The organism is Paenibacillus sp. NPDC057886 (assembly GCF_042796655.1).
In the GTDB taxonomy this organism is placed as follows: Bacteria; Bacillota; Bacilli; order Paenibacillales; family Paenibacillaceae; genus Paenibacillus.
In genome coordinates, this window is record NZ_JBHVMZ010000002.1 from 461,374 (window position 1) to 519,044 (window position 57,671).

Annotated in this window: 46 protein-coding genes and 3 pseudogenes (1 of these 49 running past the window's edge); 10 read left to right on the top strand and 39 right to left on the bottom strand. The window is 48.4% G+C overall.

Annotated features, from left to right (window positions below):
• From nikE to ACFVQB_RS09200, 12 genes and pseudogenes are all read right to left on the bottom strand, one after another.
• Positions 1–683, bottom strand: the 5' portion of a protein-coding gene (gene nikE, locus ACFVQB_RS09145; protein WP_379437325.1) for a nickel import ATP-binding protein NikE. It extends 118 nt beyond the left edge of the window; 683 of the gene's 801 nt are visible here — the first part of the coding sequence; it begins with the start codon at positions 681–683; the stop codon falls past the left edge of the window.
• 98 nt (positions 684–781) lie between these two features.
• Positions 782–1,588: an ABC transporter ATP-binding protein gene (locus ACFVQB_RS09150; protein ID WP_379438102.1), complete on the bottom strand. Its 807-nt coding sequence runs from the start codon at positions 1,586–1,588 to the stop codon at positions 782–784.
• Between the two features lie 38 nt (positions 1,589–1,626).
• Positions 1,627–2,457, bottom strand: coding sequence for a nickel ABC transporter permease subunit NikC (nikC, locus tag ACFVQB_RS09155; protein WP_379437327.1), 831 nt, complete (start codon positions 2,455–2,457; stop codon positions 1,627–1,629).
• Positions 2,454–3,398: a nickel ABC transporter permease subunit NikB gene (gene nikB, locus ACFVQB_RS09160; RefSeq protein WP_379437330.1), complete on the bottom strand. Its 945-nt coding sequence runs from the start codon at positions 3,396–3,398 to the stop codon at positions 2,454–2,456. Before nikB ends, nikC begins: the two co-directional genes overlap by 4 nt.
• 56 nt (positions 3,399–3,454) lie before the next feature.
• Positions 3,455–5,092 (bottom strand): nickel ABC transporter substrate-binding protein, encoded by a 1,638-nt coding sequence (gene nikA / locus ACFVQB_RS09165; protein ID WP_379437333.1) that lies wholly within the window; start codon positions 5,090–5,092, stop codon positions 3,455–3,457.
• Between the two features lie 229 nt (positions 5,093–5,321).
• Complete coding sequence (locus tag ACFVQB_RS09170) at positions 5,322–5,570, bottom strand: hypothetical protein (RefSeq protein ID WP_379437336.1); 249 nt, start codon at positions 5,568–5,570, stop codon at positions 5,322–5,324.
• A gap of 14 nt (positions 5,571–5,584) precedes the next feature.
• Positions 5,585–6,115: pseudogene (locus ACFVQB_RS09175) on the bottom strand (acetylxylan esterase); the annotation flags it as partial.
• Positions 6,116–6,211: 96 nt separating this feature from the next.
• Positions 6,212–7,153: a glycoside hydrolase family 113 gene (locus tag ACFVQB_RS09180; protein ID WP_379438105.1), complete on the bottom strand. Its 942-nt coding sequence runs from the start codon at positions 7,151–7,153 to the stop codon at positions 6,212–6,214.
• Between the two features lie 154 nt (positions 7,154–7,307).
• A pseudogene (locus tag ACFVQB_RS09185) lies at positions 7,308–8,235 on the bottom strand (glycoside hydrolase family 130 protein); the annotation flags it as partial.
• Positions 8,236–8,258: 23 nt separating this feature from the next.
• Positions 8,259–9,098, bottom strand: coding sequence for a carbohydrate ABC transporter permease (locus ACFVQB_RS09190; RefSeq protein ID WP_379437339.1), 840 nt, complete (start codon positions 9,096–9,098; stop codon positions 8,259–8,261).
• On the bottom strand, positions 9,095–9,982 hold the full coding sequence (locus ACFVQB_RS09195; RefSeq protein WP_062323195.1) for a carbohydrate ABC transporter permease: 888 nt from the start codon (positions 9,980–9,982) through the stop codon (positions 9,095–9,097). Before ACFVQB_RS09195 ends, ACFVQB_RS09190 begins: the two co-directional genes overlap by 4 nt.
• A gap of 136 nt (positions 9,983–10,118) precedes the next feature.
• A complete protein-coding gene (locus ACFVQB_RS09200; protein ID WP_379437344.1) occupies positions 10,119–11,432 on the bottom strand; it encodes an ABC transporter substrate-binding protein in 1,314 nt (437 codons plus the stop codon).
• Between the two features lie 222 nt (positions 11,433–11,654).
• On the opposite strand from ACFVQB_RS09200, the gene ACFVQB_RS09205 reads away from it, so the two are divergent.
• The 3 genes from ACFVQB_RS09205 to ACFVQB_RS09215 all read left to right on the top strand — a co-directional run bounded on the left by ACFVQB_RS09205 (position 11,655) and on the right by ACFVQB_RS09215 (position 15,239).
• The gene (locus ACFVQB_RS09205; protein ID WP_379437346.1) at positions 11,655–12,836 is read left to right on the top strand and encodes an AGE family epimerase/isomerase; all 1,182 of its coding nucleotides are present in this window, start codon (positions 11,655–11,657) and stop codon (positions 12,834–12,836) included.
• A gap of 2 nt (positions 12,837–12,838) precedes the next feature.
• Positions 12,839–14,023: a glycoside hydrolase family 130 protein gene (locus tag ACFVQB_RS09210; protein WP_379437349.1), complete on the top strand. Its 1,185-nt coding sequence runs from the start codon at positions 12,839–12,841 to the stop codon at positions 14,021–14,023.
• A 202-nt stretch (positions 14,024–14,225) separates the two neighbouring features.
• Positions 14,226–15,239 carry a LacI family DNA-binding transcriptional regulator gene (locus tag ACFVQB_RS09215; protein ID WP_379437351.1) on the top strand — a complete coding sequence of 338 codons (1,014 nt, stop codon included), beginning with the start codon at positions 14,226–14,228 and terminating at the stop codon, positions 15,237–15,239.
• Between the two features lie 157 nt (positions 15,240–15,396).
• On the opposite strand, the gene ACFVQB_RS09220 is transcribed toward ACFVQB_RS09215, so the two are convergent.
• Together ACFVQB_RS09220 and ACFVQB_RS09225 are read right to left on the bottom strand one after the other, a co-directional pair.
• Positions 15,397–16,824: a pectate lyase family protein gene (locus ACFVQB_RS09220; RefSeq protein ID WP_379437354.1), complete on the bottom strand. Its 1,428-nt coding sequence runs from the start codon at positions 16,822–16,824 to the stop codon at positions 15,397–15,399.
• Between the two features lie 247 nt (positions 16,825–17,071).
• A complete protein-coding gene (locus ACFVQB_RS09225; RefSeq protein ID WP_053782622.1) occupies positions 17,072–17,587 on the bottom strand; it encodes a DUF2179 domain-containing protein in 516 nt (171 codons plus the stop codon).
• Between the two features lie 344 nt (positions 17,588–17,931).
• On the opposite strand from ACFVQB_RS09225, the gene ACFVQB_RS09230 reads away from it, so the two are divergent.
• Positions 17,932–19,149 carry a Glu/Leu/Phe/Val dehydrogenase family protein gene (locus ACFVQB_RS09230; protein ID WP_379437357.1) on the top strand — a complete coding sequence of 406 codons (1,218 nt, stop codon included), beginning with the start codon at positions 17,932–17,934 and terminating at the stop codon, positions 19,147–19,149.
• A 233-nt stretch (positions 19,150–19,382) separates the two neighbouring features.
• Here ACFVQB_RS09230 and ACFVQB_RS09235 read toward each other — a convergent pair whose 3' ends face one another.
• From ACFVQB_RS09235 to ACFVQB_RS09290, 12 genes are all read right to left on the bottom strand, one after another.
• The gene (locus tag ACFVQB_RS09235; RefSeq protein ID WP_379437360.1) at positions 19,383–21,044 is read right to left on the bottom strand and encodes a hypothetical protein; all 1,662 of its coding nucleotides are present in this window, start codon (positions 21,042–21,044) and stop codon (positions 19,383–19,385) included.
• Between the two features lies 1 nt (position 21,045).
• Positions 21,046–21,831: an ABC transporter ATP-binding protein gene (locus ACFVQB_RS09240; protein WP_379437362.1), complete on the bottom strand. Its 786-nt coding sequence runs from the start codon at positions 21,829–21,831 to the stop codon at positions 21,046–21,048.
• A 237-nt stretch (positions 21,832–22,068) separates the two neighbouring features.
• Positions 22,069–23,571 (bottom strand): RICIN domain-containing protein, encoded by a 1,503-nt coding sequence (locus ACFVQB_RS09245; protein ID WP_379437365.1) that lies wholly within the window; start codon positions 23,569–23,571, stop codon positions 22,069–22,071.
• A 356-nt stretch (positions 23,572–23,927) separates the two neighbouring features.
• Complete coding sequence (locus ACFVQB_RS09250; protein ID WP_379437368.1) at positions 23,928–24,566, bottom strand: PepSY domain-containing protein; 639 nt, start codon at positions 24,564–24,566, stop codon at positions 23,928–23,930.
• A gap of 132 nt (positions 24,567–24,698) precedes the next feature.
• Entirely contained in the window at positions 24,699–25,496 is a 798-nt protein-coding gene (locus ACFVQB_RS09255; protein ID WP_379437371.1) for a PepSY domain-containing protein, read from the bottom strand.
• Between the two features lie 76 nt (positions 25,497–25,572).
• Positions 25,573–26,949: a sensor histidine kinase gene (locus ACFVQB_RS09260; protein WP_379437374.1), complete on the bottom strand. Its 1,377-nt coding sequence runs from the start codon at positions 26,947–26,949 to the stop codon at positions 25,573–25,575.
• Positions 26,946–27,695, bottom strand: coding sequence for a response regulator transcription factor (locus ACFVQB_RS09265; protein WP_379437377.1), 750 nt, complete (start codon positions 27,693–27,695; stop codon positions 26,946–26,948). Before ACFVQB_RS09265 ends, ACFVQB_RS09260 begins: the two co-directional genes overlap by 4 nt.
• Before the next feature lie 54 nt (positions 27,696–27,749).
• Positions 27,750–28,394 carry an SDR family oxidoreductase gene (locus tag ACFVQB_RS09270; protein WP_379437379.1) on the bottom strand — a complete coding sequence of 215 codons (645 nt, stop codon included), beginning with the start codon at positions 28,392–28,394 and terminating at the stop codon, positions 27,750–27,752.
• Between the two features lie 341 nt (positions 28,395–28,735).
• On the bottom strand, positions 28,736–29,917 hold the full coding sequence (locus ACFVQB_RS09275; protein ID WP_024629787.1) for an NAD(P)/FAD-dependent oxidoreductase: 1,182 nt from the start codon (positions 29,915–29,917) through the stop codon (positions 28,736–28,738).
• 23 nt (positions 29,918–29,940) lie between these two features.
• Positions 29,941–30,387: a DUF1641 domain-containing protein gene (locus ACFVQB_RS09280; RefSeq protein ID WP_053782612.1), complete on the bottom strand. Its 447-nt coding sequence runs from the start codon at positions 30,385–30,387 to the stop codon at positions 29,941–29,943.
• Between the two features lie 691 nt (positions 30,388–31,078).
• Positions 31,079–32,890, bottom strand: a complete 1,812-nt coding sequence (locus ACFVQB_RS09285) for an RNA polymerase sigma factor (protein ID WP_379437383.1) — start codon at positions 32,888–32,890, stop codon at positions 31,079–31,081.
• A gap of 5 nt (positions 32,891–32,895) precedes the next feature.
• The gene (locus tag ACFVQB_RS09290; RefSeq protein WP_379437385.1) at positions 32,896–33,828 is read right to left on the bottom strand and encodes a cysteine peptidase family C39 domain-containing protein; all 933 of its coding nucleotides are present in this window, start codon (positions 33,826–33,828) and stop codon (positions 32,896–32,898) included.
• Between the two features lie 192 nt (positions 33,829–34,020).
• Here ACFVQB_RS09290 and ACFVQB_RS09295 point away from each other — a divergent pair, with 192 nt between their 5' ends.
• The gene (locus tag ACFVQB_RS09295; protein WP_379437388.1) at positions 34,021–34,194 is read left to right on the top strand and encodes a CsbD family protein; all 174 of its coding nucleotides are present in this window, start codon (positions 34,021–34,023) and stop codon (positions 34,192–34,194) included.
• 163 nt (positions 34,195–34,357) lie between these two features.
• On the opposite strand, the gene ACFVQB_RS09300 is transcribed toward ACFVQB_RS09295, so the two are convergent.
• Positions 34,358–35,365, bottom strand: a complete 1,008-nt coding sequence (locus ACFVQB_RS09300) for an NAD-dependent epimerase/dehydratase family protein (protein ID WP_379437390.1) — start codon at positions 35,363–35,365, stop codon at positions 34,358–34,360.
• Between the two features lie 149 nt (positions 35,366–35,514).
• Between ACFVQB_RS09300 and ACFVQB_RS09305 the strand changes: the two genes are divergently transcribed.
• Positions 35,515–36,033, top strand: coding sequence for a cupin domain-containing protein (locus ACFVQB_RS09305; RefSeq protein WP_379437392.1), 519 nt, complete (start codon positions 35,515–35,517; stop codon positions 36,031–36,033).
• A 57-nt stretch (positions 36,034–36,090) separates the two neighbouring features.
• Here the strand turns inward: ACFVQB_RS09305 and ACFVQB_RS09310 are convergent, their stop codons facing one another.
• From ACFVQB_RS09310 to ACFVQB_RS09345, 8 genes and pseudogenes are all read right to left on the bottom strand, one after another.
• On the bottom strand, positions 36,091–37,164 hold the full coding sequence (locus ACFVQB_RS09310; protein WP_379437394.1) for a DUF1835 domain-containing protein: 1,074 nt from the start codon (positions 37,162–37,164) through the stop codon (positions 36,091–36,093).
• An 88-nt stretch (positions 37,165–37,252) separates the two neighbouring features.
• Positions 37,253–37,912: a TVP38/TMEM64 family protein gene (locus ACFVQB_RS09315; protein WP_379437396.1), complete on the bottom strand. Its 660-nt coding sequence runs from the start codon at positions 37,910–37,912 to the stop codon at positions 37,253–37,255.
• 278 nt (positions 37,913–38,190) lie between these two features.
• Positions 38,191–38,628: pseudogene (locus ACFVQB_RS09320) on the bottom strand (HNH endonuclease); the annotation flags it as partial.
• Between the two features lie 1,590 nt (positions 38,629–40,218).
• Complete coding sequence (locus ACFVQB_RS09325) at positions 40,219–41,394, bottom strand: acyltransferase (RefSeq protein WP_379437398.1); 1,176 nt, start codon at positions 41,392–41,394, stop codon at positions 40,219–40,221.
• Between the two features lie 250 nt (positions 41,395–41,644).
• Positions 41,645–42,991, bottom strand: a complete 1,347-nt coding sequence (locus ACFVQB_RS09330) for a cryptochrome/photolyase family protein (protein ID WP_379437400.1) — start codon at positions 42,989–42,991, stop codon at positions 41,645–41,647.
• A 15-nt stretch (positions 42,992–43,006) separates the two neighbouring features.
• Entirely contained in the window at positions 43,007–44,167 is a 1,161-nt protein-coding gene (locus ACFVQB_RS09335) for a response regulator (protein WP_379437402.1), read from the bottom strand.
• A gap of 99 nt (positions 44,168–44,266) precedes the next feature.
• Positions 44,267–47,362 carry an ATP-binding protein gene (locus tag ACFVQB_RS09340; RefSeq protein ID WP_379437404.1) on the bottom strand — a complete coding sequence of 1,032 codons (3,096 nt, stop codon included), beginning with the start codon at positions 47,360–47,362 and terminating at the stop codon, positions 44,267–44,269.
• A 216-nt stretch (positions 47,363–47,578) separates the two neighbouring features.
• Entirely contained in the window at positions 47,579–48,001 is a 423-nt protein-coding gene (locus ACFVQB_RS09345) for an SRPBCC family protein (RefSeq protein ID WP_379437406.1), read from the bottom strand.
• A 272-nt stretch (positions 48,002–48,273) separates the two neighbouring features.
• Here ACFVQB_RS09345 and ACFVQB_RS09350 point away from each other — a divergent pair, with 272 nt between their 5' ends.
• A complete protein-coding gene (locus ACFVQB_RS09350) occupies positions 48,274–49,101 on the top strand; it encodes a class I SAM-dependent methyltransferase (protein WP_379437409.1) in 828 nt (275 codons plus the stop codon).
• Between the two features lie 215 nt (positions 49,102–49,316).
• Here ACFVQB_RS09350 and ACFVQB_RS09355 read toward each other — a convergent pair whose 3' ends face one another.
• On the bottom strand, positions 49,317–50,351 hold the full coding sequence (locus ACFVQB_RS09355; protein WP_379437411.1) for an NADH:flavin oxidoreductase/NADH oxidase: 1,035 nt from the start codon (positions 50,349–50,351) through the stop codon (positions 49,317–49,319).
• A 537-nt stretch (positions 50,352–50,888) separates the two neighbouring features.
• Between ACFVQB_RS09355 and pepT the strand changes: the two genes are divergently transcribed.
• Positions 50,889–52,127: a peptidase T gene (gene pepT / locus ACFVQB_RS09360; protein ID WP_379437414.1), complete on the top strand. Its 1,239-nt coding sequence runs from the start codon at positions 50,889–50,891 to the stop codon at positions 52,125–52,127.
• Positions 52,128–52,269: 142 nt separating this feature from the next.
• On the opposite strand, the gene ACFVQB_RS09365 is transcribed toward pepT, so the two are convergent.
• On the bottom strand, positions 52,270–52,962 hold the full coding sequence (locus ACFVQB_RS09365; RefSeq protein ID WP_379437417.1) for a Crp/Fnr family transcriptional regulator: 693 nt from the start codon (positions 52,960–52,962) through the stop codon (positions 52,270–52,272).
• Positions 52,963–53,629: 667 nt separating this feature from the next.
• On the opposite strand from ACFVQB_RS09365, the gene ACFVQB_RS09370 reads away from it, so the two are divergent.
• Positions 53,630–54,088 (top strand): methyl-accepting chemotaxis protein, encoded by a 459-nt coding sequence (locus ACFVQB_RS09370; RefSeq protein ID WP_379438107.1) that lies wholly within the window; start codon positions 53,630–53,632, stop codon positions 54,086–54,088.
• A gap of 188 nt (positions 54,089–54,276) precedes the next feature.
• On the opposite strand, the gene ACFVQB_RS09375 is transcribed toward ACFVQB_RS09370, so the two are convergent.
• Positions 54,277–55,713, bottom strand: coding sequence for an alanine/glycine:cation symporter family protein (locus ACFVQB_RS09375; protein WP_379437420.1), 1,437 nt, complete (start codon positions 55,711–55,713; stop codon positions 54,277–54,279).
• Between the two features lie 444 nt (positions 55,714–56,157).
• Between ACFVQB_RS09375 and ACFVQB_RS09380 the strand changes: the two genes are divergently transcribed.
• A complete protein-coding gene (locus ACFVQB_RS09380; RefSeq protein ID WP_379437423.1) occupies positions 56,158–57,087 on the top strand; it encodes a response regulator in 930 nt (309 codons plus the stop codon).
• 120 nt (positions 57,088–57,207) lie between these two features.
• Here the strand turns inward: ACFVQB_RS09380 and ACFVQB_RS09385 are convergent, their stop codons facing one another.
• Positions 57,208–57,384, bottom strand: coding sequence for an aspartyl-phosphate phosphatase Spo0E family protein (locus ACFVQB_RS09385; protein ID WP_379437426.1), 177 nt, complete (start codon positions 57,382–57,384; stop codon positions 57,208–57,210).
• Positions 57,385–57,671 lie beyond the last annotated feature (287 nt).

The following is a 57,671-nucleotide window of genomic DNA, read 5'->3' on the forward strand; positions in this document are numbered from 1 at the left end:
CTTCCCTGATCCATCACGGCAATACTGTCGCAGATCGTCATAGCTGCCCGAATGTCATGTGTAATAAACAAGTAGGACAGCCCATAAGACGCTCTTAACTCCGCCAGCAAGGATAAAATTTGAGTCTGATGCACCATATCCAGACTACTGACCGACTCGTCCAGCACAATTAACTTTGGCTTGAGTGAAATAGCTCTCGCGATGTTGATTCGCTGTAGCTGTCCCCCGCTGAACTGATGTGGGAGCTTGCTGCCATCCTCAGGCTTAAGTCCAACCTGTTCAAGCAGTTGTCCAATTACGCGTCGTTGTTCCTTCGCCGACAATCGCTCGTAATTATCCAGCGGCTCCCCAATGATCTGTGCGGCAGTCATCAGCGGATTCACAGCAGAGTAACAGTCCTGGAACACCACCTGCAGGTCGCGTCTTAATCCCTTAAGGGCCTGTTTGCTGGCTTTGTAAATATCCTGACCCTGAAACAAAACCTGACCCTGACAAGGCTTCTCCAGCCCCAGTATAACTTTGCCCAACGTGCTTTTACCTGCGCCGCTTGTACCGAGCAACCCCAGGCAGAAACCCTTTTCAATCGTAAGCGAAATATCTGACAGCACAGGAGGACGTGCCCCCGAACGTTCCAGCCAGCTGCGTTTGCCATAGCTATGGCTTACTTCACGTACCTGAAGCACAGGTCACCATCCTCTCTTGTACTTGGCAGAAGCAACCTCGTGTAATGACGAAATCACACACCGCCCGCTTTATCTTCAGTCCATCTCAAAACAAATTATCATCGTCCCAGAGACATTCTGGGCCGGGCACCCAGCAACATCCGTGTATACTCATGCTGTGGCTGATCGAACAATTGGTGTATATCCGCCTGTTCCACAATTCGCCCCTTCTGCATGACCGCAACTTCATCCGCCATTTGCGAAATGACACCCAGATCGTGGGAGATTAGCAAAATAGATGTACCATATTCCGTGCGAAGCCGATCCAGCTCTTGAAGCACCTTAAGCTGGTTTACCACATCAAGGGCCGTGGTTGGCTCATCGGCAATGACCAAGGCAGGTCGTAGACACATGGAGATGGCAATCATTACTCGTTGCAGCATGCCTCCGCTCAGTTGGAAAGGATAACGCTTCATCAGCTTGGCGGGTTCAGGCAGGTTCATGTCTGCAAGAGCAGCAATCGCCTGTTCCCTGGCTTGTCCTTTCGACAGTCCTGTGTGTGTACGCAGGGTTTCAATGAATTGAGAGCCTATCGTATACACAGGTGTAAAAGCATTCATCGGATTTTGCATGATGAATCCGATATCCTTGCCCCGGATGCACCGCATCTCCTCGGCTGACAGCGAGCCAAGCTCCCGTCCACTCAGGCGGACGCTACCGGACACTTCCATCCTGCGCGGGTCAAGCATATGGAGCAACGCGTTACACGTGATCGTCTTGCCGCTGCCACTCTCGCCGACAAGACCGAATACACGCCCTTTTTTCAGCTCAAAATCAATGGGCTCCAGCAACGGAACTGAACCATCCGCCGTTCTAAGCTTCACTTGCAAACCCTGAACTTCCAACACCTTGGCTGTGTCAACCATCGTTCCGTTCACCCCCGTATGCATTCCCATCCGTCCAACTACCGTTTCGCAATGCCATACCGCTCGGATAATGCCTCTCCCAAGATGTTGAACGTAATCACCACCAGCAGAATCAGTACGCCCGGATAGATCATCAACTCCGGATGACTGCGAATGTACCCTGTTCCTTCATGGATCATTGCGCCCCATTCGGCATTGGGTGGTTGAATACCCAGACCCAGAAAGGACAGTGCCGATATATCCATTATCGCCCACCCCATCTCCAGTGTACCCATCACGACAATAGGACGCTGCACGTTGGGGATGATATGTTTGCGAATGATCGTCCAGGAAGATGACCCGCTAATGCGTGCCGCTGCTATGAAGTTACGCTCCTTGAGACTAACGACCATATTCCGGCAGATTCGTGCATAATACACCCACTGTACCATCATAAGTGCCAGCAGAACCTGCATTAGACCCGGGCCAAAAATGCCTACAATGCCAAGCACCAACACCAGATTCGGAAATGCCATAATGCCTTCACAGAATCGCATGAGCAGACTGTCTGCCCAGCCACCAAGATAACCGGAGATCGAACCTACAACGACCCCAATGAGTAGAGACGACAGGAAAATAAGTGCAGCAAAGCCAAGCGAAACCCTTGCTCCATAGATCAGCCTGGATAGATTATCACGGCCAAGATGGTCCGTTCCCAGCCAATGATCAAGTGATGGACTCTCCAGCTTTTGCAGCAGATTCACCTTGACAGGGTCATGGGGAGCAATCCACGGGGCCAGGAACGCTATCGCGAAGAAAAATAACACGACCACCGAGCAAATCATGATGGCTCTTTGCCCTCTGAATACTGCACGCCATTTGTTTATCAATGCTCTGCCCGTCCTTTCGCTGAAATCCGTGGGTCCATATACAACTGCACCAGATCAACGAGCAAATTGCATACGATGAACAGGCATGCCGCAAGAAAGACATAACATTGTATAACGGGAATATCCCGATTAAATATCGCATCTACAAAATAACGTCCAAATCCGGGCCAGGAAAACACCTGCTCCACAATAATGGTTCCTGTAAGCAGCTTGCCCATATTCATCCCCATCCCGGTAATGAGGGGCGATATGGCGATTTTCAGCACATGCTTCAGCATAATAACCCGCTCTCGAATTCCACGTGTTCTGGCGTACTGTACATACGTCTCCTGTAATTGGTCCAGCACGCTGGAACGCAACAACCGGGTATACACGGCAATGAGAACCAACGAAAGGGTCACCGTAGGTAGCACCAGGTTCTCCCAAGATCCACGTCCCTCCACAGGCAGCCAGTCCAGCTTAACCGAGAAAAAGAAGATGAGCAGATAACCGAGCCAGAATTGCGGGATAGACGCTCCAAAATAGGAAATCGCCCGGCTTACCATGTCAATCCAGCTATTTTTGTACACCGCTGCCAGTATCCCCAAGGGAATACTCACCAATGCAGAAAACAGCATGCTCCATAGGGCCAATTCGGCCGTAGCTGGAAGTCTTGATTTCACCTCATCCCATACGGGTTTGTTAGTGAGATAGGATGTGCCGAAATCCAACCGGGCAATCTTCTGAATCGTATGGACATATTGGGTAAACAAGGGCTGATCTAGACCGAATTCATGCCGCTTTTGCTCCAGTAACTCCGGCGTCGGATAGATGTGAGCGGCTGTTAAATAGGCCTCGGCCGGATCAACCGGTGAGATATGAATAAGCGCAAAGGTAACGAGTGTAGCGATAAAAACGATAGGAATGATCGCGATCATTCGTTTACCGATATAACTGATCACCAAACGTTCCTCCCTTTTATCAAGCTACAAGACCTTACCACTCTCGAAATGACTACTTATTGATTGCCCAATTCAATTCCTACAAACGGATTTTCATCGCGGTTCGCCGGGAAAATAAAGTTGGAAATTTTCTTCTGGTATACAGCCGTTTTCTTTATATAAGAGATCGGTACGATCGCCGATTGCTCCTGAAGTGTTCTCAGGATGGAGCCGTACAGCTCCTGGCGTTTCGTCTCGTCTGTGGATGACAGTGCTGCATGCACCTGCGCATCCAGTTCCTTTTTCATCGGCAAGGCACTCAAGGTCTCGGAAATCCCGAATCCAGGGCTCGCCACAACGTTAATGAAGGAATGTGGATCATACGGAGCACCATAGTTGTACCAGAAATACAGATCGAAATCATTGGCTTTCAAGCGTTTGATCTGAACCGTAAGTTCCAGTCCAGTGAGGTTTACTTTAACCCCAAGCTCGCTCCATTCCGCCTGAATGGTCTCAGCCATGGCTTTTTGAATCGGATCCGTTTTGTCAAAAATCATCTCAAAATCAAGCTGCTGACCGTCCTTCTCACGAACTGTGCCGCCTGCAGGCAGCTTCCAGCCCGCTTCATCCAGCAATGCTTTGGATTTCTCCACGTCATACGTGATCGGTTCCAAGTCTACATTGGTGTACGGATAGTTTTTGGACAATACCGTATCGGCTGGTTCTTCCAAACCTGAAGTGACGCCTTCAACCATCGCCTTTTTGTTAAATCCTTGCTGTAGCGCCATCCGTACTCTGACATCGGACAGCTTTGGATTGGAAGAGTTCAGCAGCAGACTGCGAGTGCCCACCGGATCAGACAATTGGGTCACATACTCATCGTTGTCACGAAGCTGTTGGAAAGCATCCAGACTGATGACACCTTCACCGTATATCAGGTCGAGATCTCCTTTTTCAAAAGCCATTACACGGGTTTCACCGTCAGGAATGATTTTGACCGTAATCTGATCCACCTTCGGTGCTGTTCCCCAGTAGTTGGGATTGCGCTTGAAGACCGCATATTCGTCCTGCTTGTATTCAGCCAGCATCCACGGGCCAGTTCCAACCGGCTCCTTGATACCTTTGGATGTATCTCCGTCATCCGGGAATCCAGCTTCACCCAGAAAGCGGAAAGGACGGACAACAGACAAGTCCTGAAGAACCGGATAATACGGCTCTGTGAGTGTCAACCGGAAGGTATGGTCGTCCACAACCTCCGTCTTGTCGAGCACACCTACAATGCCCAGCCAGCTATGTGTATCTTTATTTTTCATAACAGCATCAAAATTCTTTTTCACAATCTCAGCATTAAAGGGCGTACCATCTGAGAATTTCACACCTTGGCGAAGCTTGAATGTATATACTTTGCCGTCCTCGGAGATCGTCCATGATTCAGCCAGAGCAGGCTCCAGTTTTCCGTCTTTCTGGTAGCTAATCAGCGGCTCATAGAGCATGGATTGGGCAAACAGTTGCGAAGGATTATACGTATGCGGATTCATCGTACCAATATCACGTGGCCATGACATCGTAATCGACTTCGCGGAAGACGTTTGATCCGTGGCAGCAGATGAGGATTCCGTCCCGTTCCCTGTATTGCTGCAGCCCACGATAACCAATAGCAACAATAGCGTTGTTGCGAGCATTAGGGCAGCGGATTTTCGATGTTGTACAAACATGGATGTAGAACCCCTTTTCTCTATTTTATGATAATGATTCTCATATTCATTCATTAAGAATAGGCAGGAGCCCTCCTTTTGTCAACAAAATTCGATAGAATTACTTTTAGTTTCGGAAACACCTTTCTTAAAAGCTAAATAAGATACCCACTTGTTGAAGGAGGGTATCTTTTCCTTGATCAAAATTTCTTACTTATTAATGGATTTTTACACAATCCTCGTTTGCCACTTATTCCTTTGTCACAGCCCGAATATCATCCAAGTACAACGTGCCCGACACAGGCTTGTTTTCTTCAGCCTCATTGATATAAATGGAGAACTCCTGAATGTTCTTCGCTTTGTCCGCATTGAGCGTAGCACCAGCATTGGCGGTATCCCATGGTGCAGGCTTGAACTCGCTAAACGGAATCTCGACCCATCCCACTTCAGTTCCCGTAAGCGAAGGATATGCCTCAAATGCAACTCCACTTGCTTTCATTTGCAGCACCAACTTCTGCCTGCATCAACCTGCGGCATCGACATCAGGATGCGAACGGTCTGTACGGTATCAAGGAACACATTGCGAAAATAAAGCTTGTCGGGGTCGGGATCATCGATTCCCCGAATCATATGTCCTCGAATGGTCGTCCCCTGTATATGCAGGTTATCCTCGGATAGCCCGCCCTGTCCCCGGCAGTCCAGTGCCAGTACCGTGATACCGTGTGCAGCATAGGCGATCTTGTCAAACCAGTCACCGCTATCACACGAATAACCGTGAAACATCGCCATCGCCGGACCCCGGCCATCCGCAGATTGTGTTACGGGGCGCACCAGCTTGCCATGTACACGCGCACCCCCTACACCTGTGAAGTACAGGTGAAAACATTCCGCCAGCGGTGACTTGTATTCCGCAGGCACCAGTTCATACTCAAGCGACTGCGCATTCAGCTCTGCAAGAGCACGCTCCCAATAAGCATCGAAATCATCCGGTTTCGGGCTGCTTCCGTAGTATTCTTTTAACTGTTCCAAAGGCATATCGCCCATGCTTCTCACTCCAATCTGCTATAAATGCATAAACAGAAGAGACGCATATGAGAATATCTCCAGATTCATCATCATATGCGTCTCCTGACTTGCCTTTTAAACCTCTACCGCAATGCCTTCATAGAACCGGCGAATGACCCTCTCAGCCGGTTTACCGTAAACTCCGTATCCATCATCGTTCAGGGCATCCTGCTCCTGATTCAGATGCGCGCTCCAGTCCCACAGACCAAAGCCGCGTACCCACTCCCGCTTACTTGCATGACGGAACATGGCTTCATAGAACTGCTCCTGTTCCTCCGCGCTGACCGCACCTTCTAACCCCCAGTCGTTCGGTACCTGCGCCGATCCACTGCGGCTCGGGCAGCCCGCTTCTGCGAAGAAAAAAGGTTTGCCATAGGGTGCAATGATCTGCTCAATACGATCCAGCTGCGCTTCCCAGTCTCCGATGGGATAGTACCCGCTCGACGAGATGACGTCCACTGCATCCCACCATTTCACATGGCCTTCCTGGTACTTATCCGTGTTATAGGATATAAGCCCAGAATACACTTCACGCACACCAGCGATCACCTCGCGCCATTCCTGATCCCGGCGCTCGGACTGCACCATCTCACAGCCTACAATAAACATCTCGCATTTCTCACGCTCTGCAATGGCTGCATAGTGCTTCTGATACGCGGTATAACTGCGGAACCAGTCATGCCATTTTGGTTCACACGGCACATCGATATCAAAGAAGTTAATGTGTGCACGCCATGTGCCATCGGTGCAATTGACGGTTGGTTTCAGAATGACCTGCAGTCCGAGTGTACGGGCGTAACGCATCATATCCACCAATTCATCGTCCTCCACCATATGTTTACCCTCATATTTGACCTCTACAGCCTGCGGATGATCTTGCTGCGCCGCCAGTGCAAAAATAACATGCGAACTGCCTGTGCGTTCAGCCATCAGACGCAAGGATTCTTTCGCTTCCGGCTTGCGGAAGTCCCCCCTGCCACTCATCCAGCCAAATGTAAATCCCTTGATGTATTCCATATGCATTGCGCTGTAAAGCCCCTTCCATCTATAAAAATTTCAATTACAACTTGCCTTCCTCACGATCTCCGGCAATGACTTCGTCGGTCTCAATGACGTAGTTCACGATCTCTTCAACGGTTGTATAAGCCACTCCAACGTATGTGTCGGCTGCGCCATAGTAAATGGCGATTCGTCCTGTCTCTGCATCATGCAATGTGGCGCACGGGAAGATGACATTGTCCACAAAACCTTGCTCCTCATACCATTTTTCCGGTGTCAGCACAAAGTTCGAGGAGCGATATTTCACTTTCGACGGCTCCTCCAGATCCAGAATGACCGCACCCATGCTGTAAACAAAACCATTGCACGTTCCTGTTACACCGTGGTAAAACATTAGCCAGCCTTCGGACGTTTCGATCGGTGCTGGACCGCCACCAATTTTGACCGATTGCCACCAGCCCTGACCGCCTTTGCTCATGACATGACGGTGCTTGCCCCAGTAAACAAGATCCGGACTTTCACTTAGAAAAATATCCCCGAACGGCGTATGTCCGCTGTCGCTTGGTCTGGACAACATTACATAGTTGTCATTGATTTTGCGTGGAAACAACACGCCATTGCGGTTGAACGGCAGCATCGGATTTTCGAGAACGCACAAATGTTTTGAAATCATCCGTCTTCGCCAAGCCCAGCGCTGCACCATAGAAATCGGTACACCAAATGATGTAATACGTATCTTCTACCTTCACCAGACGCGGGTCATATGCATAGTTCGGCATGAAGGGATCGCCGTTCTCATCCACGAAGGCAATGCGTCCCTCTTCAATATTCCATTCCAGGCCATCCTCACTGGATCCCATGTGTAGGTGCGGACGTCCATTAATTGTTTCTGCGCGGAATACTCCGATGAATTTTCCTTCATAAGGAATCACTGCACTGTTGAAAATACGGGCAACTCCCTTAACCGGGTTACGCGGCACAATCGGATTGGCTGAGTGTCTCCATACCGGTCCTTCTGTTCCCTCCGGTTTATCCTCCCAAGGCATATTCGGCAATGCATTCCCAACAATGTGTACGTTTTTCGTATCAACAACTGTCATCGTTTCATTTCTCCCTTCATTTTTTATTTAACGGAGCCTTGTGCGAAGCCGTTGTAAATGTACTTCTGTAGCAGCAGGAAGATAATCATCGTTGGAATGATGGCGATCATAATACCCGCGCTGATGACCTCCCACTGTGATCCAAACGGTCCCTTGAATTTGAACAAGGCCGTGGATATAACCTGCAAGTCTGTCTTGGGCATGTACAGGAATGGCGTGTAGAAGTCGTTGTAGATGTTGACACCCTTTACGATAATGACCGTGACAATCGCCGGTTTCAGCAGTGGCAGAATAATTCTCCAATAAATCGTGAAATAGGAGGCGCCGTCCAGCATGGCGGACTCATCCAATGCATTGGAGATAGAACCCAGGAATTGCAGGAAAATATACACCGCGATGATATCTGTACCAAGGTACATGACGATGGCTGCCCATCTTGTATTGAACAGGTCGAGCGCGTTGATGATCTGGAATGTGGCGACCTGTGTAGTCACACTTGGAATGAGGGTAGCGAGCAGAAACGCGGCGACCATGATTTTCTTGCCTTTGAATTTGAACCGATCCAGCACATACGCGATCATGGAACCCGTTAAAGTGGCACCCACGATGGAGATGATCAGGATGATAATCGTATTTTTGAAACCGACCAGCATGTTGCCGTCCACAAAAGCCTTGGTATAATTCGCAAAGTTTAGCCAGTTGGCTGGTGGGGCAAGCGGACTGCTGGTCGCATATTCGGCATTGGTTTTGAGCGATGCAAACAGCACCACAACGATGGGAACCAGCGCAATGAACGCGGCGAGAATGAGTGAAGCATATTTAAATATGCTCGCAAGGGTGTATTTGAATTGGTGCACGTTCATTCCTCCCCTTTCATGGTGACACGCTGAACCAGCGTAACAAGAATGACAATAAACAGCAGCACAACAGCCATCGCTGACGCCAAGCCCAGCTTGCCGTACTTAAATGCGAGGTGAACAGTCTGGATCACAAACGTCTCACTGCCGTTGGAACCATCGGTCATAATATATGGAATATCGAACGCACTGATTGCGCCGCTAATCGCCAAAATCAGGTTGAGCTGCAGAATGCGCGTAATGCTCGGCAGGATGATATGGCGGAACTGCTGCCAGCGATTGGCCCCGTCAATATCCGACGCTTCATAAACATCCTTTTGAATGGAAGAGATCGCACCCAGGAAGATGATGAAGTTAAAGCCCATGTATCTCCATACCGATGCGCCTGCGAGCGACACGTTAATAATGTTCGGATTCCCAAGCCAGAGCTGGGTGTATTGTCCAAGCCCCACGGCCTGCATGAGTGTATCGAGGGTACCGTCCGGTTTGAAGAAAAAGAGGAAGATAAATCCGATGGCTACACCATTCAACAGATAAGGGAAGAACAATATGCCTTTGAAAAAGTTTTTGCCCCGGATTTTGAAGCTCAGAATCGTGGCAAAGTAGAGGGCCAGGCCCATTTGTACGAAAGTGGCAACAAAATAATACAAGCTGACAATAAACACTTTAAAATACTCAGGGTCACTAAATATCCGGGTGTAGTTCTCAAACCCAACATAATCGAATCTTTTGCTATATCCGTTCCAATCGGTGAAGCTGTATTTGAACATGTTAATGACAGGTAAATAAGCAAACGTGAACAGCAGTGCCAGTGGAATGATTGAGAAGGCACAGATGATAAATATGCGTTGCGCTGAGTAACCCCAATTTGAAATCTTCAAGTATTTCATGCTCTCCACACCTCCAAGCGGTTCTACCGCTTTATATCAAAAGAAGAACTCCCGTCCAGTGAGCGGTCCTTCGCAGCATGTCAGCAGTGGTCGGCCACATATCGTGCCATCGGCCGACCCATCCGCCGCAATTTGCTTATTTCGCGAGTTCCGCCCGCGCTTTCACCCATTTGTCATTCAGGTCTTTCATGATGTCATCATACGATTCGCTACGGTTACCGATGGCAGCTTCGATAATGCGTTTCTTGAAGTCAGGCTGCCAGAGGCCAATCTCGCCTTCGTTGTCGATTTTGTCAACCAGACCTTCCTGTCCTTCTTTAGCAGGAGTCAGTGTGGAGAATGTTACGTCTTTGTATTGATCCAAAATCGGTGGCAATTCCGCATTTTTGTCTGCGCTCATGCCTCCGCCTTGCTCAACCGCATAATTCGATTTCGCAAGGAACCAGTCAATCCAGGCTTTTGCAGCAGGTTTGTTCTCACTGTTCACGTTCATGCCGATGTTATAGTCTGCAGCAAGCGGAACGACTACATCGCTTGCATTCGTAGGGAATGGCAAGAATCCGATGTTATCCGGTGTATCCGTCAAACCTTGAATTTGCGTAATCGCCCATGATCCGAGCGCCATCGTAGCAATTTTGCCGTTGGCCAGATCAGCCTTGGAGCTTTCCCAGTCGGTTGTCGTTGGATCTTTCTCGATAAGGCCATTCTTGGCTGCGTCGTAAAGCACTTTGTACAGTTCGTAGTGCGGCTTGCCAGCCACAAAGTTTTCATCCGTATTCGGTTGGTCAATGTTAACGTAGTCGACACTGCCTGCAACCGTTGGCAGATCGGCTTCCCATTGTGTCAAAGCCCAGCCGGAGGCATAGTTGGTGTACAATGGCACCGCATCCGTATTGTCTTTGACCAGCTGAAGCGCAGCCTGGAATTGCTCAGGCGTTTTGGGCACTTCGGTAATGCCAGCGTCCTTAAAGACCTGTTTGTTGTAGATAATTCCAGAGAACGTGATGACTGTAGGGATACCATATACTTGGCCTTCCACCATGCGCTCTTCAATTCCTGTGTACTTCTCTTTCAACTCATCGTATGTGCCCAGCGGTTCGAAAAAGTCGGGTATGTCCGCAATTGGAACGCTGGTCGGGATCATCAGAACATCGCCATAATCTTTGGTGCTCATACGAATCTTGACTTGTCCCTCATAATCGGCCAGTGCCTGGAAGTTCACTTTGACATCCGGGTATTCCTTGTTAAACTCGGCGGCGTAATCTTTAAATACGGTATCCACAATATCTGTACGCTGCGTAAGGACGGTAATTTCACCCTTGATATCCGCAGGATCTGTGCTGATTTCCTCTCCTGCCTGTGAGGACCCACCTCCGGAAGAGCAAGCTGCGAGCAGAGAACTGATGAGCAGCATGGTGAGCAGAAGCGTCCAGCCTTTGTTTTTTCTCAATTGATTCGACCCCTTTTCTAAGTTAATTAAAGTTATCGTTAAGGTTACAAAATGAATTTTATTATGGTAACGCTTACCTGTCAATTAAATTATTTGTAACTTAACAAAAAGTTTTATTCAACGACTCGTTGACAACACTTTTATCCGACACTAATATTATTTAGTAAAGTTACCGTTAACTTAATTATGTTTGAATCCTGTACTTTGAAGGAGCGCTCACTTATGATTCACACCAATGACATCAAAACTGAAATAAAGGAACACTGGGAAGAGCGTATTTTACCGTTCTGGTCTGCCCTCAAGGATCATGACAACGGCGGCTTCTATGGCTGGGTCGGCAATAATCTGCAAGTGGATCGTCTCGCACCCAAAGGCGGCATCGCCACAGCACGGCAACTATGGTCCTTTGCTGCAGCATACCGGGTGACCGGCAATAACATCTGGCGCGATCACGCTGATCACGCGTACCAATTTCTTGTGGACCATGTACTGGATACCAAGCATGGGGGCTTGTACTGGATGGTGGATGCCAAAGGAGAACCGCTGGACACGAGTAAACATGTGTACACACAATCCTTTGGCGTATATTCACTCAGTGAGTATTATCGCGCCACCGGGGATGCATCAGCACTGGAACTGGCGAAAATGCTTTTTGCCCTCATTGAGGATCAAGGCCTGAATGCAGAATTACCTGCATACAAGGAGCAATTTGACCGCTTCTGGAATGAACAACCCAATGAAATGCTGAGCGAGAATGGCGTGATTGCGGATTACACGATGAATACGCATATTCACGTGCTGGAGGCCTACACCACGCTCTACCGAGTGTGGCCAGATCAGCAAGTGAAGACGGCGCTGGAACGCCTGCTCGGCATCTTATATGAACGGGTGTATGACAAGGACACGAAGTTTCTTGGGGTATTTTTTAACAAGGATTGGAATTCCATCATCGATCTGCGCTCATTCGGACATGACATTGAAGCCAGCTGGCTGATTGACGAAACATTGAAAGTATTGGGTCTCGATCAACACCCGGAGTATGCAGCGATGGTTACGGATATTGCCTACAACATCTCCAATGTGGCCGTACAGGCGGATGGGTCCCTGATGAATGAACAGGAGGAAGACCATGTAGATGAGACGCGCATTTGGTGGGTTCAGGCCGAGGCCATGGTGGGCTTCTACAACGCCTATGAGCGTACAGGTGATCCGTTATTTCTGGAGAGAGTGGAACGTCTGTGGACCTATACGAAGGAGCACATTATTGATCACCGCGCTGGCGGGGAATGGTACTGGTCAGTGGACGGAAGCGGCACACCGGATCAAAGCGAAATCGCCGGACCGTGGAAATGCCCCTATCACAATAGCCGCTTCTGCATTGAACTAATCGAGAGGATGGGATAACGATGATACACCCAAAATATAATGAATTACTGGAGCAACAGGAGCTGCTGCTTACACGCCAAAATGAAATCGATCCTACCTTCTACAACGGCGTATATAATCGGTACCGTTACCCTGTGATTACACGCCATCATGTACCGCTGCACTGGAGATTTGATCTGGATGAAACGACGAACCCCCACTTCATGGAGCGTCTGGGCATTAATGCTACGCTGAATCCGGGTGCCATCTATTTCAATGGCAAATACGTGATGGTCATCCGAACCGAGGGATTGGACCGCAAATCCATCTTTGCTCTGGCTGAGAGTGATAACGGCATCGACGGATTCCGCTTCACGGGCAAACCATTAGTCTGGGAAGATATCGATGCCGACGAAACCAACCAGTATGATATGCGATTGGTTCAGCATGAAGATGGCTGGATTTATGGTATCTACTGCTCGGAGCGCAAAGACCCGAAAGCTCCGGCATTCGATACATCCAGTGCAGTAGCCCAGGCCGGACTTGTTCGGACACGAGATCTGCTCAGCTGGGAGCGTCTCCCCAACATCACGACCAACTCCCCTCAACAGCGCAATGTTGTATTGCACCCCGAATTTGTAGAGGGTAAATATGCGTTCTATACACGTCCACAAGACGGATTCATCTCCACAGGCAGCGGCGGTGGGATTGCCTTTGGTCTGTGCGATGACATTCTGAATCCGGTAATTGATGAAGAGACAATCATCGACGAACGCAAATACCATACGGTGTACGAAGTGAAAAATGGACAGGGGCCCGCTCCGCTCAAAACGGATCGCGGCTGGATTCACATTGCCCACGGGGTTCGCAACACGGCAGCGGGCCTTCGCTATGTGCTGTACACGTTCGCCACGGATCTGAATGATCCGGCACGCATCATCGCCAAGCCGGGCGGGCATTTCATTGCTCCTTATGACGACGAGCGCGTAGGCGATGTGTCCAATGTTATTTTCTGCAACGGTGCAGTGGTCAACGAACAGGGTGAGGTTTTCATTTATTACGCATCCAGCGATACCCGTTGTCATGTGGCCACAACGACGCTGGATAAACTGGTCGATTACACTTTCAATACTCCGGCTGATCCGTATCGTTCCCTGGATTGCGCCAGCCAGCGTGGTGACCTGATTGAGCGGAATGAGAAGCTTTTACAAAAGCAATTGGCTTAAATTCGAACAACAGCCTTCAACGGAAATGCAGCATGCTGAAAAAATAGCGCAGAACCAATCAGAATTTCTTTATTCCATGTGGGTAACGATGTATACTAATATGGATTGTTATTATGTTTGAAGGAAGCGCTAACCATAATGACAGCACATTGTACGTAAACCGGCTTGAAGGGGGCGACCAAAGCTGAAGAACAATATCACCATGCGGGATATCGCCGACAAGCTCGGAGTTAGCAGTGTGACGGTCTCGAAAGCATTAAATGACAAAGATGGCGTCAGTGGCGAATTGAAGGAAAAAATTAAAGTGCTTGCCGTTCAGATGGGCTATCGGTATAACGCCGCAGCCCGTTCGATGAAGGAAGGCCTGACTCATAATATTGGTGTTATTATCCCGGAGCGTTTTACCGGACCTACACAATCGTTCTATGTACGTGTATTCCAGCGCATCACCAAACATCTGGAGGATCAGGGGTACTACGGTATTCTGCATATTCTGAATGTTCAGGATGAAGAGGAATTAATCCTGCCGAAGCTCTATAGTGACAACAAAGTGGATGGTTTCATTGTGCTTGGACAAGTCAGCAAAGAATATATCGAGCTAGTCCAGTCGATGGACGTTCCCAAAATGTTTCTCGATTTCTACGACGAGCATTCTGATATCGACTCTGTCGTTACCGATAACTTTTACGCTGCTTACGAGCTGACAAACGTTCTGGTTCAACAGGGACACCGCCGCATTGCTTATGTCGGCAATCTTTATTCTACAAGCAGCATTCAGGACCGATTCCTCGGTTATTACAAATCATTGCTGGAGCATCGGTTGCCGATGAATCCGAATCTTGTGCTTAATGACCGCGATGAGCGAGGTACGTTTATTGAAATCGATTTGCCAGAGCAGCTGCCTACAGCTTTTGTATGCAACTGCGATCAGGTCGCTCATCTGCTCGTTCAGAAACTGACTTCCCTGGGTATTCAGGTGCCTGCACAATGCTCTGTGGTCGGTTTCGATAATGATATCTATGCCACACTCTCCGAGCCCAAATTAACTACGGTTGAGGTCGATGTGGAACAGATGGCGCGTACTGCGGTTCATTCCATGCTCAAAAAGATTGATAACCCGAGTCGCAGCTTCGGCCGCGTACACGTGAAGGGCAATATCATTTATCGTGATTCGGTGAGTGCTGCACCTGCCCTTTCGGATGACGTGTCTAACTAAAAAGGAGCTAAGACTTCCCGTTCCACAAAAAAGAGTGCTCCCGGCCATTACGGCTGCAGGAGCACTCTTTGCTTATGAAAAAACGATGAAGTGGTCAGGAACTACTGTAGATCACGGGAACTCTCCACTCGATTCAATACCCGATTCGCATTTTTTCCTAGTAGCTCGTCTTCAGCCAGTTGTCTTTGGACCAGGTTAATTTGCCTGCACCTGCTCCGCTTGAACCGGTAAGGCGAGCATTCAGCGTCGCTGGATCATCCGTAGTGTAGCTGTAAGGAAGTGAAGAGAATCCGTTCCAGGAGAAAGCTTTCACTGCGGCCGGAACCGGGCTGAGTGGACTGCCGGATGTATCACTGTTTCCACGGAATGAGCTTCCATCCAGAGAATACATCGTGTCGGTCACCTGAATTTTGCCGGTATACGTTGCATCGGCCGGGTCCGTCTGGTTATTGCGGACCGGGAACTGTACGTCTTTGATTACCGACTTTTCGACCAGCACTGCGCCGCTTTCGGTGGAGATCGCTCCATTGCCGATAATATCAAAATGGTACCCTTTGGACGAAATCGCCGTTGCCATCGCAGAAGTGATTCTGGATTTGGCTGCACGAGCCCCTGTTGCATCCATCACAATATTATAGGCGTGCGCATTTCCTCCGCGCAGACGCGGCATCCGATCCTGAATATCCTTGTACAGGTTATGGTGCAGAGTTATGGACAGATTGGCGTTGGCTGATTCGAAGCTGGTCGAGCCAACCAGATGGCCTTTTTTCTGAGGAGACGAAATGGCAATGATATCGGCTTTGCTGAGCCCAACCGCACTGCTGCGCAGATAGTTGTACATCGGATAGGAAGCCTTGTTCGCTTCCAACTCGTTAATCTGCTGGGTAACCCAGCTGTTTGAGCTGCCGTCATCCCCTTTGAAGAGGGACCAGGAGATGGTCACACCGCTGGTTCCTTTTTTGGAGTCGACAAGCCCGTCATAGGCTTTATTGAATGTACAGTGGTCAATCCAAACGTTGCTGTTCTCTTCAAGGGTGATGTAATCCCAGTCGTTTTTGTCGTAGTCGCCTTTGGTTGATTCGTCCCATTCCCATAACTCATCGAATTCGAGGTTGCGGATAATAACGTTGGAACTACGTTTGACGCTGATGGCTCCATGCTTGATCTTGGCCCCATTGGCTGAGAAAATGGTCAGGCCATTAAAGCTGTCGATCGTCAGCTTGCTAACTCCCGTTTGTTTCAGTACAGGATGAGTCAGTGCATCATTATGCTTGGCAAAAGGAGATGTCTGGGCAGCGCTCGGAATTTCATTCCATCCCAGATTCAGGTCGTTCATAATCTCGACGACTTTGACACCGGAGTTCTTTTTCAGCGCCGCAGCCAGATCCGTTGCATTGTATACCTTCTTATACTTGGACGTATCCGACTCGCTGATGGTACCTCCACCCGTATTCCCTTGGGAGAAACCTGTAAGATTGTAGTCTGCATTACCAGCTGCCTGTACACTTGTCGGTCCAGACAGTAGGGTAAAGCCCAACGTCAGAGCCAGCGCTGCACTGCACCATGTTCGAATTTTGCTTTTCATAAAACCATTCCTCCCTAATGATATTGATTACGTCCGTCCATCTCTGCCATCCGCATGTCACGAAGGGCTTGTCCTCAATGTAAATCCTGGAAGCGATTACAACAATAATCCTTATCTCAGGTCGTTTCGTGATCTTCACATCAGCAGATAAACAACACCCGATTTAACCCGGAGCATTCCAATTTCAACTTATGGACATGAAAAAAAGCCCCAGAAGAGGCTTACTATTATCTCGAATATTCCTTATTTATCTTTTGATGGAACGTGTCCAGAACCCGCCATGGAACTGTTTGGGTTCGACGGTAATGACAAATGCTTTGGGGTCAAGCTCCAGAATCGTCTGATACAGCAGTTTCTGGTTTTTGCGTTTCGCCAAAATTTCCATAACCAGCCGATCTCCGTCACGTCCACTACCAACCCAGGCTGTGACACCGTATCCTTTATCCCGCAAAGCATTCGCTACATCCCCGCCCATCTGGTTACAAATCACCTTAACGGTAACGTAACCGAGCGCAATCTTCTCTTCGATCCAGGCACCCAGCAGTACCCCTAATCCGTAACCAACAGCATATACAATTAACGCAGATGGCTGGGTCAGATATTTGAGTACCAAATTCAGACCGAGTACGTAGATCACAATCTCGCCCATACTGATGAGCGCAGCAATATATTTCTGTCCTTTGAGCGTCAGAATCATCCGCAGTGTATAGGCAGATACATACACAATCTGGATCAAAAAGATAAATACCAATATTTTAAACAATCGCAATCCCTCTTTCCTGACTTTCACAACGGAATGGGCCGTTTGTTGCGCGCCTTTGTTCCGCTTCCTCTGCACGTCATTTACGCTTCTGTACGTTTACTCTATCTCCATCATTGGACGTTATGCGGTCATTTTAAACGGTTGAACGTAAATCGGACTACATTTCCTTGCCCACTGGCATGCCGGAACTGCCATTATAGAGCCCTTTCTGCTCATTATCAACCCGGCCTGAGACCCAGGGGCGAAAACCTGCGTGACTGAATATGCTGAACCAACAGCAGGTAGATTGAGGCGTACAGGCAAACAGATTCGTGAAACGACGGCTACCAAAAGGGGGAACTGTCATGCAGTTGTGGCACGAGATGGAGCGGGAAGGTATGGAAGAACTCATATTTTGCCATGATCCACGCAGCGGGCTTAAAGCCGTCATTGCCATTCATAGTACGGTACTGGGTCCTGCACTCGGGGGATGCCGCTGCTGGACGTATGCATCGGAAGAGGAAGCGGTTCGAGATGCAATGAAGCTCGCAAAAGGCATGACTTACAAGTCGGCAGTCTCCGGCCTGCCTTATGGCGGAGGCAAAGCTGTGATGTGGGATGTGCCAGCCGAAATGATCATCCAATCGAGCGAGGCCAGCCCAGACAACAATCTGAATTCCGGAAAAGGCAAACAGAACGTCAGACCCCATGCGAATATCATTAAAGGCAAGGATACATCGGACGGATTAGATAAGGGATTAGATAAGGCATCCAGAAGCAATCCGTTAGCTTCCCGGCGTAACGAAACGTTCCGCTCTCTGGGCCGCTATCTGGAGAGATTGAACGGACGTTATGTGACGGGCCTGGATCTGGGCACTACAGCGGCAGATATGGACCAGATCCGGCTGGAAACGGTACATGTGACGGATACGACCGGATCACTTGGCGCACAGGATGATTTTACAGCCGAGATGACCGCCTACGGTGTATACACTGGCATTGTGACATCGCTGCGTCACCAAGGCATTGACGCCTTGCAGGGCATTTCCGTTGCCGTCCAGGGACTGGGCAAGGTCGGGTATGCCCTGTGCCATTACCTGCATGCAGCCGGGGCACGGCTCATTGTGGCAGACGTTGTACCCGAACGTGTACAACGTGCCCTTGAGCAGTTCAGCTGCGCCATTTCGGCCGATCCGGCCCATATTCACGCCGCTGACTGCAAGGTGTTCGCCCCCTGTGCCCTAGGGGGCGTATTGACCCCGGCAACGGTGGAGGAGCTGCGCTGCTCCATCGTTGCCGGGGCGGCGAACAACCAGCTCAGCCACCGGGAGCTGGTTGTTCGCCGCATGCAGGCGCGCGGCATCCTGTACGCGCCTGACTATGTGCTCAACGCAGGCGGAATCATCAGCACCGCCTACGAGCTGGAAGGCGCTGGGCCCGACCTGATCCGCCAAAAGGTGGCGGGGATTGCGGGCACGCTGTCCAAGGTCTATGCGAGAGCAACGCAGTCTGCCCTCTCCACGGCAGATGCAGCCGATCAGCTGGCAGAGGCTGTCCTGCAAAACGGAACCCCCTATGCATAACATACCGATTTTGCGTATTTACTAGCGGCTCGTTAAATATTCCAAAATCGAGATCACTGTTACACTTCACCATATCATTTTCTCCATAGTTAAAATTCATCGCATCACGTAAAGAATTTAAAACAAGTAAAAAAGCCAATCCAGGTCATCAAGAAACCGGATTGGCTTTAAGCTAATTTTCTTCGCGTCTCCATCTCCTACACTTCATCATTCAACCTCAACCGACTACCGCCTTAACCTTCAACGGTTACAGGTGCTCGCTTCACCCGATGCAGCATCGTCCAGAACAGCATATTGATCACGACCAGGAGCGCGACATAGATCCAGATGCCTGCTGGTATGGTACGGATGAATACATGTAATCCCCATAACAGTGCCATGAGCGGAAAGAAAGCAAATACGAGCCAGCCGTCACTCTGCCCTGCCACACTAAAAGATTGGGAGAACGGCGGTTTTCGCATCAACAACTTTCCAGAAAGCGGGATAAGTGCAGTTGCCACCAAAAATATAACGACCAGATCAGGAAGAATTCTTAATCCAAAGGTCCACACAAATACGATAGCGTTTAATATAAATACGGGCAGAAACATATTGCATAAGAAAGCTTTCAACGCTCCACTATATAACACATTCTCGTTGGCCAGTGGGGCTGCCCGGAAGGTCCAAAACGCCTTATATTGTCCGGAATACTTCAGCATGGTCACAACTGACACAATCAGCAAGAGCACAATATACAGCGTGTAAAAGAAAGGGCTTTCCTTGAATTCTGCCCACGAAGAACTCTGCAATTGGGTGAACCAGAATACATAGGGCAATACAAAAGATAAACCAACCGACGGGTATACCTTCAGCTTGAACTCCCTTTCACTTCGCATCATACTGGCAGACAAACGAAAGCACGCCTGCTCCTCTCTGGAACGGGAGAATACCTTCGCCATGATGCGATCCCATCTCCCACGTCTTCGTCCAGAGGCTTGACCTGCGTGTGCCATTTTCTCCAAATACAATTCAAAGGAAGGCATCAGTTTCACGTACACCAACAGACTGACCAGTGGAACGATCAAAGCAAGCGCCGAGAAAGTATACAGCCAGGCATCTCCCCCGCCGCCGAATAGCAGCTCAAATGCTGCTGCATACCATACCGGAGGCAGCAGTAACTGCCACCAGGCAGGCGTGAACACCATATTAAAATCGATGATGCTGAACGAACGTATGACCAGCTGATATCCTGCAGCGATCCCGATGGAGAGCAGGATCTGCACCATATTGATCATGTCCTTCAGCTTCTCCCCATCCAGAAACTTCATCATGAATAGATAGATCAGGGACGTGGTCACCAGAATCAACATATTAATCAGAATCAGTTCCACCAGAAAAAGCAGGAAAAAGCCGATCCCGTGGGCAATCAATCCCGCTACCAGCGGCGCAGCCGTCAGGGAGCCTGTCAGCATCAGCAGATAGACCCCTGCGTGGATGGCACGAGCCATACCAACGGTGCGTCCGTTTACCGGCTTGGTCATGATGATATTACGATCCCGAATATCGAGCAGTACCGAAGAAAAGTCGGAGATCATGGATGTCATGATCATAAACATCAGCATGGCGGTCACTAGACCCATCTGAAGCATATAGTGCCCCGTATCCCAGACAACAAACGGAACCATAATCAGCCCCATTAGTGCGTATAACCAGAGGGAACGCAGATACAGATTGCCTTCTTTCTGCTCCTTATTGCCATTGCGCGCTGACAATACCGTCGGCACCCTCCGCTGATCCATTTGGAATTTCACCCGCAGAATCAAACGCAGTACATCATAATCCGCTCCTGTTCTGGCGATGACAGCCCGAAAGCGGTCCAGAATCTTCAGCGTGCGGAAGTCGGAGGATTCCGCCATATCAGTACACCTCCTGCACGATGGACACAAAGCGTTCTGCAATTGCCCGATGCTCATTGAAGCCCGTCAATTGATTGAATACTTCCTCCAGTGAACCTTCCATGGATTGCTGCTGGAGCTGCCTGAACGTACCATCCGCCATCACACGTCCTTCAGCAATCAGGACGATCCGGCTGCTGATCTTCTCCACCACATCCATGATGTGAGACGAATAGAATATCGTCGTGCCTTTGGCCGACAGCTGTGTCAAAATCTCCTTTACCACCATTACACTGTTGGCATCCAGTCCGCTGAGCGGTTCATCCAGGAACAACAGATCCGGGTCATGCAGCAGCGCGGAGATCAGCAGCACTTTCTGACGCATGCCTTTCGAGAAGGAAGCAATGCGAGAATGATATGATTTTTCCAGTCCAAAACAGTCCATCAGCTGCTTCGCCTTATAATCAGCATCTTCATAGGACAACCCGTACAATTCTCCTGTAAACGTCAGATACTCTGCCGGGGTTAATTGTTCGTATAGTTCCGCGACTTCCGGTACATAACCGATTCTTCGCTTATATTCCACGTCACCGTCCGCGATATCCTTGCCAAAGATCCGAACCGTACCCACATATCCCTCCACCAGTCCGAGCAATATCTTGACCGTCGTGCTTTTACCCGCACCGTTCGGACCGATGTATCCGATCATCTCGCCTCGATTCACTTCCAGATCAATACCATTGAGCACATAACGCCCGTTATATCGCATGCGCAAGCCTTCAATTGACAGTACTTGTTTTTCACTCACTTCGTTATCCAGCCCCTGTCCCTATCTATTTCTACAATTCTACTAGTTTACCACAGATTGGGATGGTAATGATCGGAAATACATCGCAACAAGAGAAATCATCTGGATATCATCCCAGCACAGAGCATTCACGTAACAATGGTAAAAACATCACGAAACCCTTGTCCCGCCTATAGGTGCGGGACAAGGGTTTCACAAGATCGTCTCGATGAATAACCTCTCACCTTAAATAAATTCTTATTGAACCTTAACAATCTGGAATTGCTGATTCGTACCACCATTATCTGTCCACTGGATTGCAGCTGCCCCGTCTGCCAGAGATTGTCCCGAAATATCAAGCACCTTGCCTGTGCTGCGGTTTTTCAATTTATAATAACCTCCGCCCACACTAACCAACTGCCATTGCTGACTGGCCCAGCCACCATCGCTCCATTGTTCAATAACAGTTCCATCTGCTGTGGAGCCATTTTCCACACCGATCAGCTTGCCGCTGGATCGGTTGATGATTTTGACATAACCGCCACCCGCATCCGTGATCTGCCACCGCTGACTGGTTGTGCCGCCGTCTGCCCGCTGCTCCAGATCCGCTCCGTTATCCGCAGAACCACCGATGACATTGAGCAATTTATTGCTTTTGCGACTAATCAGCTGGTATGAAGCATTCGGGTCCCATACGTCAGGTGTATCCACTCCAGTTACGGAACCCGTAGCTGCATCAATGGTAATGCTGCTTGCCCAGTTCATCGCCAGACTGGTTGCACTCGGGAAAGACAGTGGCAGCCACACATATTTGGAGTCCTGGACCGGCCCGCTCCAAGCACCCGCCCAGCGATCACCCATATAGAGATAGGATGTTGTCTGTGAGCCTTCCACCGGAAGCACGTATGCGGATTGGGAACCATAGGTTGTACTATCCCCAAAGTTGCTCAGGCCGCTCCACGTACCAGTTATGCTGGTAGCGGTCGCATATTTGGCCTGATTCGGATTCCAGCCCGTAGCCCCGGATGTGATCAGGAAGTAGACGCCGCCCTTTTTGAACATGGCAGGTGCCTCACGATATTGACCCGGCCACAGCGTCGTTACAAGCGATTCCACACCCAGAAAATCCGGAGTCAGCTTGTAGATATTCAGGTCGGCATTCACTTTGGTCGCCGAGATGAGGTAAGCTGTGCCATTGTCGTTGTATACCGTCATGTCTCTCGAATCATAGCCAAGTGGCCGATAGCTGCCCACATACGTATAATTGCCATCCACTGTACTTGAAGTCGCTACAGCCACTCTGGCTTCACCGTAATCGACCCCGTTTTCCTTGTGCATCCAAAGAACATACTTGCCTGTTGCACTGTTATAAATGACTTTCGGGCGTTCGATGTTGGAAATGTTCAGCTCGGCAGCTGAACTGCTGGTGAGCACATCATTGCGATACTCCCAATTTTTCAGGTCCGCTGAACGATATACGGAAACCGCCTTGAACGTTCCATTAGGGTTGCGATTCTCCCCAAACCAGTAATAGTACCCGTTAGCCTTAATCATCCCGCCCCCATGGGCATGAATGACATTGCCGTTCGTATCCTTAAATTGTACTCCGTTGGTCACACTGATTGGAGCAGCGGAAGCCTGTTGTCCTGGAGCGACCAGCATACCTAGCGATTGTAGCGCCAGGATTAGAGCAAGCAGATAACACAAACGACGAGCGAAACGATGTGAATTTGTTTTCTTTTCCAACCAATCCTCATTCATAGAACAATACACCTCCGCCATTCATTTATAAAGCGCTTACAATAAAATCGATACGTCTCTTCTTCCTCCGATCGATGATGCATTTCATGGATTACCTATTTCTCAGACTGGCTCGGCACTCACCTCCTGATTACGATTGTATCCGCCATGCCCCTGCTCGAATAGTGAACAATACGGCGGAACATGTACGATTACACATTGAACTTATGGAGTGAACAGCAAAAAGACGCTTCATCCGAAGCGTCCTCTGTTATACACAAGCCATATCCCAATATATACGTTATCTCTAGCTAGACTTGGGGTAGCTCCAACTACACTTTGTTCATATTCGTTGTCTTGTGTGCTAACGTGAATTCTTAATCTTCGTCGTCAAAACCCTGGTCAACCGACAGCACTTTGCCTGTGTTGGCATCGACGTCGACATCAGCTTTGCCGTTTGCTGTTCTCAGTTCCACTTCATAAACATAACGGCCGTTATCATGATCCAGCTCAATTTCGGTTACTTTTCCACCAGTCACCTGTTTCAGGGCAATGTTCGAAGCTTGTGCCTCTGTCAGTTTAACCTGTTTGGAAGCAGCTTGATTGGAGGAAGACGCACCTGCTACAGTGCCATGATAATCATCGTCGTCATCGTAATCTTCATCATCGACTACTGCAAGGATTTTACCTGTGTAGGCATCCAAACGGACGACAACGTCGTTGCTACCTTTTTTGTCAATTTCAACTTCATAGAAGGTTTGGCCGTTTCTGCGCTCCAGATCCACATCATCCACTTTACCATCGGTTGCTTTCAAGGCTGCTTCCTTCGCCTGTGCGACCGTCAGCAATTTACCTGTGTTATTCTGGGTCTGTGTTACTGATTGTGTAGCGGACGTTTGCGCAGGCTGTACCGACTGTCCGTTCACACTCCCACTAGCCGCAACGGCTGATCCTCCGAGCAACACCGCTGCCGACAAGCTGCCAATCCATAGTTTATGTTTGTTCATCATCATCATTCATCTCCTCGTTGTTGTTCTCGTTCTCGTCTACAGTTACAGGTTAACCTGTAGGAATGAGAGTTCAGCGAGATTCAGATTAGAAATTGATGAGAAAATGAGTGAGAACCTCACAGAATGGCATCTATACCTTTAATCTTCGTCATCATCCCAAGTAACCGAACGAATCGCTCCCGAAATGGCATTCACCTGCACAATAGCCTCACGACCGTCATCCAGGTCAATTTCAACCAGATAATACGGATTGCCACTATTCGTTCCACGGAGTTCGATATCATCCACTTCACCAGGAACCTTAGCCAGTGCCTTCTGCTCTGCTTCTTTCTCGCTCAGAAATGGAGTCTTGGTGCCTTCCCCTGTCGAGTCGGGTGAGGATGCTTCCAGCGTCTTTGAAGACTGTTTCTCTCCGTTATACGGATCAATGGTCCATTGCTCACGACCATTGTCCTTCATCTTTAATACCGCCAGATACACCGGGCTTCCCTGCTGCTCGACAAGTTCAAGCGATACCAGTTCAGCATCCGTTTGTTTCAGTAATTCCGTCTTGATCTGTTCCCGGCTCCATAATGTCTTCTCTTCAGCTTGCGGATTGGACTCCAGCCGTTTAATGGAATTCACGGTCGCCGTAACCGCATCAACTTGTACGTCATACAGTCCGGTTTCCGAGCGGAGCTGCATGATATAGGTTCCGTCCTTCAACGTGGAGTTCACGATTTCTCCCGGATATTGATCCAAGACCGATTGGGCCGCTGCATCTGCTGTTAACGTCACGCGGTCTGATTGCCACGGCTTCCACCACATGACCGCTATAACAACAAGGAGAGCCAGGAGCCCCGCACCCCACCAAAATGAACGTCTTGGCTTCGTCCATCCTTTGCTTCGTTGTTCTTCCCGTTTCATTTCTGGACGCCCCTCATGCTCTTCCATCATGTTTCCCCCCTTACGCACTCTCTTATGATCCGTAATCGTACTGTGTTTACCAGTATATAAGAGAAGAATGAGATTTTCATGAGAGTGACCTGTTCTGTACGGATGTGGGCAAAATAATGGAAGCCTCGGTTCCTCTGCCCTCGGTGCTGCTCAGTTCAATAAGCGCACCCACGGCCTCTGCGATATCTTTGGCAAGGGACAGTCCCAAGCCCGAACCGCTTGCTCCGCCGCTGCGTGTTCTGGCCTGATCTACGCGATAGAAACGGTCAAACACTTTGGACAACTCCTCTTCCCTCATGCCGATTCCCGTATCTACAATACGTATCCGACACTCCTGCCCCTTTGCCTCCAGCCGAACTTCAATGGCATCCTCACTATACTTACGAGCATTGTCCAGCAAAATAAAAAGCAGCTGCTTCAGCTTGCTCACATCGCTAATCGCCCATATACTGCCCGGATCATCGCAGTGGACATCCCGATGATAGGCTTCGCGAAACGCACGGGTGGAATCCAGCGCAAGCCGGGTGATATCCACCCGCTCCAGCTGCACATTCCACTGCTCTGGCTGCTTGGCAAGCAATAGCAGCTGCTCGGTCATCTCCCGCATGCGCACGGATTCGGACAGAATGGCTTCCACCGCCTCGTCGAATACTTCGGGTCGATCCTTACCCCTTCGTTGCAGCAAACTGGCATAACTTTCAATGATGGTGAGTGGCGTTTTCAGTTCATGAGAAGCATCAGAAACAAAGCGCTCCTGCCGCTCGAAGTTGGATTCGAGCAGATCCATCATGCGGTTGAACGTCTGCCCCATCGCTTTCAGCTCATCCTTCGATTTTTCATCGAGCGGAAGTCGCTTGAACTGGCCGCTCGACTGGATATCACTCATCGTGTGTGTCATCTGCTGGATCGGACGTGTCATCCGATTTGCCAGAATACGGCTGGAGATGATGGCCGGAATCAGCGCGATGATGGTCACGGCAACAAGAACTGTACGAAGCACAGACAGGCGATTCTCGGTATCTTCAATGCTTTCGGTGACTTGTACATTCACCACTTCTCCGTCCGGCCAGATCACTGGAACAGAGACCCAGACATAACCAATTGGCCCAACCTGAGTGTACTCGGATTTTTTTTCGCTTTCGTACTTGTAGGACAGCTTGCTCAGCTGCTCCTCTGCCGAGGTCGTCACCGGCGGGGAGCTGGTGCCGTCTGAATTGACGATCCGCAGCATGCCGTCCAGCGGCGCGTAGGCCCGGAGCAAGTCGTCCGGCGGAATAGAGCCGGCAGACTGGCGTACTCCTTTTACAATAGACTCGGCCTCAGCCTCTACCCGCTTGATCTCGTTATCGATCGACATTCGTTCAAACACGATATACACCGACAGGTTGACGGCAATCAGCAGCACGGCGAACAATACGGACGAGTATCCGTAGATTTTGCTGCGCAGACTCATACTTGCTCCTTCAGGACGTAACCAACACCCCGAACGGTATGTATTAAGGGTGGTGTGAATCCGTTATCGACCTTTTTGCGCACATAACGGATATACACATCCACCACGTTGGTATCTCCATAATAATCGTATCCCCAGACGGCCTGAACAATCTGATCCCGGCTCAGCACCTGGCGCTGGTTTTGCAGCAGATACACCAATAGATCGAACTCACGCGGGGTAAGCTCAATCGATTGACCATCCCGGGATACCTCACGGGTTCCTTCATTCAGCTTCAAACTGCCTGCGGTGAGCCAGCCTATCTCATCTTCCACTGTCTGCTCCGACGATTGCGCCGTATCCCGTGTGACCGAAGAGGAAGAATGGGCAGCAGCCGATGCAGCACTCAGGCGCAGTGCAGCGCGCACTCTCGCAAGCAGTTCTTCAATCCGGAACGGTTTTGTAATATAGTCATTGGCTCCGAGATCGAGTCCGGATACTTTGTCTTCCACAGAGTCTTTGGCTGTGAGCATCAGAATGGGCACCATCGCATCTTTGGCACGTATCCGCCGCAACACTTCAATCCCACTCAGACCCGGCAGCATAATATCCAGCAGAATCAGATCCCACTGCCCGTCTACATACATCTCCAGCCCTTCCGTTCCGCTGCCTGCCTTGCCTACCTGATATCCCTCATACTGTAATTCCAGTTCAAGCAGGCGTGCAATTTTGGGCTCATCCTCGATCACCAGCACGGCTTCATTCATGCAGAGCTCCCCCTCATTCCGTCATTCCATTCTCCCGTTATATTACAATACGAATTACAATTTACCTAAGGCATCCTCTACTAATTCATCCCCGGCGATCAGATCAAAAGCCATTCGATACGTCTTCTCCTCCTGAAGGGAAGCAGCGATTACACGAGCCACATCTTCACGTGGAATACTTCCCGGTTTCAGGTCTGTTCCTACAGAGATTTTGCCGGTGCCCGGCTCATTTTTCAAACCGCCAGGACGGATAATGGTGTAATTCAGTTCACTTGCGAACAACGCCCGATCGGCATAATGCTTCGCCACGTAATACGGCTTTATGGCATCCGACCATTTCTCCCGCTGATCTGCCCCAAACGCACTGACCAGAATATATCTGGTAATTCCTTGCTGCTGTGCCGCCTCCATTGTTTTCACCGCACCATCCAGATCAATGAGCAATGTTTGGTCTGCGCCCGTAGATCCACCAGAACCCGCTGTAAATACAATTGCATTGTGATCCTTCATTGCCTTGGCCAGATCATCCACACCGCCTTCCAAATCGCCAATTACGACATTGGCACCGAGCTGCTTCAGTGCGTCTGCCTGCTCCGGCTTGCGAATCATCGCGGTGACCTGATGTTTCCCTTCCTGCGCCAGCTGCTGCACCAGAAATTTGCCGATTTGTCCGTTCGCTCCAATTACTAATACGTTCATATGTCATTCTCCTCTCGGTTTTCCTTTTTTATAAACCAGTTTTTTATAAATCAGACTTGTCTTTAATTTAAACGAAAGCCGACGCTTCTAAGCGCCGGCTGCTATGTATTACTACCATTCAAAGCATCTGGGATGATGCGGATAACACGTATTTCCTTTAATATACCATACACCCTATAGGGTTATACCGAGGCTTTTTTTCAGCATACTATTTCTGATAACAACGATTATACTTTCATATATCACTTCAAGGAACTTAACCCCTATGCCAACCGATGCTGGTTTTAAAATAAAAAAGGTACTCCAAGAGGAGTACCCTTTTGCTGCATGGCGTACAGGTATTAGTAAGCCAGTGCAAACAAACCGTGAATATGAGCAAGGTAACGGATGTTACTTGCTTCTTTCATCATGGTTGCTGGCAGACCTTTCAGACGAGTCTGGTTGCCACCGATCATGCCGACAGCATCCTTACGACCCAGACTTCCCAGTGTACCGGAGAATACTGGTGTGAAGGATTCCATTGCGCCACCTTTGAACATTACGCCCAAGTTGTGACCAATCGTTTCACCCATTTGCCAAGCCAATTGTGCTGTTGGAGGGTATGGACGAGCGCCTTCACTAGGGAAGACCACTGCGCTGTCACCAGCAACAAACACGTCTTTATGGGATGTGGATTGCAGCACTTCCGTAACTTTCGCACGGCCACGATCCACTTCAATTCCGCTGCCCGCAACAACTGCATTACCTTGAACGCCGCCTGTCCATACGAGTGTGTTCGTAGGGATCGAGCTTCCGTCTTTCAGCAGAACTTCATTTTCTTTCATTTCGGTAATTGCTACGCCAACGATGAAGTTAACGCCACGTTTTTCCAGACTCGATTTTGCACGCTCAACCAATTCTGGCGGGAATCCTGCCAGGATGGAAGGACCTGCTTCAACCGTGTACAGGGAAACTTCTTTGAAATCGATACCTTTTTCTTGGCATACAGCCGGAAGAAGGTCAGCGAATTCACCAACAAGCTCGATACCTGTCAAACCACCGCCACCGATAACAAACGTAGCGTCTGCTTTGTTGCCGGATTGTTTGTAAGCATCCAAACGAGCTTCCACGTGTGCACGAATGCGGTTAGCATCGCTAACGGATTTCAGCGTGAAGCTGTACTCCTGCAATCCTGGAATTCCGAAGAATGCCGTTTCACTGCCCAAGGCAACAACGAGTGCATCATAAGAGTAAGTAGAACCGCTGGTCATGAGAACTTTTTTCTCGTCCGGCTTGATTGTATCCACCGTATCGATTTTCAAGTTCACATTTTTACCACTCAGCAATTTTTCGAGTGGAAGGGCAACTGCTTTTTCAGCAATGCTTCCTGCTGCAAGACGGTGCAGTTCCGTAATAATTTGGTGCGTAGGGTAACGGTTCACGACTGTAATAGTCGCTTCTTCCGGTGTAAGGTATTGACGCGCAGTCAGCGCAGTCAACAGACCACCGTAACCTCCGCCCAAGATCAAAATTTGCTTCGACATATCCATCCTCCGTTCTTCTAATCTTAACGTTGCTGTTGCCCACGCTCGTTCAGGATGCTCAGGAATGATTGAGCAAAACGCAGCGTTTGTTGTACGTTTGGATCTTTAAGCATTTTGAGCATAGCGAACAAACCAACCGAAGTTTGCTCGGCTTGCGCACGATCATTCGCTTCGATGGCAGCAGAAGCTACACCTTTAGCTTTGTCTACAACAGGTTTAGCAAACTCGCCCATTGCGCTCATTGTGTCGCTGATCAGAACTTTGTCTGTAGCTACGCTTTGTGCAAAGTCATAAGCTTTGGTCATTGCAGTGACCATTTCAGCCAGTTTAGGCAGGTTCTCCACCAGAACGGTCAGAGACTCCTGTACCTCAGGCTTCATCAGTTGATCCAGTACGTCCAAGGACTGGCGTTGGGAAACGTCGGCACCTTCTGTAACCGGCACCTCTTGTTGAGTAGGCGATTGTGACATAAGAGAAAGTCCTCCTTTACTTTGGGATAGAAGTCCGCGACTTTCATGATGCCTGTCAAGCAGAGCCGAACCACAAATACATCCAATACAACTAAATGTACCAAATTTCACACAATAGAATGAGCATAGCCCAAGGGCCGTTCCCACATCGTGTATTGTATCTTGGGTCTATTGCGGACAACATGTGTTGACGCAAAACGACAAGCAGGCCGAAACCGAACTCTATACCCCTATATTACACCTCTTACACATGAACATGAAAAAGAAATTTTTTACACTTGTGAATATATTGTGAACATTGTAACAAAATCGATTTTTTTGTCAAGCATTGCGGTCGGGTTAAAATCGATTATCCTCCTGTCCCAGATCCGTAATCCTACTACATGTGGTAGGAAGACAAGATCACATATGACCATATGTGCGATATGTACACAAGGAAGGATTTTTTCAACTGAATTTTTCAGGAATTGTTTTCCAAAACCATAAATTTCATGCAACGAAATTGGTCACTGTCGTTATTATGCAGCTAGGGGTGCAGCCTTATTCCTGAAATGACATCATTTCTTGTCCAAGTATGAACCTATCCTGGCTTGAAAGCAAAAAAGACAGAAAGAAGGCCTGACGGATCGTCAGCCTCCGATATTTGTTTCACTATTCGCCAATTTGATCGTTACATTCAGGTCCACCATAACTATTGCTGGGGAATGCTGAGCATTCCTTCAAGCAACGCTTTTATTGCAACGACAGCCGCTCGCTCCAATTCCTCCACCTCCAGAAGTATCGAGATGGCTTGATCGGCCTGAAGCTTCTCATTAGGCAGCCCTCCCTCTGGAAAAGGAAATAATTCCGCGAGTGTATTTAACCTCTGTGTCATGCTCCGATATAGCTCGTCGACTTGGCAGCTGATTGGAATCATGCTGGTATAGCGGGGAACCGAAGCCCAGCTTAGAGATAACTCTTCGAAAAATTTACTGGCATAACGTCGTGCATCCCTCAAAACCGCAATGTTATAGGCATGGCCATTCGGTTCTACCCTTCTATATTCTAAGGCTTCTCTCCATACCGCATACGCAGCCAAACCACTGACTGAGTTCGGCAAGGTATACGGGTCCTCCCCACGATAATGAGCCAAAACATCTGTCAGTGCCGCGCGCAAGTTCATTTCTCGTATCATGCCATTTGATTCCGCTGCCAGTACAAATACTTCCTGATTCACACCCCGGCCTACATGATCATAGGGAAATGCTCCTGATTTAATAAAATCTGTACCGTATAGGGTACGAGCTGCATCATCATAGCCATAGATCAATCCGAACTCGGGAATATTCAGGTCCCATACCACAGCCGGAATTCCCCGATGAATGGAGTAACGAATCAGGGAGAGGGCCCGAACCAACCTTGGATTTAGCAACCTTTTCCCCTTCGCTTTCTCCTCTAGCATCGAAGGATCAACCAGATTGGCATTGAGTCCCGCTTCGTTCGCCAAAGCCTCAACCGCATGAGAACGATAACCCAGATGTTGCAATCCTCTGGTAAGCACCTCTTTGAAGTTATAGGCGGTGGGTCCAGCGATATGTATGTCCTGAGGCAGGATGGTCAGACGAAAAGAAAGTCCACTCATCCCCATAACCATGGGGAGAGAAGGAGATGGACCGATATAACTTAACATCTCGTGAATGGACGCCGCTGCCGAGTTCCAGGTTTGAGGTTCCCGAAAAGAAAGGGGTTCCTCCAGAATCACTCGATTTTGCCCGAGTGAATTCCACTCTGCCAGCATTTCTTCTACGGAGAAATGAATATGAAGCTGGGACACTTTTTTACGTGAACGGGACAGAATTTGATATACATTGGCACTTGTCAGGTTGAATCGGCAGGCAATTTCTTGCGGCGACAGCTGCTCCATCCAATACGATGTGAAGACCTGTTGCTCTCTCTCATTCAGACAACCCAGCAGCTTGTGAAGATTGTTCGCCATTTCCTGCTGAGCAACAGCTTGATACGGATCATAGCCAGCTTCCTGCGATCTCCGATCGGCGTCATTCAAAAGAGAATTCAGCGTCATGTCGAGCGAGTCTTGCTCGCTCCATGAAGTGTCATCGGCTCCAAATGCAAGGAAAGAAGAAAAATGTTGTTCTCGCTGCTGCTCACGGCGTTGCATATGTGAGTACGCCTGATTACGCACAATGCGCTGCATCCAGGCCATAAAACGGTCGGCATTCTGAAGTTGCCCCAAATGAATGAAAGCGCGAATAAGCCCATCCTGTAAAATGTCTTCTGCGAGAAAAGAATCATGTGTAAGTGCACTCACATAGCGGAACAATGGCCCCCGGTAACGGTGGACCAACTCACCAAAAGCCTCTGTATCCCCAGTTTGGGCTTGCTTAATAAGCGCGATGTCCGGCTCCTTTTGCCGATCCTCAAATGTCTCTTCCTCCACTGGCCTGATATGGAGATTGTCAGCTAATCCATCTATATATCTCCCTTTCTCATAGCCTTGCTTCACTTACATCACTCCAGCTTCAAAATAGCAGCTTCGATCATGGCTTCCGTCTCCGCGAGTGCCACCATAATTGTCGCAGCAGCCTCCCAGTTCCGGGAGACAAGACGGGATTGGCATTCCCCGAATTGGCGGGATTGTGCGTACTTCAAAGCAGAAAGGTCAGGATGGATTGTTTTAAAAAACAAGCCATAATCATGGGCACGACGTGCGCCTACTGGCAGAGCAAAATACACATAATGAGCCCACTCATTACCATCGATTGATCCAGCACGAACCTGTTCCGCCTTATGCAGAATCGCTGAAGCTCCGGTCCGTCCTTCATGTGCAGCAGTATCATGGATCTGTTCTGTAAGGGTTGATTTGAACCAAGTAACAGCGCGGCGGTTAATCTCCTCCAGATCAGGCTGTTCAATACGTTCAGGACTCCACCATCGTCGATACACACCGCTACTCCAAGGGAATTCAGACTTCCATGCTTCCTCAAGTTTATCCAGTGTCAGGAAGACATTCGGGAATCCAGCCGGGTCATGCAGGCATATTTCATCGCCCTCCATGTTCAACGCCACTACATAATGATCGCAACCACCCAGGTTGGGAGAGTTGGGATTGTAGACGAGTTTGCCCATATCCAGCGGACCCATCATTACAGGGCCCTGCTTCAAAGCCTCTCTTAGCTCATCTACAGGCATCTCTGTACCCCGCAACTGCACACTTTCGTGCACACTGAATCCCAGAATGCTCATCGCTTTGCTGATAGCCAGATCCGGACTAGAGGTACAGTTATCAAAAAAGAGAAGGTCTTCCTGCGTGCGGAAAGCTCCCAGGGAAAAGCCACCTATAGCTTCAAGGAGACTCGGGTCAACCTTTTCTCCAATGGATGACAATAGCATCGCTGCTGAATTGGCGTAACAATACGCACCATTTCCAATATAATTGCTCATATCATAACATCCTCTCATTCCTTTAATGAAGCACGCGATTATGCAATGCCTATACTTATACTGACTCTTCGTGCAGATCATTTCTGACAGAATATCCGGAAGAAATTTTTGCCCGCATCAAAATAGCAAACGTTTAGAAGACGGGCATCCCGGTTAATAAGGACTACACCAGAAACGAAGGAGATGTTCGATATGAGTAATTCAACTAGCGATAAAATCAAAGCAGGCGTAAACAAGGCCAAGGGCGAAGTGAAGGATCAGATCGGTAATGCGACTAACAACAGATCCCTTCAGGCTGAGGGCAAAAAAGACAAAGCCAAAGGTGCTGTACAGGACAGAATTGCTGATGTAAAAAAACATCACTAGATCCATTCGTTTAAACGTGAACACGCACGACGATTCGTGCAGTAAATATAGGTTTATTGCCCGGCCGTCCATGCCGGTTGAAAGCCGGAATTCGCGACGGGGGCGCAAAAAAGCCAAGGAAGGCGTTATTCACTACACCCTTCCCTGGCTTTTTTTGTCCTATTTAGATAGCCGGAACTGCATATCTGGCCATATCGATAATAAAGCTGCGCGCTTCTCTTGTCGTATGATATTCACGGCTGAATTGTCTTACCCATTCGGGATGTTCCTGATACCATCGAAAGGTCTGCTCCAGCCCCTGCTCCAGTGTCGTCTGGGGGAACCATCCCGTCTCTGCTCGTAACTTTCCAGAGTGAACAACCAGGCTCGAACCTCTTGACTGAGTGGGTTCCTGCTCCCGAATCTCCGCCGTTCCATTGGAATTGTGCAGGAGTTGCAGGAGCTCTCCTACCTGTTGCATGGTCGTTCCTTGCCCCGTCGAAATGTTATAGATCTGCTGATCTTGTCCATTCAGCATAATCTGTTCAATCGCTCGCAGCGCATCATCCACATACAGAAAATCACGTACAGCCGATCCCTGAATATCTAGAGGAAGGCCGTCCATGATCCGGCCAAAATTACGCGGGATAATCCGATCTGGCAACTGCCAAGGACCATAAAGATTGGTCAAACGAAATATTTTTACAGGAAGCTGGTAACATTGAGCGTAGGATTGTGCAAGCACCTCACAGGCTGCTTTGGAAGCGGAGTACGGGGATACCGGAGCATATTCATCGGATTCATGATACACTCTGCCCATCTCCCCTCCATATACCTCAACGGATGATGCCAGCACCACGGGTATGTGGTGATCGGATGCGTACTGCAGAATGGCCTGTGTACTGAGGGTGTTGTTACGAAACACTTCTCCGGGGTGATGATACGAATAATCGACGTGTGGCATCGCTGCCAGATGAATAATATAGTCTGTTTCCTGCGGCAAGTTGAATCTCTCCTTCGCGAGATCACAACAGATAAAGGCCATCTCATGAAGTGGAGAGCTGTGAACAAGCCTCTGACAATAATCATCCTGATCCACCAGGGTGATTCGATGACCTTTTTGCGCCAAATACTGAGAAAGGTTAAACCCTACAAATCCAGAAGCCCCTGTAATGACAATATTCAAGCACATTCCCCCTTGCGATTTATACAACAAGTTCACTGAAGAGAGTCTATGTTCTGAGTATAACCTTAAAATGATACATTTTGTATCATTTTACAATTGTTTTTTGTTCTTTTTTAGAAATAAACGGGTAATGCCATAGGGAGGTGATATTTACGATGAAAGATGAAATGAAGGGTGCACAGACGATGTTATTTCATGACGATGGTGTGATCCCCAATCATCCAAGTCTGCCTGTACTTCTATATAAGGGAATTTGGGCAACAGATTCCTCTCGTGCGGAGTCGTTGCTGAACCAAAACGGATGGGGAAACAGCTGGATTAACGGTGTGTTTGATTATCATCACTATCACAGCAATGCTCATGAAGTGCTTGCGGTGGTGAGCGGTTGGGTTGAGCTCATCCTTGGCGGGGAGCATGGAAAGGCTGTGCGCCTCCAGGCTGGCGATGTCGTCGTACTTCCTTCAGGAACCGGACATAAGCGGCTGAGTGCGAGCCTTGATTTTCGCATAGCCGGCGCCTATCCGGGTGGCATGGGTTACAATACCCGAACTGGTGAACCGGGAGAACGCCCCAAGGTTCTGCGTGAGATTCAGGAGGTTCCCATCCCGGATACCGATCCGGTCTATGGGCAAGAGGGACCGCTGTTGGAATTATGGAATCAGAATAAGACATGAAAGAATAAATGGACTGCTCCGGGTTAAAAAAACTACCGGGAACAGTCCATATTTCGGTTACTGGGGGAGCCTCACACTGTATAATCGCATGGCATGTGGCTTTCCTTCCATCTCTAGCCGTCCCTGCAATATCAGTTGTCGTACACGGTAATCAATAAATGCGTCTCCGACAGCTTGTTCGAGATGGCCCAGCACCTCGCCTATGACGCGGGCTGCTTTTATAAACTCGCCAGGCTGTCTGGTTAACGTAACTTCTCTGGCTTTCTGCATAATGTATTCATCAATCGCGTCTTCAGGCACGCTCTGAATCTCGCCATCCTTCATTAATCGCAGAAGTCCAGGCTGTATAGCCAGATTAACCCACTCTTGCTCCATGTGTCTGCGTTCCTCCAAAGACAACGGTTCAGCATTCACACAGTGTTGCCACATCGCTAACAACTTTTCAGACAAAATTTCACCTGTTCTAAGAACATCATGCTGAACTTCAGAAGGTTTGAATAATTCCTGATATAATGAACTTGTCTCGATCAAATAGATAGGTCCCAGCCTGTTACGCAGTAAATACATGGCATATAGAAGTCCCGTTTCCTCATGAGCATTATTCGCATACCAGATGGTGATTCGCGTATCTTCATCAATTGAACTCACCATGGTGTTTAATCGAATCAGCTCATCCATGCCTTGGACGGCATAACTTCCATGCTCACTCAAATAGAGTTTCTCGAGCAGCCAGAGGTGCCTGCGGTGTAAATCTGCCTTGTTCGTCAAGTCGCCCAATGGACCGATGGCATAGTAGTCATTCATAGAGAAAAACCGCCGCTCCGAGCGTCCGGGAACCTTGCCCATCGCAACCTTAATGCTGCCTAGCGGCGATTCACCAATCGCTATATGAATTTCACGTGGTTTCTGTACCTTTAATGCCTGTTGCTCAGCTTCCTCCCGATTTCTATTCTCGTCCAATCTCTTAAATATTGACTGTATTTTCGTTGCAAAATGAACAGAATGTTCTTCCGCTGACGGATCACTGACTGCCATATCTGCGCTGAGATAGAGCGTACGCAATAACGAACGAAGCTCATCCTCATTCATAAGGTACAGCTCCTTATCAAAATCAAAGACATTGTCAATCATGCTTATCCCCCTCCAAACAGTCTAAACAGATGGTCATCTCAGACTAACCCATTCAAATTCGAGCGTACGTACTTGTATCTCCGTAAGTTTACGACGAAATAGACTTGCCAGAGGAGTGACTCAGATCATTCATTTCCTCACGATTTGATGACGAACGGGTGAAGTGCCGCTCCAGCTTCCGACTTGCCCACAGGGATACCGCGATAAACAGCAATACGCCGCCCCACCGCACGGGATGCTCCATAAACTGAGCTACATTCGAACCGATATACGTCACACAGAAGATCATAATGGCTTTGCCAAAGCTCACAGCAAGCAGAAAGGACATTAATCTCATCCGAGCGATACCTGCCGCTACATTGATAATGACGAACGGCCCGACCGGGAAAATACTCAACAAAAACACATAACTGAACGCATTCCGCCGAATCCATACCATGCTGCGCTGTACACGGGGTTTATTGGCCCAACGTTCTACAAAAGCCGATTTCCCAATCTCCCGTACAATCAGGAACGTAACGGTACAGCCCAGCACCATCCCGATCCATGAATATAGAAACCCTGCCCATAGCCCGTACACTGCACCGTTAACCCCCACAATGAGCAGCGTAGGCAGCGGGGGTACGAATGATTTCATAAAGGTAAGCAAAATACCCGGTAACGGGCCCAGGGAGCGAAACTTCTCCAACCAAAAACGAATATTCTCTTCCGTAATATAGGACATGATGTCCAAAGATGCCGGGTTCATCTGCTTCCCTCCAATCTATACAGTTCAAATTATCTAAAGATGTGGTGCCCATTATAATATACATCTGGTAAACCGATGTGAAGTTTCACTACTCACTTCTCCCCAGTATAACGTACATATGAACGCTGTACCGTTGTCAATTTGAAGAAATTTCACCAGCTGCGCTGAAAAACAAAAAAGCACACCCGGACCTGTTCAGTCTTGGTGTGCTCTATATATCAGATACCCCGCTTGAAACCAATGGTGAACAAGCTTAGGGCAGTATTTCGCCTAACCGTTTATTCCAGCTGAGCTTCCTGCAGTGCCAATTCATTCAGCTCTTCCTGATGCGCAGCATTCCACTCGGGAATACCGGAACGCATGAACTCTTCAGCATCCATCGCTGCTTTGGACTGGTTGCACAGATTGCAGGCGCAGACACAGTTGAGTGGAGTGGTATGTCCACCTTTGGCTCGCGGCAAAAGATGGTCAATCGTATCTCCATACGATCCACAGAAGTAACAGGTATAGTTATCACGGGTCAAAATAAACCGCTTGAAATCCTTATTGCTAAACAATCGGCGGATCGTGTACCGATTAACCACAACAGCGGCTTTTTCCTTGACCAGCGTGACCGCCAGCTCCATATCCACTTCCTGATGCCAGCGCCGTCCTTTGTCCGTCTTGCCGCGCATGCGCACCATACCCTGCCGGTTCGTCCGAAGCGATGCCGGATCTTCCGGGTCAATCGCTACAGGCACCGCCGGAGTATGACGGCGGGGACGGCTTTCCGTTCCAGCCCCGTGGCTGCGGCTGGAATGCGCTGGCGCACGCTGCCCGGATGATCCAGCGCGGGCTGTGTCTTCGCCGCCTGCCTTAGGCGCACGCTCCTTGCGTGCCGGGCGCGGCTTCGACCCGGGCGAGCCTGGCTGGCGCACGGGTGCAGGAGGCGCAGCCTCCATGGCCGCCCCCGGCGCTTGGCCGGGCGCGGGCTTCGCAGCGGCGGCAGGCTGTGCAGCCGCCGCTGCGGGTCCGGCGACCGTATTGGCATCGCCACGGTCGCTCAGGCTCGGCGCACTGGCCTCAGCTATGCTGCGGGCCTGTCCTGCGCCGGACGGCAGCGCGGCAGCACGTTTGCGGCGCCGCTTGCGTTTGCGCTTGGCTGCGGTCGGCTGATCCGCAGCCCCTGGCTCTGCTGCCGGGCCTTGCGGCTTGGCTGGCAGCAGAGCCTTGGCCGCCGCAAGCTCCTGCTCGGCGGCCTGATCCGTGCCAGCGGCTATACGCGCGCGGGCACGCTTCGCAGACGGATCAGCACTCGCTGAATGCACCTGCGAATCCCTGTCTATTCGCGGATCAGCCTCCGTCTGTGGCTGACCTACAGTCTCGCTCTCCACCTCAGTTCGGGAGAGCGACTCCGTTTGCTCCTTACCCGACTGCAGCTCTGGACGCTTTGCCTTTCTCCGCCTTCTCCTCTTCTTGCGGTTGCCTGAAGGCGAAGAGACAGTTGAAGAAGCAACGAAGTCAGCCGTTTCACCTTCCATTGATGAAGATGAACCTATGGACGGTTCTGAGTCCACATGACTTACAGACGCGGTATCTGGTGCCCCATCCACTGCATCGGTGATCGGGGCTGCTGTTTGGTTGGCAGATACCGAAGCCTTGGTAATATTATGTCGGGCTTTCGGAGCACCTTTAAGACTCTTTACCGCCTCACCCGTAGTTCGGAGTAAGGTGGTATCGTTATCCGCTTGTCCACCGTGCTGACGACAGTGGCGACAAGCGCCACGTCTGGCTCCGGGGCCAGCCCGCTTTCCGGTTCTTCGTCGAAATTCGGACAAAGGTCGCTTTTGCCCGCAATACATACATGTCTTGGTCAGTTGCGCTTCATGTTCCGTCATTTCCTGCCGGAAAGGGGCCGAGCCCGTCTCCATGTTGTCACCTCGGTTCCGTATGAATCCGGTTTCTTTCTATTGTATCACATCTGCTCGCTAACACACTCATAGCCAGATGTCTCATAGTCTTTTGTCTTGTACTCCTGCGTCTGCCCCAGGCATTCGTGAAGGATATGTTCCACGTATTCCAATATATCTTGCATCGGTTTCCCGCATTGTTCACATGTTGTCATTGTTCTCACCTTAATCCTGTTCTTAAAGTTCTCTGCTTATAAAAAAATAATTGTATTCCGCCTTCTCATTACCCTTCACTCAGGAAAAAGAAACATTCGTTCCCCATATATGAATCAAATCGGCAATCAAAAAACCGTTTCCCGCTCAACCCTAATGGTCGACCAAGAAACGGTTTATTATTCCTGTATTGGCATAAATATTTTAACGAACGTCGAGTTGTCCCGAGTTTTGCTGCGGTACCAGCCGTGGCTTCGGTTTTGGCAAATTGCCGAAAACCACCCATGCAAACGGAACGAATCTTGCAGTGAGTCCAACCACAATCCACGATGCGATTAATGCCGCACCAAAACCTCCGGCGTACCACAGGTGAATAAGCCAGGAAACACCGGTTTGTGGTGGAAAATTCCGATAGACCAACAGGAAGAATGGATGTATCAGATAAATACCGAAGGACAGTGCCCCAAGTCGATTAAGCGGCTTGACGATCAGCGACGGTCCTTTGCGATAGAGCAGGTACGCAATCTGAATGAGCACCAACGCACAGGCGAACGTATGCAGATTCCAGAAAAACTCGTACCACAGCGTGTTATACGTCGCAATCTTCAGGCGCAACAGATAATAAATGTACACATGGCCGAGTCCGGCAAAAATCCATACCGCCCATAGCAAAATCCATGAAACTACACGAGCTTTGGTTGCATTTTCCCGACTAATGACAAACCATTGTTTAATCTTCGGAAAATATACCCCGATAAAAGCACCCAGCATGAAATAGGAAAAGTACGAGAAAGCCCAACTTCCCTTATTCGGCACCTGGAAGCCATATTTATTACTTACGATAAATGCCCACTGAATGAGCAATCCAATCGGTACCGACCATTTGACGACTGAGGGATATTTCTTAAGCAGCCACAATACCAACGGGAATAACAGATAAAATTGCATATTGATAAATACAAAGTACAGATGCGTATACGCCTTGCCCGTGAACAGTTTAGTTATGAAACTTACTGCTGATTCACCAAACGGACGGCCCTGATAATGCGTGAAGTGCAGGATTACAAAATACATTAATGAAAACAAGAAATACGGAAGTAAAATGTAAACAAATCTTTTTTTGTAAAAGTTGCTAACCAGCTTCTTATCAAGCGGGCGAGAATAATAGTTATAGAACAGTACAAAACTGCTCATAAAAATAAACGTTGGTGTACCATATTTCATAAAAATATTAATAAAATTGTACAGCCAGTAATACCCTGAACCTGTCATGTCCACCGTCGCGTATGAAGTGGAATGCACACACAGCACGCCGATGATGGCCATTGCCCGTACGAGATTCAGCTCTGGAATTCGCTCTCTTTTGATTGTCTCACTCATAATTAGCGTTTCTCCTTAATATGTTTCATTGATATGTCTAATATGACTTAGTACGATAAGCTCACTATCTATTAAAAAGCATAAAGCTTAAGATGGGTAGTCCAATTTCTTAAAAATCCCTAAATTTTCAACATGTTTCACAATTTTTTCATGTCTATATATGTAAAAAAAGACCGCTATGACGCGGCCTACGAGCATCTTCGTATCTGTCCAAAATATTGTTGGTTCAATGGGATGAAAATGGTAAACTTCAATGCTGACGACTGGCCAAAATTCGTTTATAGATCTCAATAGCCGACTGTCTTGATGTTTTCAGATCAACAATTGCATCCTGGCGAGGCTGATGAATCTCTTTGCTATGGAAATCCTTAAGTTCAGGTAGCCATTTGCGGATATAATCCCCTTGAGGATCATATTTTTCTGACTGTGTCACCGGATTGTTCACCCGAAAGTATGGAGCTGCATTCTCGCCAAGTGATGCACACCACAGCCAGTTGCCCCGGTTTTGAATATTGTCATAGTCACGAAGCTTGCGTCTGAAATACGCTTCACCCAGCGTGAACGGGCATTGCAGATTTTTGGTAAGGAACATTGCGGTCAGAATACGAAGCCGATTCGGCATATGTCCAGTCTCATTCAGTTCCGTCATCGCTGCGTCGATAATCGGAATGCCCGTTTCGACCTTGCACCACCGTTCGAAGTGGACCTCGCTGAGCGCCGACAGATCGTAAGCTTTTTCATATGTAAAATAATGACTCTCATAAACTGCCCGATACAGATAGAAGTCCCGGAAGCACAATTGTCTGATCCATTCATCCGAATGCTCCGTGCGTTTTGCAGCATCGTACATCTTCCGGATGGATACAGCCCCCACAGCTACATAAGAACTGAGACGACTCGGTTCATAGGCTTCATATTCATCCCGATGGTCTCCGTAATCGGCAATCCTGTCGGATAAAAAGCCATCCAACAATAGATGAGGATCATTCAGATCCGAACCATCATATGCCAGCAATTGTGGTGGCACCTGGAAGGTCTCTGGCCATTCTATCTGGTGATTACTGACCTTCACCTCCGCAATCGTAGTGGTTGAGGCTGGATTGGGATACTCATTCATGAATTCCACCCAGCGTCGGTGGAAGGCAGCAAATACTTTATATGGCTCGGACTTGCCCGTAAAATCAGCGAACCGCTTCAGATCCATCAGCAGATGATCCGTCAGCTGCGTAAATGTGACTTCTCGTTCCTCGGTTACCTTGCGTATTCCACGATCCCGTTCCATTGCATATGGGGTCATGTCCCGATGAACGACAACTTCATCTATACGACCTTGTATCTGTTCGAGGATATAATCAATCACCTCAGCTGGTTTGCCATAAGCCACGTGCAGCTTACGGCCTGAATCGCGGTACCGCTTACCAAGCTCAACAGCATGCTGTAGAAAGTTCACTCCGCTATGTTCCTGTTCACGACTCTGCCGCAGCAGAAACGGATCATAGATGAGCACATGCAGACTCTCTGCATCCTGGTTCCGCAAATAATCGAATGCAACCAGATCATCTGTACGCAAGTCTTTGCGATGTATGAATAACTTCACGCTTCATCCTCCTGCCTACTTTGCCGTTAAATCTTCATACATCCTGATTGTCTCCTGCTCCGGTTGATGTCCCAGTTCTTCAAGCAGGGTCAGCGTAAATGAATGATATATTCTGAGTATGGCTTGTTGATCACCCATGGATGCACATACTCTCATCATTAATCGGCAGATCTCTTCGGCATACGGCTCCCGTTCCTGTAGTTCGCTCAACTGCTCCATCGCTTCCTTGCCCCGTCCATGCTTCATGTCCCATTCGGCGATATCCATAACCAGTCCTACATATTTACTTCTCAGATCTCTCGCTTTGGCTTGAGCCCAGCGATAATCATGCTCCTCCAGATAATCACCACGGTAGAGCGGGACGATATCCCGCAGTTGATCGACATTGTCTGACGTAACGGTAGCGTATGCCATACCTTGCTCGAATTGCTCTACATCACTCACCAGATTACCCGATAACAAACGATAGCGGTTCATGTTGTATTCCAGCTTGCCCGTCATGTTCCATTCCTTCAGCAGTTTGCGTATCTGATAAACGGAAGTATGCAGATGCGTTAGCCCTTTCTCTTGCGAGACATCCGCCCACAACTTATCGAGCAGAATCTCTTTGCTTACCCAATCCCCTCTATGGTGAAACAAAAAGGCAAACAGTTCTTGCGATTTGGCTGTGCGCCACTTGTGCTTCTGTGCTTCCTGATCCAGACTTCTGTAGATATCCAGATGTTTAAAAGTAAGCAATCCAGGCACACGGGTATCCAACTCCATAGCCTCAGATTCCAGAACCTCAGCAGTTACAGCAACCTGAGAGGATGAGGATATCATCCCTGCGGCAATTCGAGCGATCGTTTTGGCAAGTCTCACTGAACTTACCGGCTTCAGCACATAATCCAGCGCCTGAAGCTCAAAGGCTTCAACCGCATGATCGGCGTAAGCCGTTACAAATATAATGCGTATATTGCTGTCCAATTGCTGTATATATTCAGCCGCTTCCAGTCCATTCATTTCCGGCATGCCAATGTCCAGAAACACAACGTCCACACGCTCTTTTGCCAGAAATTCCAGACCGGCACGGGCTGTTGAAAAACACTGTACGGGGGTAATCCGCCCATCCGATCTTAACAGGCGCTCCAGATGAAGCTGCGCCGGTTTCTCGTCATCGATTACAATGGCTTTCATCGCTCTTCCAGCCTCCTGCCGTGAATTATTCAATGGGAATACCGCTTATTTTGGCACCCGCTTATTAGTCTGTTAACCAGATTTCCCTAACTCGGCCCATTATTTGGAGTCAACCGCTTTCTTCACAGGTATGCGAAATCGTATTAACGTTCCTTTCCCCGAATGACTCTGAATCTCCAACCCTTGACCATATAAGGACAACAGGCGCCGATTAATATTCTGTAGCCCTACACCTCCAGGACCTTCAGTTCGCCCTGAACTTACCTGAGCCAAACGCTCAGGAGGTATGCCTACTCCATCATCCTGTACCACAATGACGATGTGCTCACCTTCGCTGGTAATGCCAAGGTGAACCGTACCACCTGCAGCACGCTCCATCACCCCGTGACGAATCGCATTCTCCACAAGAGGTTGAATACTGAGTGGTGGCAGGTAAAGACGCACATCTGGGTCAATTTCATAATGGACCACCAAACGTTCCTCGAACCGAGCTTGTTCCAGATGTACATAGGACTCCACTAACTCCAGTTCTTTCGCCAGTGGAACCAGTTGATCGCGGTTCTGGAAGTCGAAACTTCCCCGCAGGTAATGACTCAGTTCAATAAGCAAATCGGTAGCTTTATCCGGATTGACGGCGCATGTTGCAATAATGACGTTGAGCGCGTTATATAGAAAGTGCGGTTTAATCTGGGCCTGCAAGAAAGCCATTTCCGTACGAACAACCTCCTGTACCGAGGTACGCATCTCAATTAACGTTCGTACCCGGGCACGCAGTTCACCCGCATCCACAGGTTTGCTCAAAAAATCATTTGCTCCTGCCTGGAATCCCATTTTGATGTCCTCAGGCAGCCCACGAGCTGTCAGCATCAGAATGGGCAATTCGGACAAGGAACTGTTCTCACGCAGCTTGCGACACAGCTCAAGCCCGGACATTTGCGGCATCATCCAGTCTGTAATGACAAGATCAATGGAGGGGTGTTCTTCACGAAGCTTCAGTGCTGCTGCCCCGCTATCCGCTGCAATGACACGGTAACGTTCCGTTGATAACAGATTGAACAATACTTGTCGATTCACGGGATCATCGTCCACAATCAGAATGGTATGCTCTGCTTCCAGGATATCATCCGTCTTATCCCAATCCATTGCTGCCGTATCCTTTGCTCTTGTTTCTTGGGTAGATACATATCGGGCTGCAACAGGTCTAGAACTCGCTTGCAGCAGAGGAAATTGCACAACGGGCAGGGTAAAATGAAAGGTCGAACCTTCACCTGGCTCCGATTCTACCCAGATGGTCCCTCCGCCAAGTTCGACCAGTTTTCGAGTGATACTCAGTCCAAGGCCAGTTCCCCCGTTAACCCTCTCACTTGTTCCGTTGCCCTGTTCGTAAGACTGAAATATGTCTTCCAGTTTATGCGGGGCAATTCCGACACCTGTATCGGCGACAGATACCGTCACCATAGCTCCATCCACACGAGCATAAAGCCGAATTTCCCCCTGCTTTGTGTACTTATACGCATTGCCCAGCAGATTATACAGAATCTGCCTTAGCCGATCCTCGTCCGCCTCAACCAATGGTAACGTTGTAGGCCATTGCTGAATCAGCACAACCGGTTTATCTTCAAAAGTAAACCCAGAGACTTCAACGACCGTTCGGGCAACGGATTCGAGGTCCACAGCACTCCGTTTTAATTCAATTTCACCATTTTTGAGCTTGGAAAAATCCAAAATATCGTTCACCAGCAGCGATAGCCGCTTTCCAGTTGAGGTGATCATGGACAGATTTTTGGCCTGCTTGGGTGTGACTGCCCCGGCCGCCCCTTCCAGCATCGATTGAGCAATATTAATGATGCCATGCAGGGGAGTTCTCAGTTCATGTGACGTGTTCGCCATAAACTCATCCTTAAGACTGTCGATTGCAAGCAAACGTTCAGACAACGCTTCAACTTCACGGAATGATTGTGCGAACCGGATCGCTGTTAGAATCATCTGTGCAAAGACAAATAACAGCAGCTCATACAGCGCTAGAAATGTCGTATCCACGGTGGTGAAAGCACCTATGGTGTGCAGCACAACCACCATAAATATACTCATCATGCTCATCAGGACAAAATGACCGTCATTCGGTTGCTTTTTCAGCCAATGGAGCATGGCTCGCAGCGTGTAACCAATCACTACGAGTGAAATCAGCAGCATGGGCAGCTCCAGCATAGAGAACAGAACAGGAGACAATGTAAGACCAACGGCGCATTGGACCAGTACCAGAACCACACCCAGGCGAACAAACCATTGATGGACCGCTCCAGGTACAAGCGCATCCATATAACGGAGCAAATAATAATACGCAAGAGCCGCGCTGATTAATTGAAGTCGCAGAATTTCATTATTCGGCAGGAATGGTAACAGTGTCCCCAGCAACTTCTCTCCATGAGTCAATGCGTACATCGCACCGGACAGGCTGAATAACCCTAGATACCGAAGCTCTTTTTCACTGCGCCGCAGCCGGAAGAGCATCAGGAAGAAGGCAGCTGGCAGAATAAATCCGAACAGGGTCATCAGATCCTTGAGCCAGTCCTGCTGTTGGCTTTTCAGAATACTGTGCTCGTCTCCGAACAAAATAGATGCGATAATACCGCCAGACGAGTAGCTGTAATTGGATACCTGAATAATAATATCTGCAACATCGCCTTCTATGGAGGTAAATCCCGTAAAAGGCAAATTGAGCTGAATATCGGTATTTCGCGTTGTGCCTGGCAGCCCTTTGCCGCCGATCTCTTTGCCATCTATAAATAAACGATGGGCCATGCGGATATTTTGAGTACGTATCCCATAATCGTTCTTCTCTGCTCTTGGGGGAATTCGAACATGCAAATGATAGGTCCCATACCCGTGTGCCTCTCCAAGAGTCCCATTCCATCGGGATGGAACATGGATGGGTAAAGGCTCGGAAAGAGGCTTGCGTCCTGATCTATCCGCCTCAAAGTCAACGGGTGTCAACAATTGGCCCGGATAGAAATCCCACGTACCATTCAGGGCAGCAGCCCCCTGCCTGTCGAAATTCCAGCCGGTCAGGTCCATGACCCCATCCCTCGCATGAGGGTTGCCGCGTTCGGTAAATAACGTTTGTACAATGGAACCCAGAGGAAAAACAACAATACATATAAAGCTAATGGTGAGCATAATCCAGTGTTTTCTCATCTATGTAATCCTTCCGCCTCCATGGCGAGAGACGTCTAATTTTGTCGTTTTATACCTATAACTCCATGTTACACGTTTCTGTTGCTGACGGAAATAGTTCTTACATGATATTTTAACGCCAAAAAAGCCACAGGCTCAGCTACCGGAATGCAGCCCGGAGTAAGACCTGTGACTTTTTTGAATTTGTTGCCTATCTGTTTTACTTTTCTCGTTTCCTTACGCTTGTCCAACGACCTGCGCCAGTTTCTGCACGATTCCAGCCCAGCCCTGCTCCATCCGTTCACGAACCATGGCATGTGCCTGTCCAAACTCAGTCAGTTTGTCCGCGTCCCAGCCACTGTGAATCAGTGTAAAATCCGTGTCTTGTCCTTGCTCCGTTAGTTCAAACGTAAGCGTCCAGTCCTTACCCCATTGGAATGACAGCTTGTGTGGCGGCTGAACTTCCGTGACTTTGCACGGTGATTTCCCGAAAGGTCCCGCTTCCAATATAAATTCATGCCCTTCCACTGGCTCCAGATTGCTTGGCATAAACCACGATTCCAAACCTTTCGACGTCGATACAATCCCCCACACTGTCTCCACAGATGCGTGAAGCAACACTTGTTCCCGAATATCCGGCAATGCACTTGAAGATTCCATGATATCCCCTCCTAAGTTGATATAACTCATTGTTCAAAATTAGATGATGTGTGTCAAATATATTCTGCTAACAACAGGTATTCTGGCAGGTACTCTGTTGACCGTCGTTCAACCCCACCCTATAATTGGAACATATTACATAAAAGGTGCGTGATTTCTTATGATAGTCTGCTCTGAAAAATTCAATTCCAACCGTTGCCGGAAGGGATAAACATCTGACAACCACTCCCTTCCACATTCTCATTTTAATTATGTTGTGGAGGAAACGCTACATGTCTTTTAGTTATTATGGTCCATTATGTACCGAGGTTTACAATGCCACCAAACCCGTTGGCCACTCCCTTGGAGGCGATATTGAATTTTACCGTGATGTTCTGACGAACTGCAATGGACGCATCCTTGAAGCGATGTCTGGGTCAGGTCGAATGCTGATCCCATTACTTGAGGCTGGTTTGAACGTAGACGGTCTTGATTATTCATCAGAGATGCTCAATTCTTGCCGTACTCTTTGCACCGAGCGAGGATTGCCCCTGCCTGAATTGTTCGCTGCCGATCTGGAGACACTTGATCTTCCTTATCGGTATGAAGTCATTATAATCGCCGCAGGCTCCCTGCTGCTTATTCAAGACAGACAGGCTTCCATAAAAGTCCTTCATAATCTGTATCAACATTTGGAACCAGGAGGCCGACTTGTACTGGACCTCTTTTTGCCAGATGTGACGAATACCACTTCACACTACTCGGGCACCTCGACTGTTCAATTACCGGATGGCGATACGATTACAATGGAGAGCAAAGACATCGAAGTCAATATGCTTCAGCAGTACAAAGTAAGTCTGATTCGCTACGAAAAGTGGCGCCATGGCACCCTCATAGCCACAGAACTGCAACAGCTTGCATTACGTTGGTACGGTGTGGAGGAGCTGCGCATGATTCTGGAACAGATCGGTTTCATTGACGTTGTCGTATATGCAGACTTCGATCCCAACCAGGCACCCTCGCGTTCTGATCAGAAATTTGTGTTTGAAGCTAAACGAGGAATACCCTCGGAAGTGGTTTCACTTTCCGATCAAAGCGCTAACGAATCGACCGCACCTTAATAGGAGCATTAGTGTCGAGTGCAAAGTGTAACGAACTTCATTCACGTTATTGCGCCACAAAAGCCTGCGGCAGTACCCGAAAGATCCAAGATCGTGGAAGTACCATGCCTACGATTCGTTAGATTGTAATGACGCTATAAAGGGATGCCCTCCGTCATGTTCATGACTTATGGGACATCCCTTTAATTGCATTTATATGAATGTTCTAATTAAGATCAGTATCCACGGGAATATGGCTGTGCAATAGCTGCTTTATCTTTGCTAACACCCAGTTCCAGAGCTGCATGAGTCGCCCAGTATGGATCGCGCAGCATGCCTCTGCCTACCGCGACCAGATCTGCATCACCGTTGCCAATTACCGCTTGAGCCAGAGCTGAGTCCTCAAGCATGCCTACCGCAATAACAGGAACGTTCAGTTCTTCACGGAAACGACGGGCAAACGGCACTTGATAACCAGGGTAATTACCCGGTTTACGTTGTCCGGAAGGCCCTTCGCCGCCGGAGCTAATGTGGAACATATCCACGCCTGCTGCCTGATAGGCACGGGAAATCTCAATGGTATGATCAATGTCATACCCGCCATCAGCGTACTCCACTGCCGAAATCCGCATAATCAGCGGCATATCTTCCGGCATTTCTTTTTTCACTGCATGAATAATCTCAACACCAAAACGGGAAAGATCCTGTCCATACGCATCCTCGCGATGGTTCATCAGCGGAGAATGGAATTGGTGGATGAGGTAACCATGTGCACCATGCAGCTCAATGGCATCTACCCCAGCAGCTACTGCACGGCGTACACCGTCCGCAAACTTCTGTACCATGGCTTGTGTTTCCTCAGTAGTTAATGCGTGTGGTGTATTGTAGCTCTCTCCAGGGAAGGTAACCACCGATGGAGCTACAGGCTGAGCCGCATCCTCTGCTTTACGTCCAGCATGCGCGATCTGAATCGCCACCTTGGAGCCATAAGCATGAATGCCATCCACCAGCTTGGTAAAGGCAGGAATATGTTCATCAGACCAGATGCCCAGATCATTGTCGGTAATACGTCCGTCCGGATCAACATCCGTCATCTCAATCACGATCAATCCTGTACCCCCAACCGCACGGCTTACATAGTGTACCTGATGCCAATCGTTCGGAATACCGTCTTTGGCAGTAACGGAATATTGGCACATCGGTGCCATGACGACACGGTTATTTAGTTGAAGCCCCTTGAATTGATACGGGGAAAATAGTTTCTCTGTCATTTCAATTACATCTCCTATTCCATATGATGATATATGTTGAGGCAATTCCTTGTTTTCCAGATCGGAAAACAGCTGCCCATTCTTGCCGCAGTTGTCCTGCTCCAAATCCTCATTAACCATTATGAACCTAACTTATAGAAATACAAGTACGTACTTTTTTGTGAGATAGTACCCTTTTTTATACCTAGTTGACCCTTTCCTCTGATGCATTCACTACAACTCGAAATGAACCCAAAACATGATATGATAGCCATACAGACATACAGGATATAACATACCCACTTTATATAAGTTGTACCTAACGGTTACACGAAAACGAAGAGGGCAGGATAAACTGGAGAAGCGAAGCTAAAAGCTTTCTGAAAGAAAGCTGCATCGGAAGCACACACTCGCCTTTATCACCGGATTTCCCCTTTTACAAGGGAATCAAAAAAATCTGGGGATAACAGCGATCAGAAGGGTATTCTGACCTCGTAGTGATAGTGTAAAATAAGTGGTCAACTTATATAATAAACCGAGCCGAAGGAGCGATTACTGGTGAAAGATATTTTAATTCAAAGACTGACAACCTATGCTCAAATGGATACTCAATCCGATGAAAATAGTGAGACTTGCCCTTCCACACCAGGCCAGCTGGTCTTGGGTAAATACCTGGTTGAAGAATGCAAATCCATTGGATTGCAGGAAGTGACCATGGATGATAACGGCTACGTAATGGCGACATTGCCATCCAACACAGACAAGGATGTTCCAGTGATCGGTTTCCTCGCTCATCTGGATACAGCAACCGACTTCACAGGCAAAGATGTCAAACCACAGGTCATCGACAACTATGATGGACAGGATATTGTGCTGAATCAGGAACTGGATGTGGTGTTATCCACCACTGATTTCCCGGAACTGCGTGAATATAAAGGCCACACTCTGATTACAACAGATGGCACAACACTGCTTGGTGCGGACAATAAAGCCGGCATAACCGAGATCATGACGGCAATGGCCTACCTGATTGAACACCCGGAAGTAAAACACGGAAAGATTCGCGTTGCTTTTACCCCGGATGAAGAGATTGGCCGCGGGCCGCATAAGTTCGATGTCCCTGCTTTTGGAGCCAAATATGCCTACACGGTGGACGGCGGGCCCCTCGGCGAGCTGGAATACGAAAGTTTCAACGCGGCTGCTGCCAAAATTACAGTACGGGGCACCAACGTGCACCCGGGCACAGCCAAAAACAAGATGGTCAATTCCGCTAAAATTGCGATGGAGTTGAATCGCCGATTGCCTGCGGAGGAAGCTCCCGAATTCACAGAAGGTTATGAAGGATTCTATCATTTGTTATCCATCGAGGGAGACGTCGAACTGACCAAGATGAGCTACATTATCCGAGACTTTGACCGGGAGAAGTTTGAGGAACGCAAAGCGTATTTGTTGAATGTCGTGGACGAATTGAAAAGCAAATATGGCGAGAAAAGCATCTCCATTGAATTAAATGATCAATACTATAACATGCGTGAGAAAATCGAACCTGTGCGCCAGATCGTCGATATTGCACATGAAGCGATGACTCGCCTGGATATCGAACCTGTCATCCGCCCAATTCGCGGAGGCACAGACGGTTCCCAGCTCTCATACATGGGTATGCCTACACCCAACATCTTCACTGGCGGAGAGAATTATCACGGCAAATTCGAATATGTATCAGTGGATAATATGGTGAAGGCCACACAGGTCATCGTAGAAATCGCTCAATTATTTGAACAGCGTGGAGATGTTTAATCCGAATATAAAGCTACAGCACGTCAATTAAAATGAAATCATCCACCAACAGGTGAAAGCAGGACACCCTCTGGGCATATGACATGCAGAGGGTGTTTTTGCCGTACTAATGGTTAAAAAAGCTATAGCACATCTAGCCTATTTATTCGTACATATTACCTCCAGCAATTTCGCGCAGCTGCTCCAGATTACAGATGACAATGTTACGCTGTTCTTTGCGGATGATGTCACGGTCGCATAGGTCATGAATGACCCGGTTCAAGTGTCTATAGCTCGTTCCCAGCATATCCGCCAGCTCTGTCAGCTTGGAGGTCTGGATTTCTTCCGTGCTCTGCTCACCCTGCTCCATCGTGGACAGCAAATAGCTGGCAAAACGGCTTTCGACCGGATATAGCAGATTGAGGCTCGACAGATTCGAGAAGGTATATAGTTTGTGGGTCACATGACTGAGCATAAAATGAAGAAACTTCGGGTTTTCAGCATATGTATTCTTGAGATAGCGATAGCTTACACCGAGCAGCAGGCTTTTATTGACGGATTCCACCGTGTTTTTGGCTTCCTTGCCATTGACCAGCTCTAGATCACCTACCAGCGCAGGAGGCATACTGAAACGAAGCAACAAAGACTTACCATTCGGCAGTGTTGTATAAATCTTGAGCTTACCTTGGACGAGAAAATATAATCGCTCGGGACGTTCACCTTTGGCACATATAATCTCGCCTTTGGAAGCTTCGAGCAACCTTAATTCAGCAAGCGCAGGTTCGTCGAGCACCTGATCCAGGCCATGCTCCCGCGCAAGCTGGCGCAGCAATTCAAAGTCCATAATTTCTCTCATCTCGGACAAACCCCCTGTGTGAATCTACATATACAATGGACACATGTCCCATAAACGATATAGGCTCGTACAAATATCTTGATATAAAAATAGTTACAACTAGAACTTATATCCAATACATTCATTCAAATGGGAAATATTTTAAAATTCAGCCTTCAAAATGACAATATTTTATGAAAAAAGGAGTACATGATAGCGCACTCTTATCCGATGAAAGATAAAGTAATAAGCATAGTTACAACTGCTAATCTAGAATTCAAATAAAGAAAGGATGGTTCGACCTGTTATGAACGTTGTAGATGCTCTTTTAAAAGTAATGCCTTATATCCGTCTTATTCTTAGAGAACCAGCCAGTCTAACGGTATATGATCACGAGAAGGTATTGTATTCTGTCTCCACCGAGAAGTTCAATCTTGGATTCAACGAAGGTGATCCGCTTTTGGATGGATATAAGAACTTCACCGCTCTCAAGAACGGAAACGAAGCCTCCCTCACCCACCTGCCGGCAGAATACTACGGTATCGAGCTGGATGTCCTTAATATACCGATCTTTGATGACAATCATCAGGTCGTTGCTATTTTTTGCGTATCGTATGATCAGTCGAACCAGAATCAGCTTGAAGATATTATACAAGAAAACCAAACCATCAATGGAAACCTGGTTGAGATGGTCCAGCATGTTGCCGCTCATGCGGAAGAATTGCAGGCCACCAGCGAACAGATTCTGGAGAATACACGTCTGGCGGTAAAGAATTCGTCTCAGATCAACAAGGTTGCCGGGTTCATTCGCGAAATCTCCGAACAGACCAACTTGCTCGGGCTCAATGCCGCTATCGAAGCTGCGCGTGTAGGTGAAGCCGGAGCAGGCTTTGGTGTGGTCGCAACGGAAGTGCGCAAACTTTCGGTCGATGCCAAACAGGCTACCAGCGATATCGATATCAGCTTGAAAGATGTACAACAGGTCATTAAACAGATGGAAATCGAAGTATCCCAGATTGCAGCCTCTTCTCAGGAGCAAGCGACGCTCGTATCCTCCTTCACGGATGTCATCGAAAAGCTGAATGAAGCGGGAGAACGCATGAAAGCTCTGTCTGAGCAGCTCATCAGTTACTCTGTGAACGATTAAGGAAAGTACCTCTCCTGATGGGATAGTTACCCACTCCACCAGAGATACTGAACATGAACTACTTTATATGTAACAAACAGGACTTGGAACCCCCGTCCCCGTGACGGAAATTCCAAGTCCTGTTTCATTTGTCTTTTTATCGTGGTGTATGTGGATCTCGTGTTGTATTTGTATCCGTTATTCCTTCGTTATTTGACAGCTTCATTTAATTTTGTCCCTACTACCTCGGCCTCCGACTCCCAGCATTCCACTTCGCCCGGAATGTGAATACGGTCCCGAGTAAAGATCGGGTCACGTCCCTCGGCCTTTTGTTTCTTGTAATCCTTCAGCGCATCGAATGTCACCTTGGACAGCATCAGGATGGCAATCAGATTCACCACAACCATCAGCCCCATGAACAGGTCGGCCAGATCCCATACCAGCTGTACCTTGGCAACGGCACCAAACAGCACCATCGCGATGACACAGAGACGGTATACCCACAGCCAACCTTTATTGGATTTGATAAACTCAATATTGGTCTCCCCGTAGTAATAATTCCCGATGAGCGTACTAAAGGCAAACAGGAACACCATGACTGCCAAAAATCCGGACGCCCATGAACCAATATGCACACTTAATGCAGCTTGAGTCAATTCAATTCCACCCAGATTGGAACCTTTGTACACCCCTGATAACAAAATAATCATGGCCGTGCTTGTACAAATGACCAAGGTATCCGTCAACACGCCAAACGCCTGTATAAGTCCTTGTTTGACCGGATGCGTTGTATCCGCCGTAGCCGCAGCATTCGGCGCACTACCCATACCCGCCTCGTTGGAGAACAAACCACGTTTGACACCATTCATCAGCGCTGCTCCAAGTGTACCCCCAGCGACCTGTTCTATGCCAAAAGCATTTTTCACAATCAGCGCAATCATGGCCGGAAGTTGTGTGATGTTCGACAGAACAACAAATGCAGCCACGCCAATGTACAGCACAGCAAGAACAACGACGATATATTCGGACGCCTTAGCAATCCGTTTAACACCACCCATAATGATTCCTGCGAACACAACGGCCATAATAATGCCTACAGTCAATCGATCGATGCCAAATGAATTTTTGAATGCGACTGTAATCGTGTTGGACTGCACAGCATTAAAGACCAAACCGAACGACAACGTAATGAGAATTGCGAACAATATTCCCATCCAGCGCTTCCCAAGGCCACGCTCCATATAATAAGCCGGACCCCCGCGGAATCCGCCCTTATCTTTGATTTTATAAATTTGGGCAAGCGTACTCTCCACAAAACTCGAAGCCGAACCAAAAATCGCAATAACCCACATCCAGAATACAGCCCCTGGTCCCCCCAGTGCGATTGCCAGTGCAATACCGGTAATATTCCCGGTTCCTACGCGGGCTGCCATGCTGATACAGAATGCCTGAAACGGCGAAATTTTGCCGGGCTCCTTACTTTTCGGCTCCTTGAGCACTTTCACCATATCCCCAATCATGCGGAATTGCATGAACCGGGTCTTGGTCGTAAAATACAAACCACATACGACCAACAAGATGATTAACAGCTTGGACCACAGAAAATCATTGAAAACTGCAATAATATCTTGTATTGTTTGCTCCATTGGCAATGCCCCTTTTCGTTGATGGTTCATTAAAAAGCGTTCCCCAGCTGTATGACTGAGCGAAAAATTCTCATACTACTCCATAAAGGCATGCAGTTCTATCGCCTCAGACGGACTTTTTCTGCTGAAGTACGATAGTTAAGAGATCATTTGTACCATTCTGCACATCTCGGAATCCACATTTTCGGATGTTACCTATACTACAGGGGCATCTACGGAAATCGACAAATACCTACACAGAAACATTTAAATTTTTTATAAATAAGCAACGTTTATCCATTCACTGTCACTTTATCTGACATATTAGTCAGCATATACAGGTCTTCACATCGGGATATACAACCAAGTATGATAATAGAGGACATGAATAGCAGGGAAAGATCATTATAGATGCAGAGAACGGAATATATAGGAGTAAACTTAATCAGAAAGGAGGACACGGAAATGCGCTATTTCATTGTGGATGATGACCCCGGGGTTCGATCCATGCTGATGGATATTATTGAAGATGAGGGGCTTGGCGACATTGCGGGGGAAGCAGAGGATGGAGCTCATATTCATGCTGAACTGCTGGAGCTGCATAAGGTGGATGTACTGTTGATTGATCTGCTCATGCCGCAGCGAGACGGGATTCAGACGATACGTGCGCTTGAAGGAAGGTTCGATGGCAAGATCGTGATGATCTCCCAGATCGAATCGAAAAATATGATTGGGGAAGCCTATTCGCTTGGCATCGAATATTATATTACGAAGCCGATTAATCGGCTGGAAATCCTGTCTGTTCTGCGCCTGGTGGACGAACGTCTGCGTATGCAGCAATCCATCGCAGATATTCAACGTACGCTGCAAGGACTATCCAGACTGCAATCTTCCGAACGTGCTACAACACCGGCTCCCGACAAAACGATTACAACAGCAGGACATTTCCTGCTATCCGAGATGGGCATGATCGGAGAAGCCGGCAGCAGAGATCTGCTGGACATGCTGGAATACCTGGAGCAGATTGAAACGGAGGAACATAAGCTCTCTCCATACACATTCCCGTCCCTTAAGGATATCTTCCAGAATGTAGCCATACGCAAACTGGGTTCCGATGCCTCACCAGCGGAAGTAACCAAGGAGGTCAAGGCATCTGAGCAGCGCGTTCGCCGTGCTATTTTCCAGACATTGAGCCATGTCGTATCGCTCGGACTCACGGATTATACACATCCGAAGTTCGAGAATTACGCGTCGAAGTTCTTTGACTTTACGGAGATCCGCAAGAAAATGCTGGAACTGCAAAACAATGTGGAGCCCTCCTTGTCCCAGACCCGCATTAACACCAAAAAGTTCGTTCAGGTACTGTATCTGGAAGCCAAGCGGCTGTTGCATTGAGGAGTAAACAAAAAAAATGCGCTCATGATTGAACTGGAATGATACAGCATTCGTTCTTCCTGCTGCCTATTCCAGCTGTTATCATGTGCGCATGATTGCAAAAAAGCTCATCTATATCCATCAAGCCCTCAGCTTGCTTAGGTTCATTCGATTATACTCATTGATCAATTCATCCAGTACCATGGACTGCTGAAGCACATCGGGATGTCCAAATCTACCCTCGTTATGCTCTACCAACATATGAAGGTTATGTCTGGCTTTCTCTATTTGATTTTTCAATTCCAAACTCATAACCATCGCGCCTGATCCCTCCTTATTTCTGTGTTACATTTTAGGTTTTCCTGTCAATCTATAGTTGGATTAACATATGGCATAGTTGGCATGGATGTTTTGTATCCTTCTCCAATTTTTGAAAGTCTCTATAGCTTATCCCTAGAAGACGATCCGAAAATGGCTCTGCAAAGCCTAATTGAAGGAAAGATTACCAATTTCACAAGCAAATTTCCCCCACTACCTTCATAATCAAACAGTTGTGTCATTATTGTGTATGTTAAAAAAACAAAAAGCACCTCTCGATCTACAGG

Excerpts from the sequence above, each read along its gene's own strand:
- ACFVQB_RS09370 (WP_379438107.1), top strand. The coding sequence starts at position 53,630 with ATGGTCCAGCATGTTGCCGCTCATGCGGAAGAATTGCAGGCCACCAGC.
- ACFVQB_RS09260 (WP_379437374.1), bottom strand. The coding sequence starts at position 26,949 with ATGAGTCTGCGCAGCAAAATCTACGGATACTCGTCCGTATTGTTCGCC.
- ACFVQB_RS09245 (WP_379437365.1), bottom strand. The coding sequence starts at position 23,571 with ATGAATGAGGATTGGTTGGAAAAGAAAACAAATTCACATCGTTTCGCT.
- ACFVQB_RS09305 (WP_379437392.1), top strand. The coding sequence starts at position 35,515 with ATGAAAGATGAAATGAAGGGTGCACAGACGATGTTATTTCATGACGAT.
- ACFVQB_RS09170 (WP_379437336.1), bottom strand. The coding sequence starts at position 5,570 with ATGAAAGCAAGTGGAGTTGCATTTGAGGCATATCCTTCGCTTACGGGA.
- ACFVQB_RS09345 (WP_379437406.1), bottom strand. The coding sequence starts at position 48,001 with ATGGAATCTTCAAGTGCATTGCCGGATATTCGGGAACAAGTGTTGCTT.
- ACFVQB_RS09195 (WP_062323195.1), bottom strand. The coding sequence starts at position 9,982 with ATGAAATACTTGAAGATTTCAAATTGGGGTTACTCAGCGCAACGCATA.
- ACFVQB_RS09205 (WP_379437346.1), top strand. The coding sequence starts at position 11,655 with ATGATTCACACCAATGACATCAAAACTGAAATAAAGGAACACTGGGAA.
- ACFVQB_RS09355 (WP_379437411.1), bottom strand. The coding sequence starts at position 50,351 with ATGACAGAGAAACTATTTTCCCCGTATCAATTCAAGGGGCTTCAACTA.
- ACFVQB_RS09250 (WP_379437368.1), bottom strand. The coding sequence starts at position 24,566 with ATGATGATGATGAACAAACATAAACTATGGATTGGCAGCTTGTCGGCA.
- ACFVQB_RS09280 (WP_053782612.1), bottom strand. The coding sequence starts at position 30,387 with ATGTCACAATCGCCTACTCAACAAGAGGTGCCGGTTACAGAAGGTGCC.
- ACFVQB_RS09275 (WP_024629787.1), bottom strand. The coding sequence starts at position 29,917 with ATGTCGAAGCAAATTTTGATCTTGGGCGGAGGTTACGGTGGTCTGTTG.
- ACFVQB_RS09150 (WP_379438102.1), bottom strand. The coding sequence starts at position 1,588 with ATGGTTGACACAGCCAAGGTGTTGGAAGTTCAGGGTTTGCAAGTGAAG.
- ACFVQB_RS09295 (WP_379437388.1), top strand. The coding sequence starts at position 34,021 with ATGAGTAATTCAACTAGCGATAAAATCAAAGCAGGCGTAAACAAGGCC.
- ACFVQB_RS09310 (WP_379437394.1), bottom strand. The coding sequence starts at position 37,164 with ATGATTGACAATGTCTTTGATTTTGATAAGGAGCTGTACCTTATGAAT.
- ACFVQB_RS09210 (WP_379437349.1), top strand. The coding sequence starts at position 12,839 with ATGATACACCCAAAATATAATGAATTACTGGAGCAACAGGAGCTGCTG.
- ACFVQB_RS09335 (WP_379437402.1), bottom strand. The coding sequence starts at position 44,167 with ATGAAAGCCATTGTAATCGATGACGAGAAACCGGCGCAGCTTCATCTG.
- ACFVQB_RS09365 (WP_379437417.1), bottom strand. The coding sequence starts at position 52,962 with ATGAGAGAAATTATGGACTTTGAATTGCTGCGCCAGCTTGCGCGGGAG.
- ACFVQB_RS09215 (WP_379437351.1), top strand. The coding sequence starts at position 14,226 with ATGCGGGATATCGCCGACAAGCTCGGAGTTAGCAGTGTGACGGTCTCG.
- ACFVQB_RS09255 (WP_379437371.1), bottom strand. The coding sequence starts at position 25,496 with ATGATGGAAGAGCATGAGGGGCGTCCAGAAATGAAACGGGAAGAACAA.
- ACFVQB_RS09375 (WP_379437420.1), bottom strand. The coding sequence starts at position 55,713 with ATGGAGCAAACAATACAAGATATTATTGCAGTTTTCAATGATTTTCTG.
- ACFVQB_RS09265 (WP_379437377.1), bottom strand. The coding sequence starts at position 27,695 with ATGAATGAAGCCGTGCTGGTGATCGAGGATGAGCCCAAAATTGCACGC.
- ACFVQB_RS09190 (WP_379437339.1), bottom strand. The coding sequence starts at position 9,098 with ATGAACGTGCACCAATTCAAATACACCCTTGCGAGCATATTTAAATAT.
- ACFVQB_RS09220 (WP_379437354.1), bottom strand. The coding sequence starts at position 16,824 with ATGAAAAGCAAAATTCGAACATGGTGCAGTGCAGCGCTGGCTCTGACG.
- ACFVQB_RS09230 (WP_379437357.1), top strand. The coding sequence starts at position 17,932 with ATGCAGTTGTGGCACGAGATGGAGCGGGAAGGTATGGAAGAACTCATA.
- ACFVQB_RS09325 (WP_379437398.1), bottom strand. The coding sequence starts at position 41,394 with ATGAGTGAGACAATCAAAAGAGAGCGAATTCCAGAGCTGAATCTCGTA.
- ACFVQB_RS09235 (WP_379437360.1), bottom strand. The coding sequence starts at position 21,044 with ATGGCGGAATCCTCCGACTTCCGCACGCTGAAGATTCTGGACCGCTTT.
- ACFVQB_RS09180 (WP_379438105.1), bottom strand. The coding sequence starts at position 7,153 with ATGGAATACATCAAGGGATTTACATTTGGCTGGATGAGTGGCAGGGGG.
- ACFVQB_RS09300 (WP_379437390.1), bottom strand. The coding sequence starts at position 35,365 with ATGTGCTTGAATATTGTCATTACAGGGGCTTCTGGATTTGTAGGGTTT.
- ACFVQB_RS09270 (WP_379437379.1), bottom strand. The coding sequence starts at position 28,394 with ATGAACGTATTAGTAATTGGAGCGAACGGACAAATCGGCAAATTTCTG.
- ACFVQB_RS09350 (WP_379437409.1), top strand. The coding sequence starts at position 48,274 with ATGTCTTTTAGTTATTATGGTCCATTATGTACCGAGGTTTACAATGCC.
- ACFVQB_RS09290 (WP_379437385.1), bottom strand. The coding sequence starts at position 33,828 with ATGAGCAATTATATTGGAAATGGTGCGTATTGTTACGCCAATTCAGCA.
- ACFVQB_RS09340 (WP_379437404.1), bottom strand. The coding sequence starts at position 47,362 with ATGAGAAAACACTGGATTATGCTCACCATTAGCTTTATATGTATTGTT.
- ACFVQB_RS09315 (WP_379437396.1), bottom strand. The coding sequence starts at position 37,912 with ATGAACCCGGCATCTTTGGACATCATGTCCTATATTACGGAAGAGAAT.
- ACFVQB_RS09380 (WP_379437423.1), top strand. The coding sequence starts at position 56,158 with ATGCGCTATTTCATTGTGGATGATGACCCCGGGGTTCGATCCATGCTG.
- ACFVQB_RS09385 (WP_379437426.1), bottom strand. The coding sequence starts at position 57,384 with ATGGTTATGAGTTTGGAATTGAAAAATCAAATAGAGAAAGCCAGACAT.
- nikA (WP_379437333.1), bottom strand. The coding sequence starts at position 5,092 with ATGTTTGTACAACATCGAAAATCCGCTGCCCTAATGCTCGCAACAACG.